Genomic DNA, 40,603 nt, shown 5'->3' with positions numbered 1-40,603 from the left:
CGTGCGTGGCTGGTGGACAGGAGAGATTGAAGGTAGCACCGACAAGCTCGGCGATGAGTTTACTTATAGTTACCCACCCTATCATTACAGCAAACATAAACTGGTGGAAATGATACCGGGCAAAAAAGTAGTTTGGCTGATCACCGACAGCAGCCTGAATTTTGTAGAGGATAAAACCGAATGGAACGGCACCAGCATCAGTTTTGATATTTCCGAAAAAGATGGTAAGACCGAAGTTCGTTTTACCCATCACGGGCTGATTCCTAAAAACGAATGTTACGATGCCTGCTCCAACGCGTGGACGGGCTATATCACCAATAGCCTGCATAACCTGATCGCTAAAGAATAGACATATCACACTTTAACCATTATAAACCATGAGTAACCAAAGTTTCACTTCTACAATTTTGGTGGATAAAACACCCAAAGAAGCATTTAATGCCATCAACAATGTTCGCGGATGGTGGTCGCAGCAAATTGATGGCAGCACAGAACAGCTTAACGATGAGTTTACCTATCGCAGATTGGATCTGCACAACTGCAAAATGAGACTAGTTGAAGTTGTACCCAACAAAAAAGTAGTTTGGCTGGTGCTTGAAAACTATTTCAATTTTACGCATGACCAAAGTGAATGGATCGGAACAAAACCTACTTTCGAGATTTCTGAAAAGGATAATAAAACCGAGATACGTTTTACACATGAAGGCCTGGTACCGGGTCATGAGTGTTATAATATCTGCCACGATGCATGGAGTTTTTATATTCAGAAGAGTTTGTATGATCTAATCATGACCGGCAAAGGACAGCCCAACGAGCGGGAAGATTAAATACAATTTTTACAAACTATTTTGATAATAAAAACTTAAAGTTAATGACAGACGGGCTCGCCGCCAATCGTATAGTTTTGTAAAAACCAATTAAATACAGACAACCATGACAACACATGAAGTAGCTGAAAAACTCGTGCAATATTGCAGAGAAGGCAAAAACATCGACGCCATTAATGAGCTTTATGCGGACAACATTGTAAGCCGCGAACAACCGGGCATTCCGCATGAATTAGCTGAAGGTAAAGACGCAGTGATAGATAAAAACAACCATTGGTATCAGTCGGTTGAGGAGATACACAGCGCACATGTTTCGGACCCGATGGTAACCGGAAACCTGATAGCCGTTGCCATGGAAATGAATATCACTTACAAGAACAGTGGACGCAACCAGATGAGCGAAATCGCACTTTATGAAGTTGAAGATGGCAAGATTGTTAAAGAGCAGTTTTTTTATAAGAACTAAGGATTTGTAAATATGGATTAATGAAAGAGGGAGAAAGGGTTTTCTTCCTCTTTTTGTTTTTTGAACTATTCGCGGATTGCAAATCTGCTTGCTTTTTAGTCCAAAGGGTAAATCCGGACTACCTAAAGACGTAAAAAGGTAAACTATTTTTCACTTTTTTATTGCATAAAAGTAAACTTATGTTTACATTTGAAGTAAAGTAGATAAAAGAAGGAAAAATGAAATGTTCCGAGTTGCTGCGACTAATTAAAAATGCCGGATGGTACGAAGACAGGCAGTCAGGTAGCCATATCATTTTAAAACATCGCGACAAATCTCAAGCGATCATATTTCCGAATCATGGAAGCAAAGAAATGGGAAAAGGGTTAGCAGAAAAAATCAAAATGCAAGCTGGAATAAAATAACCCCTACTTCAACTCGTCTGAGCGAGTATAAATAGGTCTTAAGCTTAGAGCGTTCCGGTTATTCCGGAGGTGAACTTCTAAAAAAACAAAAATAAAATGGGATCACTAAAGTTTATCGTAGAGAAGACCACTACCGGATATAGTGCATACCGCGAAGAAAAGAACGGTGTGATTGGAACAACAGGTAATAATCTTAATCAATTAAAAGATAATATAGTAGAGGCATATAATTTATATGCAGAAGAATTTAAAAAGAAAGACATAACATCTGAAAATATCGAATTACAATTTGATTTAGCGTCTTTCTTTGAGTTTTACCCTGAAATTAACGTCTCAGCCTTAGGAGCACGGATCGGGATGCATAAAAGCTTATTATCTGAATACATCAATGGCAAAAGGACTCCATCTGAAAAGCAGATCAAGAAGGTACTAGATGGCATCCGGAATTTGGGCAATGAATTGGCGCATCTTGAAATTGCATAAAGTCGAACAGAAAATAGAATCAGCACAGCGCATTATATAATCTTGATGCCAAATCTGCGATATCATCTTTCCGTGCCAATTGCTTAAGCCAGTTTGTAGGAATGGTTTCATGTCCATATAATAAACCTGCCAAGCCCCCTGTTACTGCCGCAGTAGTATCGGTATCTGAGCCGAGATTAACCGCTTTCAATACGGCCTCTTTATAGCTCTCTGTCGTCAACAGGCACCATATGCTTGCTTGCAGTGTGCTTACAACATAACCGCTGCTGCTGATTTTCTCCCTTGGTATAAGATCAATGCGATCTGTCAATAGTCTTTGAAATACATCCTTCTCGCGGGGATTGATTGACTTCCCATCGAGGAAATTAGGAATAGCAGTTTGTAATTGTTCGTAAATATTGAATTTATCAGTCCCTTGTAATAGCCCTCGCGCAAATTCCAGGTAGTAGAAACAAGCGATGGAAGAACGCACATGACCATGGGTAATTGATGAGACTTGCCGGGTAAGCTGGTATCGTTCTGCAATAGGCCTGTCTCGTATATATAACAACAAAGGCAATATCCGCATTAATGAACCATTACCATTGCTTTCTTCGTCAAATTCGCCAGATACTGTGGGGTCAAATCCTTTGATCAGTCTTTCAATAGCGTTTCGCGTCGTTATACCAACATCAAAAACCACATTGGTCGCAGTCCAATACTTTTTGCGAAGCCATTTGATAAAATTATCGGCAATGGTATTTAAATCAAACCCGGAAATGAGCGCTTCTGCCAGGCAAAAAGTTAATGAGCTGTCGTCGCTAAATGTTCCCGGTGGCAAATTGTAAGTGCCATAACCGATCATATCTGTAACCGGTCTCTTTTCGATCACATCACGACTTTTAAATTCAACCGGCACGCCAACGGCATCACCAACGCTTACTCCCAGCAAAATATCGAGGCATGTATTGACTGTGATTGGAATTGGGTTTAGGTTATCCATACTTTTGGGATTCTTTAACGGGTTTAATTTACAAATACTTTTTTATCCTTGAGAGTCTTCAAGGTCTATCCGACCCTCTCACCCATTTTCCTCCCAATTAACATTTCGCATTTCGGGAATGATTTACCCCACATTGTGGCAAGGCTTATTTTGGTGAGAAAAGCCTCACATGTAAGCAAATGCCTTATTTCGCGCAGATTAAGGCATTTTTAATTCTGAGTTATTATTTGGTTTGGTATTTGCATCTTGTCAATCAACCCAATTAGCTCAAAATGAAAAGATTATTCCTGATCGCCCTAATAGCAGTAGCTTCGGTTACTGTGAAAGCACAAAACAAGGGCGGCATCCAGCTCGATTCGATCCCTGTTGTGGATGGCAAGTATCAATTCCAGGAAGTTGTTGACGTTGACAATAACATCACCAAAGACCAGCTTTACAAAAAAGCAAAAACTTATTTTGTAGACGTTTTTACCGGTGCTAAAGATGCGTTTCAATACGATGACATACAGGAAGGTAAGATAGTTGGTAAAGGTCAATTAACAGTAAGCGATTACAAAAGCATTTTCCCAAGCGTAGCCGTTTTAAAATGGGACGTTAACTACAATACCGAGATCATTTGCAAAGACGGTAAATACCGTGTGCGAATCTACGATATCGTAGTTACCAAAGAGTCGCATGTATCTGAGAACAACTCAAGAGCAGTAAGTTTCACTATTGCCGACCTGTACGCACGCATGGATAAACAACACGGCTCATATAAAACATTATATCCAAAGGTATTCAATAAAATGGTGGCCAACTTTAAAGAAAGAATGGGTACGCTGAAAGAATACATGGATAAAAATAATAAAGCCGATTACGCGGTATTTTAACAAGACGCCTAATAACACTTAAACTATAAACACAGATCAAAAAAGAAATCTCCGCCGGGCATCCGGCGGGGCTTTTTAACTCTGAAACTTTTTGTTCCGATCCAAGGCAACCAGGTGCACGTCTGGTCACGTAAATAGTGCAATATCATTTACTTGACTGAATCATCACATGCATCCTCTTATTGTCGCAAGCCAAGGTATAATCAATTATCAATTGATGTACCCATCTCAATTATGTGTTGGCAATCTAAATACAGAATGTCTTCAGCATTATCCTGCATTATGCAGGCAGATATTTCCTAGCCGTTCCCAAACAGAATTATAAAATCTATCTAACCTAAAAATGTCATTAATTAATTCTAAGAAACGCTTCCTCTACCTGGACAGCATAAGGGCAATTGCGGCGCTTTATGTTGTAATGCACCACGCCATGCTGCAATATTATTTTATTAAACCACACAATTTATCCACTGCTGAACAGGTGGTTTTTAAAGTATTCTCGGACGGGCACCTGGCTGTAGATATGTTCATTGTACTGTCGGGCTTTAGCCTGATGCTGGCTGTTATACGGAACAATTACAAATTGAAGGGTGGGATTACTACCTTTATCAAACGGCGTATTATTAGGATAGTTCCTGCTTATTACGCCACTATAGCTATTTCCCTGCTGCTTGCTTCAACTCTGATTGGTATTAAAACTTCCAGCAGCTGGGATATGTCCATCAATGCTACCTTCGAGGGCTTTTTAACTCATTTGCTATTTTTTCATGATTTTTTTATATCGACCTCACCTAAAATCAGTTATTCACTATGGTCAATTGCTGTTGAATTCAGATTATACCTGATCTTCCCGTTCATTGTATTGCTGTGGCGAAAAAGAGGCCCGTTCAGTGCGTTGTTATTTGCATGCATTACAACGGTAACCATCTCTACCCTGTTACTTGTATCCAAAACCTACTATCCAAACATTAACCTTTTCAGGTCGGGCATAAGTCCGTTTATCATCCTGTTTACTTTGGGTATGCTTGCTGCCGACCTGGCATTTTCAGGTAATAATCTGGCTGTGTGTTTCAGGACTGTTTTTGGCAGATTGAATACACTAACTATAGTCCTGATCTTTATCGCCGCAGGTATTATTTATAAAGTGATCCCGGCAGAAAGAGACTATGGGAGTACGTCAACCAATACTTATAATTTAATTGTAATTCAAAGTAAGGACGTTCTTTTCGGGATCATCTCAGCAGCATTTTTAGTACTGTGCGCAATCAGCGATACTTTAACTATTAGGAAAAATTCCATGTTGAATTTTTTGTATTGGGAGCCGTTGGTTTTGATAGGTACATTTTCCTACAGCTTGTATCTTATTCACCCCTTCCTGCTTCAGCTCATGACGCAGTACATGTTGGCAGGTATGCACCTGTCCATATTAGGGAAGACTAGTTTTCTGATAATTATAGGTACTCCCTTAGTGGTATTTATCTCGTACCTGTTTTTCTTAGTATTTGAAAAGCCATTCCTGGTAAGTGCCAAAAAAGTAAGGATGAAAGAAACAGAAACGATAGCGGCTCAAAATCCGGCCATTTAACACCGGTACAAAAGTAAAAATGGCGTCATTTTATTAATGACGCCATTTTTTTCATTACTGAAGTTTTCCCGCATGGATTCGAACCACGATCTTCTGAGTCAGAGTCAGAGGTGCTAACCGTTACACCACAGGAAAATATAAGAACTTATATAAATAAAACCCTTAGTGTTCTGAAAGGGGCCCAATCCATTAGTTATCAACACTTTGTTTTCTATTGAAGCCATGAGACGACTTTGAAAACCTCCGTATTATTATCGAATTGATAATGCAATGATACAAAATCACTAAGAAATTACAAAACAAAAGGTATTGGGCGTGGTTGTTGATGGTAATTGTTGATAAAAAGTTAATAAAATAATAATTAAAAAATAGATCATATCCGATGGGCTTTTGATTAGCTTTGTACTATTAATCGTTCCCCGGTAATTCCTTGTAATCAAAGTACTATGAAAAACATTTTGATATTCAATGATTTTTCTCCGGAGGCTGAGCACGCCGCAGAACTCGCCTTACTCCTGGCCGGAAAAACCAACACTAACCTGTATGTTTGGAACACTTTTGATAAGCGTGAGCATCCTGTAGCTAAAGAGCTCGCAGTTGCCCATGCTAACGAGGAAGAAACGGAAATTACCACGGACAATACCAGCTGGATAATGAAGCTGGAATCAAAACTTAACTGGGAAACAGGTCTGCTGCCCGTTGTTAAGTTTATTGATGGCGTAAATTATGCCCCCAACCACGTATTATCCATAGTGAGCCGTTACGATGTGGGCATGCTGATCAGGGGAATATCAGAAGATGAGGATGATCTGATGCATATTGAAGCGGAGGCGTTAAGCTGCTCTACCAAATCAGGCTGCCCTGTGATGCTGATCCCAGAGAAATTTCCCTACAAAGCATTTGAAAAAATAGTATATGCAACCGACCTGCGCTTTTGCCGGCGCGAGATCGTATCGTTCCTGAGCCAGCTGGCCAAACCTTTAAATGCCAGTATATTAATAGCCAATATATCGGCAAAAGGGTTACCATACATGGAAGATAATTATGCCCGCACTGTTTTCTCTGAAACATTGCTGACACGATCAAACCAGGAACATGTTTATTTCAGCAACATCAGGGAAAGAGATATTCCGCGTGCTATTGATGTGCTGGTAAACGGCATGAATAACGACCTGCTGGTATTGGTGAACAACAAGTTCCACTTTAACGAATTAGTGGGTCACGATATGCCTTATAATATTCCAGGCAATATTCGTGTACCGTTGCTCATATTTCCGTCTTAATCAAACCTGTCGTTACTTATTTGGAGTAATTTGGTTTATCTGCAAACAATGACAGATAAACTGGCGTTTCAAATAGTGAAAAGCAAATGCGTTACCCTAAACAAGTAATTTTCACTTAAATGATAGCCACTTCTTATTCGTTGAAAACGGGATTGATGGTATTGATCCTGTTTATGTGTCCGTTCGCCCTTATTAATATTAATGGGCAAACAAAACCAGCACCCAAAACAGTTACAAAACCAAAAGCACCAACCCCATCAACTGCAACAACTACTACCACAACAACTACCACTGCTACACCTTCAGCCACCTATACGGTAAGAGGCTCTATGAGCGATGGGAAATTATTGAAATTTACACACCTCGCTGTAGTAGATGTCCATGGCAAAGTTGTATCACGATGGGTGACCGATAGTATGGGTCTTTTCAAGATCACAGGGCTCGCTAAAGGCAAGTATAAGCTGGTAAACAGCGCGCTCGGTGTCGACGCCCCCTTCAGCGTGCCTAAACAATCGGAAAATACGTTTATCGTCAACGTATCTGCTTGCAGTTTTGGCTCGGCAAAGGCTCAAAAGGACATTAAAGAAGGTAAACCAATGCTGCTGCTTTCGGGTGGCATAGCGCCGGTATCCTCACCTAAAGAGGACAATTTTGAAAGGAAATATTCTATAAGATATCACGATTTTGGCGATGCACCACAGAGTATTAAATGCAGTGAGGCATATAATAACGTAGTGATCGCTTTTTTAGATAAGAAGTTTGGAAAATCGTGGCGGAGAGATGCGAGAGCCGATGTTATCGGGTTAAAGCGCTAATATCACCCCCGCATCTTATTTTTACTGTTTATTTTTTTGGAGGAGCGAGGCTTCTGCGCTGACTCATAACGTAGACAATTTTACCGTTGGCAATCAGGTTATTGTCCTGATAAAATGCCGAATCGACTTTTCCGGTTTTGTAAGTATCGGTTTGTTTATACCATACACAAACCCAATCCTGGTTTTTATCACTCGCATGCAGATTAAGCCAGCCGGCCATTTCAATTTTCGAGCTGCTTAGACTGTCGCGGTATTTCTGAAAGACTTTAACGATGCTATCGCGGCGTAGTTTGTACCTGGACCCGTCAGAAAAATCCATCGATACGGTATCGCCAAAATAGGCCGGGGCGTTGTTCAGTTTATTATCCTCCCAGTCTTTGTATGATTGAAGTGTCTCCTGAACATATTTTGTACTGTCAGATAATACGAAGGCCGAGGAGTAAGTAGGTTTGTAGGGTAGGTCTGCCGCGTCCTTTTTGGTAGAAGCATCGGCAGTTTTTGTTTCGTTTTTGCAGGACGCAAACAATGCGATCGCTGCAAATAAATACAGGATTTTTTTCATTGTAATTGGTTTAATGAGTTTGAATTGATTTGGTTAAATAAATCTACCATAACATTTTGATATTCAAAAGATTAATTAGATATTAATTCATCGCAAACGGCTGGTTTTTATACTTTTAATTGGCAGTTTAGATACCCTTCTATCCGAAATACTTTTTCAATTTAAACCTAATTTTTAGTCAATCTATTGATCAATCTACTATGTAGATGATGTGCTGATTAAGGAATGGTAAAGATCCGGGAATATGATGAGAAGATGCGCAGGTTTACTCCGCCTGCGAAAAAGTAGGCCGATTATTATTGCAGTTGCTGGTTAAAGGATTATCTTAGTGATAAACTTAATTAATCCTTTAACCAAAAATCACATTTGAAATGAACATTTTTTTACGCGCCAAACACTGGCATATCTTTCTTGTAACTATTGGCTTACCGATACTGTTTGAGGCCATATTGATGATCACCATTTTTTCAAGCTTGATGAATAGCCGGAATATTGACCCGACGGTGATGTTTGGTTTCTTCAAATTCTTTCCCATTATAATGCTGCTGTTTATGGGCGGATTATTTGGCTGGTTCTGGTCGGTTGCTATCGGGCTTCAAAAAATGATACCGCCAACAATTAACATGAAAGTGACCCGGTTCAAAATATTTTTCTTTATACCCCTGGTTTATATCTCCTGCATCATTGCATTTATGGGATTAGTTTTTGGTTCTAACCTGGCTTTTCTGCAAGGAGGAAGCGAGCCGCCGGTTTGGATATTTGGCATGTTCGCGATCTTTTTTCCAATTCATTTTTTCTCCATGTTCTGCATTTTTTACTGTATTTATTTTGTCGCTAAAACGATCAAAACAGTCGAATTACAACGTGAAGTTACATTTGGCGATTTTGTTGGTGAATTTTTCCTGGTATGGTTTCATTTTATTGGTATTTGGATTCTTCAACCAAGGATCAATAAAATCGTCCGGGATTATGATGACAATTTGCAAGAAGCAACGGTTACAAATTGAACTACTGCATTTTACGCAGAAAAGAGCAAACTATATTTGGAGTAATTTGTTTAAATGTGTTTAGTGATACTTAACTTCGGCAATAACCTTTAACATAAGCCGTTTAATCAATTTTAACCAACATCTTCAAACATGAAATTTTTAAAATCAAATTTCTACCTGGTCCTCATCATGATTGCCGCCATTTCCATGTCGGCCTGCAAAGCAAAAAAGAAAGTAATAGCGCCACCGGCTGAGAATCCGCCGCCAACTGAGGCCCCGGCTCCGGTGCAGCAATCTGCACCACCGCAACAAACTCCGGCTCCTCCGCCACCAGCACCTGCTCCGCCAGATTATAACTTTGTAAATATCCAGTTTGAGTTTGACTCAGGGATATTGAAAACAGAATCGTATCCGATATTGGATAAAGCTGCAGCTGAAATGAAAAAAGATCCTTCAGCTACTTTTATCCTGAAAGGTTATGCATCTGCAGAAGGTACCGACGAGCATAACATGCAGTTATCAATAGACCGAGCCAATTCGGTAAAAACTTACCTGGTAAATACAGGGGTAAATGGCGCTAACCTATCCACCAAAGGTTATGGCGAGGCCAACCCGATTGCAGATAACAGCACCGAAGACGGTAGGGTAAAAAACCGTCGCGTGGAGATTAAGAAGCAGTAAATAAACAGTCTAATAGTTTATTATGGGTAAGATGAGTTGATCGTCTTACCCATTTTTGTTTTTCTTCTTCCCCATCGCAATCATTTCGTTCTCCTTCAGGCGTAGCAAAACTATCCTGGTAATGAGGTCAACCGGCAGGGGCTCATCCGGCTTAAAGTGTAAGGTCATACCTGATATTTTGTAACCTTTCAATTCGTCTTTTATCTGCTTAACCAGTTTACTGCTCATCGTATACAGGCTGCAATACTCCTTAGTTGTTCCGATACCTACCAGCATGTAAATCTGTTTAAAACAATGCACCTGGTAGCTAAACACTTCTTCAGCGTTTGGTGTTATCGACTTAATCAGGTTGCGAAGCTCTGTTAAGCATGGCCTGAATTCGGCTGGTTGTGTTAAAAGATAATCATTGAACTCGTATGGTTTTGAAGTCTTTGCAACCTTGCTCATATTATATCTATTTCAACTAAGATAATCAGAATTTACTGACGAATAAGTACTATTTTACAGCTGATTGCGCAGTTTATCTCAATAAAGGGTTATTTTTAGCACCTGCATTCTATGAAAAAAGCCAGTGTAAGGATAAAAGACATTGCTCAAAAGGCAGGCGTCTCTACAGGTACGGTCGACCGTGTATTGCATAACCGCGGCCGTGTAGCGCCTGATGTAGAAAAGCGGGTACTGGATATATTAGCTGAAATGAATTACGAGCCTAACCTCATTGCCCGGGCACTGGGATCAAAAAAGGTTCATCACATTGCAGCGCTTATCCCCGACCCAGCCTGTGATAATTACTGGCGCGAGCCTCAATTAGGTGTCGAGAAGGCTGAAAATGCAGTAAAACAATACGGCGTTCATGTTCATCAATATATCTTTAATCCGTATGAAGTATCCTCATACGTTGAGCAGGTTAAAAAATTAACGGAATCGAATCCTGACGGTATATTTCTCTCCCCTATTTTTTATCACGATACACTTTCATTCTTCAAAGACTGGCGGGACAAAAATATCCCGTTTGTATTGTTCAACACACATATTGCCGAATCTGGGGCTTTATGCTATGTGGGGCAGGATTCGTATCAAAGCGGTTTACTGGCAGGGAGACTAATCCACTATGGACAGCCGCAGCCATGTACCATCCTGATACTGCATATTGATGAGGAGATAAAAAATGCGGCACACCTTGCTAAAAAAGAAGAAGGTTTGCGGGACTATTACTTATCGAATGATCCCGGGCAAACTCACAAGGTAATAACGGCCGAATTAAGCCACCCCGATCAGCCGGGCTTTGAAGAGCAATTGTATCAGATCATAGACAGCGAACCAGATCTGAAGTGCATTTATGTGACGACTTCCAAATCATACGAAATAGCAGCCTGCCTTGCACATCGCAATATCGATCATATTAAGCTGGTTGGATACGACTTGCTCCCGAAAAATATTAATTACTTAAACAGCGGTGCCATCAGCTTCCTGATCAATCAAAACCCTAAAGGACAGGGGTATTGGGGCATCCATCAATTGGTAAATCACCTGGTATTTAAGAAGGAAGTGCCAGCACTAAAATACCTTCCGCTGGACGTGGTGACAAGGGAAAACGCATCCTACTATACTTGTGACGATTTGCTTTACGACGATCACAAACAGATTGCATAAAAGAGATATGAGATGTGAGACCAAATATCTCAAATCTCACATCTCATATCTAAAGACCAGCATCGGCCATTAAACAAATCAATTCAAACAAAATATTATGCAGATACGGTTAATGTACTCCCAGCGATAGTTACCGTATATTTTTGTAAAGGCAAAGCAGCAGGTCCTTGTACTACTGCACCTGTCTTACTAAACTCACTGCCATGGGCTGGACAAATAAATATACCCTGACCGTTATTGTACCCGATAGCCGTACCCTGATGGGTACAGGCTACCTGCACAGCAGTAAAAGCATCAGCTGTGTTACCTGCGGCTATCCTGACCAATATCACGCCTCCCTGTACTACCGAATCGCCGATATTGGCAAGTTGTGTGTTTAAATCGGCGGTAAATAAATTGCCGCTGCCTTTACCCGGAGGTGGTGTGGCACCGCCTACCACGGGCCCGGGATCGCTGGATTTACCTCCGCAAGACACCAAAGAACATCCCGCGCAGACTGCCGCTAAACCTATTCCCAATTTTGATAAAAATTCCTGACGCTCCATAATTATTTATTATCCTTCCATTTTTCGTGGTGATTAAAATCGAACATTCTTGATATGGTAAAACCAATACGGAATTGTCCTCTGCCATAATCGGCCTGTGTATTGCTCAATGAGTTGATCTCTGATATGGCCCTTGCATTGCTGATATTCAAAGTAAAGACGTGCCCGCCGGTTTCCACTTCGATACCAAAACCCAGCGGATCCGAGAATCCGTTAGCTCCGGTCCTGAAACTGGAGAACGGGTGTTCGTAATCAACAACCAGGCTCATATGTTTGGTTACCTTATAGCGCAATGCGCCTGATAATGCAAAGAAACCTTTGTCGTTTCCGGCTATGTCCGGTATTGCTGTGTTATCATATACATATATCGGTGATACCTGCAATGACAATGCAGAAGTAAACTTTCGTGAAATAATAGCCTGTCCTAAATACGAATTACGGGCGGAATAACTTGAAAAGCTGCCATAAGGTCTTACACCGTATTCACCTAAAAAGGTAATAGCAATGGGGGAGCTGTCATCCATTTTCTGGTGCAGCACCGCATATTTTAATCCTACTTCTATCAATTGCCCTATGGTATTTCTTCCAAAATCAACATTGAGGTTATCAGACAAGCCATATTCAAAGCCGATATAAACATCATTAACCGCATCAAGCCCGAACAATGTTCTGGCGCCGCCGGTAGGCGTACCTATGTCGCCAAAGCGGTGAATAACCAGAAAGTTCAGGTTGTTCTTTTTTACCGTAGTAGTTGTAGGCGATAAAATGAGACGTGTTGCTTTGAATGCACCGATAACGTCCTGGTGTTTATCGTCACTGCTCATTGAGTTTAGGAGTGAGTCGGTCGACGAGGTTTTTCCGCCGGCTTTTTTCGACGTGTCTGTTTGCTGCGCTTTAAGTCCGGTAGCGAGAGCAAGGAGTGTGAATGCTATAAAGATTCTTTTCATGACGGTGGTTGATTATTTTGAGGGATTATTGTTTTTTAATGCTGTATAGGTTGCCGACACCCGGATACGTATGCTCTCTGCAATGTGATGAAACACAATTTGCGGAATATCGATATGATGATCGGCACACTTAACCATAAATTCTGATGTCATAGTAACTACGCCGCCGCTTATCTTAAGGTTGCCTGTTATGGTGCGAGTTTGTGTAACGCCGTGAACCTGGAAATCGCCGGTAACCGTTACCGGGTATGACCCATCTTTTGTGAGGTCAACATGTTCCTGTATCTTTCCTTTAAATGTAGCTTTTGGGAACTTATCGCTTTCTATGTAGTTCTCGTTAAAGTGTTCTTCCATTAAAGATTTGGGGAAATGAAGACTGCGAACAGGTATACTAAATTCAAGCTCGCCCGTACCCGAATTATAGACCGATACCCCAGTAGTAGAATTGGCCTCGATGTCTTCTATCGGAGCGCTTGAATACATGTTGACTTTCACATTTTTGCAGACATAGGTATCCTGCCCCGCCTGGTGTATTGTGGTCCAGGCGAGTAAAAACAATAAGATGTGTTTCATTTTATTTTGGTTTTGAAGATGCGTTGATGTTCCAGTTTATACCGAAAGCAACGCCGGTAGATTGCAGCCTTACCTGGCTGGCACCTACATCAGACAATGGTACTTTGGTATACGGTTGTACTGTTACACCGAATTTTGAATTGATTTGGTGGGTATAAGTGGCATCGATATTCAATACACTTAAGATGTTACGGTTTCTGTTGATTACTGTATAATGCGACGGGCCATTTGGCGTGCTGCCCCCATATCCACTATCTCCGTTACCATAATTGAACTGGTAATCCTCGCGCAGCATAAAGTAGGATGAAAGTCCAGTACCAATTGTAATGGAATTAGCCCTTTGACGATACACCTGGTAATTCACATTTAGCGGTATATCCAGCATGCGGCAATCAGCCTGAACACTGGTAGGGTTTGTCGGGAACTTATATGCTGTATGATAATTATCAAAGTTGGTCAGATACGGTTTGATATCATACTGTGCACCTGTACTGATGGTCCATTTTTTTGCGAATGTTACAGAGAACGTGGCGCCGAAGTTACCTCCGATCTTGGTTTGTTGGAATGCTGAATTAACCCCGTTAAAATCAGAAGAGGCAATAACACCAAGAGCAAATATTGGCCTGCTGCCAGGGTTCCGGTTAATAGCAGGTCTTGTACTTTGCTTGGTCGGATTAACGGCAATAGTTTTTTGACCGGCGTTTGCATCGGCTGTTCCCAGTTGTGTTTTGCCATCTGCAGGCGTTGTCTTGTCGCCTGGTTTTGTTGTATTACCAGCTAAAACATCGCCTTTTTGGTTTGCTTTGCCATCTGCTGTTCCCAGTGAAGTTTTCCCATCAGTGGTGATCGGTGTAGTTTTGTCTCCGGTAACTGTTTTACTGTTGTTCGCCAAAACATCATTCTTCTGGTTGACATTGTTATCAGCTGTACCCAAAGATGTTTTCCCGTTAGCATTATTTTTCGCCGCGTTATCAGCTAAATCCTGCTTGTTATTCACACCAGGATTTAAGTTACCGGTACTAGGGCGCACCTTTCCCGAAGATAAGGGAAAGAACGTTTTGCCACTTTCCGTGCGACTCTTCAGAGCGGGCCCGGTTGCAGCGTATTGAGCAGATTTTGTTTGCTGTTTGCCGCTATCTGCTACTTGTCGGGCAGGTTCGCCGTTTGTACCGGTATTATTTTTCGCCTTATCAATAGCTTCGCTTTTAGTTGAGTTGGTAGCAGCAACCTGGTTCTTCTTTTCCGGTTTTGTTTGATCGGTTTTGAAGAAGAAGTATCCTAAAAATATCAGCAATATGGCTGCAACGCCGCTGATAATTGGCAGCAGATAAATGATGCCAGAGCGGCGTTTTTTACCCTCGTCCAGCATTTGCTCCATAGCGTCCCAGTCCGCTTCTCTGAATGCAGGTTCGCTAACCGGGTCTTCCAGCCCCTTTTTGAATAACTTATCTAAGTTTTCGTCTTTTTCGGTGTCCATCCCGTTTAAATATTTTTCCTGATAAACAGATTATGCACATCTACCTTATTGATAGCTACGCTTGTTGAATAATCCATTCCTTTATTATAATTGCTATTGTTGGCAACACTATCAGCCTCCAATATCATTTGTTTTAGTTTCTGCCTGGCCTTATGCAGGTTTGATTTAGATGTACCGGACGATATATCCAGCATGTCGCCAATTTCCTCGTGTGTATACCCTTCTATGGCATAGAGGTTAAATACGGTGCGATAAGCGTTCGGTAACTTTTGTATCATTGCTAAAAGGTCCTCGTAATTCAGCTTACGGTCGGGCAGTTCACCATCTGTCATGTTTTCGGCTTTGTCCAGATCCTCGGCATAGGCCATCTTCAGGTTAGCCCGGTAATAATCGATGGACACATTGGTCATGATCTTACCAAGCCAGGCCTTAAACGGGCGCGTGGTGTCATACGTATCAATGCGGGTGAATACCTTGAAGAATCCCTGGTTCATTACTTCGGCGGCTTCTTCGCGGTTGTTGGCATAGCGCAAACATATGCCCATGGAAAAGCCATAGAATGCCTTATAAAGCATTTTCTGACTCCCCCTATCCTTCCTAATACAGCCCCCGATCAGTTGATGTAACTCTTCTTCGCCCATCCGGTTACCTTTTAGCGTTGTAAAATTTTATCCTTATCTGACTGTAACACGACGTTTGGTCAATAAAGGTTGCCTGCGGTTATTATTAAAATTATAAATAATTGAAAATCAATAAATTAATTTAAAATATCAAGATATTACTTTTAAATAAGCAATATTGATTGCTTTACAACCGCATAAATTTAAGCAATCAGGCAACCATTCATTCTATCGAACCGTGATATTGTTACCAAGCATATCAATCTATGGCTCCTGTTTCTGTTGTTATTATCACTAAAAACGAGGCTGAGACGATCGCCTCCTGTATTATAGCCGCTCAATTAATTTCTGATGATATTATTATTGCCGATAATGGCAGTACAGATAACACGGCAGCCATAGCTTTGAAGTATGGCTGCAGGGTTTATCACGACCGCTGGGATGGATACGGAGTTAATAAAAATAAAGGCATTGCCCGCGCTAAGTATAATTGGATATTGAGTATTGATGCAGATGAGATTGCTGATACCGCATTAGCAATAGCCATACTTGAATTGCCATTAAATGATCCCCGCACTGTTTATGATATCAAATTCAAATCGTACTACGGCAAAAAATTAATACACTTCGGTAGTTGGGGCCGCGACCATCATATCCGTTTGTTCAATCGCACTAAAGTAAAATGGTCGGCATCACCGGTGCATGAAACATTATTGCTTCCTAAAAATGCCACCATAAAAAAGCTGAACGGGCATTTGCATCACTACTCGGTAAAAGATGCCGCTGAGTTTATGAGCAAAGCCGACTATTATGCCAAATTAAGTGCGGGCAAATACCTGATGAACAATAAGAAGCCGACGTTTATGAAGCTGCACATAGCCCCGATATTCCACTTCATTAAAAACTATATTGTATTTTTAGGCGTGCTGGATGGCAAAGCCGGTTGGGATATTGCGCGGATGATATCGAAACATACCCGGCGTAAATACCAATTGCTAAAAGATCAGCCGGGATATATTTATGAGGGAACAGTGAAGGTGAAGGATGAGTTGGTGGTGGAGTATTAGTAGTGAGTGGTGAATGGTGAGTGGTGGGTTATAAGTCAATTAAAATTGTTGATGAGAAACAAGCTTATAAAAAACCTTTCGGCAAACACCTTTCAGCTTATCATCAACCAGTTAGCCGGGTTGATTATTTTTTATATCATTTCTAAAGGACTGGACAAAGACAGCTTCGGCGAGATCAGCCTGGCATTTGCAGTAATGCTGGCCGCATTTAATATTCTTTCATTTGGCATTGACCAGATCACCGTGCGAAAACTGGCTTCCGGTGATAATCCTCAAAATATTCTGCCCATTTATTTGTGCCACGTATTGATTACAGGTATTGTATTTTACCTGCTTTTGTTTTTGGGTCAATTTCTTTTCGCTTCCCTGAATGTTTATGACGTGATATTATTTATCGGCGCAGGCAAGCTGATGATCTATTTTTCAACGCCCTTTAAGCAATCGGCAATTGGATTAGAACGGTTTAAGTTGCTGGCAGGTATGTCGGTCGTTTCCAATTCCGTGCGGGCAGTTGCCTTAATTGTATTGGCTCTTCTGCATCAAATTACATTGACTAAGGTAATCATTGTATTTGTAGGCGGTGATGTTTTGGAATTGATAGTCGGCACTTGTCTTTTTACGTTAAAAGCTCCTGCCCCGGTCAGCATCAAATGGAATAAAAATCAATATGTCGCTTTGATAAAAGAATCGTTGCCACAATTTGGTGTTACCGTTATTAGTTCTGCACTAGCGCGATTTGATTGGATATTTATCGGCCTGGTATTATCCGCAGTAAAACTTGCTGAGTACAGTTTTGCCTATAAAGTATTCGAGTTATCTACCATGCCTTTGCTTGCAATAGCTCCTTTGCTGATTCCGTGGTTTACGCGTTTATTTAAAGATGGCAATCAACCGGATATCGATCAGCTAAAATTTCTTGCACGCATGGAAATGGTGATCGCAGCATTCACCATTGTTTTGATCAACGTATGCTGGGCACCGGTGATAGACCGCATTACCGACGGCAAATACGGACTGGTGAATGTACACACCATATTTATACTGACACTTTGTATTCCGCTGCAATACCTCACCAATTTTTTATGGACCGTCAATTTTGCAAAAGGGCGGTTAAGGATGATCTTTCATGCATTTGTGATAACGTTAATCGTTAACGTCATTGGGGATTTGATACTCATTCCCATCTTCAAAAATGAGGGGGCTGCTATTGCTTATCTGGCGGGATATATTGTGCAGACGGCATTTTATATGTATAAGAGTGATTTGCAAGAGTTAAATAAAGCACTTTATCCTTGTATCATTTGTACTGCGTGTGCATGTGTTAGTTTCTGGGGAGCCAGGTTTCTGTTTAGTAATGTTTGGATAGCATTGGGCGGGAGTGTTTTGATTTACATAGTACTGCTGCTGATGACCAGGCAGCTAAAGTTTGAAGATCGGAATAGAATACTAAATCCTGCGTAAACGTATCCGCTGTTCGAAGTCTCTGACTTCGAACAGCGGTCGTTTAAGGCTAAAAATAAATAATCTTTTTCCTTCTCACATCAGGCAACCGTTACACTACACCGGGCGTAATTCCTTTTAAAAAGGAACCACCTGATGACCGCCAGTATCGTTGTTTCATTTTTAAGGAAGTTGCGTAAGCTGGCTGATTGGCGGTTGTTGCTGTTTTTGGTGTTATTTCTGAATGTGAAGATGGCTATCAAAGTGCCGGCTATCGCACTCATCTATCTGCTGCAATTCAATTTCAAGTTTGGTTTTAGTTTAAAAAATTCGCGGTTGCCGCTACTTTATTTACTTGCCATAGGCATTGCATTGCTGGACTGGATCATCAGCCGGAATTACTTTAACATCAATTATGACATCGTTTTAATCACCGGCATTGGCTTTTGGGTACTATGTATACTAGCCATGCACCAGGTAAAATTGTTTGTGGAGCAAAATGACACCGAAATCATTCACCGCACCATAGTCGCCTTTTTTATTATCAACGCTGTACTCTCATTTCTCAATATTGCATCCATTGTTTGGGAAACCGGCTATTTTAACCCCTACACTTACCAGGGACAATTTCAAAAATATTTTATCAGTACAGGTGACTACATAAGAGGATTAACTTTTGATACCTCGACCACCAATGCTATACTAAACGCATTTGGTTGCATCTACTTTCTAACCAAAAAGAATGCGAGCATGCTGCTGTTATGCATGGCTGCTATGCTGCTTACCGCCAGCAATTTTACCAATTTGATATTGCTGCTTTGCTTCGCGATTTTATTCATTTTCAAAAGTACCCGCAATCAAAAGAGTCTTATAGCAATTTGTATCATGTTCCTGGTGGTTTTTATGGTGAAGGTATCGCCTCAAAACTATACCTATGCACATGAGGTGGTGAAGAACACACTTGAACCAAATATTAAACACCCTGCGGTAATACCTGCTAAGCCCAACCTACCAATCACGCTAATGCCGGATAGCCTGTTGAGCCCTGATCAGCGTAAGGAAAAAATTGCGCGGAGATTTATCGATAGCAACTATGTAGTTCATCATCAGCCGGTCATGTCCCAAAAACCTGTTGTACAGGAACCAACTGTTGCTAGTAAAGTGGTGGAGCCTGTAAAAATTGTTCAACCAGCGGTTGTCAACAAGGTAGTTCAGGCTGCTCAGGTAGTCCAACCTACTATCGCTCAATCCTCCCCTGCACAAACACAGAGCGGCAGGATCATCATACCCAAGCCAGACATCAATACGCTGCCATACCAGCATATTACTGATACCAATGATTATCAAAGGCGGTTACTTGCCTTTATCGGAACGCATAAGACAAGTCTGCCGATATCTTCACAGAAGAATTTCAAATCCAGGCTGCCTGGAAAGGCTACCAGTTCACTTCAAACGCTGCATTTCCTGCTGGGCCATCCGCTCAAATTGGTTACAGGCGACGGCATAGGTAATTTTTCGTCAAAGCTGGCTTTCAGGGTAAGCGGGTTAGGATTTGCCGGCGGCTATCCTCATAAATATATTTATCTCGACCCTGATTTTTTGTCGAACCACCTTGATGTTTATCTCAATTATTTCAGTAAAAACACCAGCCAGCATTCGTTGAGCAATAGCCCCGATTCAGTTTATGATCAGTTGCTTGCTGAATATGGTCTGTTAGGACTGATTGCCTTTTTTGTATGCTATATCTGGTATTTCCTGAAGCATTATAAAATACTCACTTACGGGCTACCCATCCTGCTGATGGTAATGGCGGTGATGTTTATTGCTTATTGGTTTGAGCAGTTGTCCATTCTGGTATTTTTTGAGCTGCTGCTATTGCTCGACATCAAAGAGAATTCACCTAAAACAAATATAATAAATGCGTACTGATCGTCAGAAAATAACCGTGCTGATGCCTGCCTATAACGCGGGTAAATATATCCACGAGGCTATTGAATCAGTATTGCAGCAAACGCACCGGAATTTTGAATTGCTCATTGTGAATGACGGGTCAACCGACAATACTGTGAGTGTGGTACTCTCATTTAATGATCCGCGCATCGTCCTTGTGAATAAAGAGCACGGTGGCATAGCGCAGGCGTTGAATACCGGTTTAAGATTATCCGACAGCCATTACATAGCACGTTTTGATGCAGATGACGTTTGCCTGCCTGACCGGCTCGAAAAACAATTCAATTTTCTTAAAGATCATCCTGATTATGTGCTGACGGGCAGCGATGCCGAATACATCCTGGAGAATGGCGAATACCTATTCAGCTTTAAATGCATCGCACATTCCAACGAAGAGATCCAGCGCAATATGTATGTGTATTGCCCATTCATTCATTCGTCGGTAATGTATAAGAAGCATGAGGTGATTAAAGCCGGTGGATATAATGCCCATGCGCACAACTTTGAGGATTACCTGCTGTGGACAGCACTTTCCAAAATGGGCAAGATGCAAAATCTGCGCGAGCCACTGATAAAAGTACGGTTCAACCCGGCATCAGCAACTATTGATGAGAAATGGCGCGGGGAACGTTTCCGGAAATTAAAACGGGCCGCCACAACACGGGGCGCTATTACGCAACAGGAAGGCGATGAAATATTAGCCATCATCAAAAAGCAGGATATCAGCAAGATAAAGGAAGGCGCTTACCATGCTTTGTGCTGTAAGAAGTTCCTGGCTGATAATTATCAACCCAACAAAGCCCGCACGCATGTGCGGAAGGCCATTAGCATAAGACCACTGCGACTGGATAATTACCTGCTTTATGCGGTGAGCTATATGCCTGAATCATTTATTACATGGCTGCACAAACTAAGCCCCAACAGATTGTAACGATATGAAAGTAGCATTTATCACACGATCAACCCTATTTGATGTGCCCGGCGGTGACACAGTACAGGTAATGCAAACTGCAGGTCACCTGGAGCAATTAGGAATATCTGCAGATATCAAATTATCGAAAGAGGCAATTAACTATGCAGATTATGACCTGCTGCATTTCTTCAACCTGACGCGTCCGGCTGATATTCTTTATCATAGTAAAAAGTCGGGCAAGCCATTCGTGGTATCTACTATCCTGTGTAATTATACGGAGTACGATAAGCATCACCGTAAAGGCGTGGGTGTGATATTCGGTTTTTTGCCGCCAAACAGCATCGAATACCTGAAGACCATCGCGCGCTGGGTGCTAGGGAAAGACCACCTGGCCAGCAAAGAGTATTTGTGGAAGGGGCAGCATCGCAGCATAACTGATGTTTTAAAAAAGGCTTCAATGGTATTGCCGAATTCCGAATCGGAATACAGGCGTATCATCAAATCTTATCCCTGCAAGATCAATCATGCGGTTATTCCAAATGGTGTTGATCAGCATTTGTTTAGGCGCAATTTGTCGGTGAAGAAAGATCCCAATCTGGTATTGTGTGTGGCGCGGATAGAAGGTATCAAAAATCAATTGAACCTGATCAAAGCGCTTAATAATACCCGTTTCAAATTGGTGATGATAGGTTCGCATGCGCCAAATCAAAAGCCCTACTATGATGAATGCCGGAGCATAGCGGCTTCTAATATCACTTTCGTTAATCACATTCCGCAAAAGGAACTATTGACTTATTACGAACAAGCCAAAGTTCATATCCTGCCAAGCTGGTTTGAAACGACAGGGCTAAGCTCTATTGAAGGCGCGGTAATGGGTTGCAATATCATAATAACCGACCGCGGCGATGCCAAGGAATACTTTGGTACCCATGCTTTTTACTGTAACCCGGGCAAGCCGGAAAGCATTTTTGCGGCTGTGAAGAAAGCCAGCGAAAGCCCATATGACGAAAGTCTGTACAACCTGATATTAAAAAAATATACCTGGCAGCAAGCCGCAACCGAAACTTTAAAAGCATACAAACAAATAATTAACTATGAAGAACTTGAAGATTGCTATACTGGGAACGAGGGGCATTCCCAACTATTACGGGGGGTTTGAGCACATATCGGAGTATGTGTCGGCGGGATTGGTAAAAAAGGGCCACTCGGTAACGGTTTATAACTCGCATAATCACCCCTATAAACAGGACACATGGAATGGCGTAAATATTCTGCATTGTTACGATCCGGAATACCTGGTGGGCACTGCCGGTCAGTTTATTTATGACCTGAACTGCCTGATGGATGCGCGCCGGAGAAAGTTTGACGTGGTACTGTTGATGGGTTATACCAGCAGTTCGGTATGGGGTATGCTTTATCCCAAAAAGAGCACCATTATCACCAATATGGACGGATTAGAATGGAAGCGGTCAAAATACTCCAAACCCGTGCAGCAATTCTTAAGATATGCTGAGAAGCTGGCGGTAAAACACAGTCACTTTTATATTTCCGACTCAAGGGTGATAAAAGACTACCTGGAGAATAAATACAATATTCATAGCGAGTATATCCCCTACGGCGCCGACCTGATCAGTGAGATAGAACGTGAACAGTTGGATACAGTATCGGCTAAAAAGGAAGACTACTTTTTGCTGATGGCCCGTATGGAACCTGAGAATAATATCGAAACTATACTGGATGGCTTCAACAGCAGTAACTCGCACCGCACCTTTAAAGTGCTAGGTGATACCAGCAACAGGTTTGGCCAATATATCCGCGAGCGTTTCAAAAATGATGAGCGCATCGAGTTTAAGGGGGCCATTTTCGACACCGCCAAAGTGCGGATGATGCAGAATAGCTCATACCTGTATTTTCACGGGCATAGCGTTGGCGGCACCAATCCTTCGTTACTGGAAGCTATGGCCAGTGAAGCATTGATAGCAGCCCATGATAACCCATTCAACAAATCGGTATTGCACTCGGATGCCTTCTACTTTTCGGATGCTAATGGCGTAAGGCACCTGGTGGAAAATGTTCAGCGCAATGGTACCGAACGGGCGATGGTGAAAAACAACGTGCATAAAATCGCCTTCCAGTTCAACTGGGAAAAGATCGTGAACGAGTATGAAGCATTCATTGTAGAATGCTATGAACGCTTAAACCATGAAAGAGTTATTTCTTATCAGGGATAATTTGGCCAACAAGATCAGCTATTACCATGTAATGCTGCTGTTGTTAAGCTTGCCGTTTGACAGATTTTATGGCCATTTGATACTGGCGAGTTTGGCTATTCATACTATTATTCAGTTCAGAAAGGATTCAGCAAAGCCGCTTTTTACCCGGCGGACGGTAGTATTACAGTCGGTATGTTGGGTGACAATTGTTGGCACGCTTTATACCATCAACTTTCAGCAATCACTGTCAGAATGGGAGCTCGATCTCCCCATTCTGCTTACCCCACTGATATTCTGCTTCAATCCGCTCGACCTGAAAAAATACCGGCAGAATTTACTGGTGACCTTTTCACTAGGGTGCACTGCGACTATCCTCTATTTATATTTTGATACACTTGTCACAATAAAGCATTACCATCTGCCCTGGTCTTCCATTTTATCACCGGCATTTACCAATCATAATTTTTCGGAGCCGATAGATATGCATGCCACGTTTTTATCGCTGCAAATTGCCATCGCACTTATTTATGTACTATCGCGATTGGTTGGCGAACGGCTTACTACGTCAACTGCCCTACTCTACCTTTTTTGTTCTCTGGTGCTCACTGCCGGGATAATCCAGCTGAGCTCCAAATCTATTTTTGCAGCATTATTTTTGGTGATCAATTTTGCTATTCCCTGGTTTTTATTACAAGGCAAAAGGCGAGTGTGGTATTTGCTAATCTCTGGCGGATTATCCTGCATACTGTTGGCCGGGATATTTAATTCACATGCACTGCGCGAACGCTTTTTTGTAGAATTAAAGGAAGACCTTTCATCATCATTCGCCGGGCAAACTGTTGAGCCGCGGCTGGAGCGGTGGAAAATCGCCGTAAAATTGATAGAAAAAAAGCCCATAGTTGGTTATGGAACCGGTTCGGAGGTCCAATTATTGCAGGAGCGGTATTTTGCGAAGAGGTTCTACAGTTCGTACCTGCACCGTTTAAATTCTCATAATCAATACCTGAGTTTCCTGATTAAAACCGGCATATGGGGATTAAGCATTTACATCATTACCCTGGCCTACGGATTTAAGCGAGCCATTAAAAAACGGGATATCGTTTTCTTCTCTTTTATGATCCTGATCGCTATTGTTTCGCTGTCAGAAAATGTTCTGGATGCTGATAAGGGCGTGATGTTTTACAGCATCTTTATGAGCTATTTTGTTTTTGTTTCCGAACAACCGGAAACTATCAATTTACCTGTAAAAAAGCATAAATTTTTAAGGAAAGTGGCAACCAAACAGGCAATTGAGCCGTCATTATTATAAATACCTGCTGACCCATTAGATAGATTACCTTGCACGACCTTCGACGACACATATTATCCACTATCGCGTATTTCGATCTGTTTCACTATCCGCTCACGATGGATGAGATATATCTGTACCTTCCTGTGAAATGTGATCCGACAGACTTCGAATATGCACTGAAATATTTGGTCATAGATAGGGCAATATATCATTTCGACAAGTTCTATACCCTCAAAAACGAATACTTCCTGGTAGAACGCCGTTTGCAGGGAAACGCACGGGCTGCAAAGATGATAGTCACTGCAAAAAAGGTGAGTAACCTGATCGTACGTTTTCCATTTGTAAGGGCAGTCGCTATTTCAGGCTCGCTTTCTAAGAATTTTGCCGATGAGGATTCTGATATCGATCTTTTCATCATCACCGCAAAAAACAGACTTTGGATTGCGCGCACGCTGATGCATTGCTTCAAAAAGCTAACCTTCCTGGTTAAGCGCGAGCATTATTTCTGCATGAACTATTATATCGACGAAGAGGAATTGCAGATACGTGAAAAAAACATCTTCACAGCCATTGAAATTGCAACCCTGATGCCTCTGCATGGGGATACTACCTTTGAACAATTTTATATGGCCAACAACTGGACAAGGAACTACCTGCCTAACAAATATATGCGCCTTACCACTGCCAAATCGTTAAAACGTTCGTGGTTGAAAAGAGTCTTTGAATGGCTGCTTAGTGGCCGCCCCGGCAGTATGTTGGATAACCTATTGATGAAAATTACTTCAGAAAGATGGGGCAAGAAGCGCCAGCAAAAGAAACTGAACGTCAAAGGCCTGATCATGGGTATGGATGCCGGCAAACACTACGCCAAACCCGATCCTAAAAACTTTCAGGAAAAATTGATCCTCAGGTACCAGGTGAAGCTATCACAGATCTTAGAACATTGGGAAGGCAGTGCGGTTAATTGAATCAAGTGGCAGAAGCAGTTGCAGTAGCAGTAAATCTTTAATAAGATTGTCATTCCGATTACGCAGCGAGGAATCTTCTACGATAGGCAAGTAGACGAACTGCATGGCGAAGAAGATTTCTCTTCGCCCCACTTCACATTCCAGCGCTTACTCATCGAAATGACATTATTTTTATAGGGATTTCTTCCTCAGCGAAATAATATAATAATCACCAATACATTTCCAGGGCCAGCGGGATTTTAGGCGATCTTCCCAGCTCTTCAAAAAAGAGAAAGCAGATGGGTGCTTTTCTGCAAAAACTTCTATATATGATGGCGGAACAATGGTACATAAACCTTCAATGCTCAAAACATCAAATTGTCCCTTCAATCTTTTGGTGATATAAGACGGATCATAATACCAGCATTTAAAATAATGACCTTCTACATGAGCCGTACGGCCATTTGAACTAAAAAAGCGCCTGAATGCAGTTTTAAATTTTCCTTTAAATAGTAAAAGCGCTTCCCACAGACAGAATTTAGGAAGAATAACCAATGTCACCATACCATTAGGCTTCAGAAGCTGAGGCAATGATTTTAGAACCTTATCCAACTCATCTGTACAATTTAACCCCGCGAAATTGGAGAAGATTAAATCGTACGGACCTTTATTTTTAAGTTGGTCTAAAGCGGTATAAGAACATAATTCATTGGTGATCCGGTCGTTTAAATTTTCTGCTTTCACCTTCCACATCAACTGTTCCTGCATGCCCTGGGATATATCGGTCGCATGTACATAATGCCCTTTACCGGCGAAGAAGATCGCGTCCTCACCTGTACCGCTGTTCAACTCCAGGATATGACTGTTTTCGGGTAAATATTGCAGCACATGATTTCTTACCCGCTCCCGTTTGTACTGAATGATAGTATTGTCGCTATATAGATCATCAAATACAACCGACTGCCAGGAAAAGGCTTCAGCAGCTTTTGTTTCATTAATAGGTGGTATGACTGAATCCATCACAAAGCCCTCTCCAGTCTTTTCAATTTCAATTTTTCGATCATAGCAGCCGGGGTGTGGTAAAATACCGACAATGCTTTCCGTAAGCTTTTTGCATTGATCTGCAATGGTCTTTTGATCAGCTCAGCCAGGCTATTTTGCGCCAGGTGCTGGTGATAGTTCTGATGCACATATCTATGCAGTTGTTTGTAGTATGATGGTGGGAATGTGTTGTGAAACATCAACGCCATCTCGTCCGAGTCGGTCCAGTTGGTTTTGGTTTTCAGGTCGGCTTTTACGCGGTCGTAAAAAACTGTTCCGGGCAAAGGGTAGGACACCGAAATACCGATCTCGAATGGCAACAGTTCGTTGATCATCCTGATCGTGTTTTCGATATCCTCCTTTTGTTCGCCCGGGTAACCAAACTGGATAAAGAACGACGGCTTAACACCGTATTTTTTCATCAACAAAGTTGACTTGTGTATTTGCGCGATAGTGGTACCCTTGTCCATCGCATCCAATATTTTCTGCGAGCCGCTCTCAGCACCGATCCACACATTTTCACAGCCTGCGGCAGCCAGGGCTTTTACTAAATCTTCCTCTATTAGCAGATCGGCCCTTGATTGTATTTTGAAGCGTATTTGCAGGTTTTCTTCTTGTATAAGTTTGCTGAATTCTTCTACCCATCCCGGCTTTAAACCAAATATATCGTCACAAAACCAAATGTGGTCTATGTCGAATTTATCCTTTAGCATCCTGATCTCTCTTACTACATTTTCCGGGCTGCGTGAATTATACCGGTTACCATAAATAGGTTTGGCACACCAGTTGCATTTGAAAGGGCAGCCACGAGTTGTGCCTATATTCAGCGAAAAATAACCGGCGTTTTTCAACCAGCTTTCTTTATATGGTTTTATGTCGATCAAATCCCAGGCAGGTAATGGTAAACTATCCAAATCTTTCATTACCGGTCGACCTAAGGTTTTTATAGCTTTACCGTCCTTCAAATAAGCCAGGCCCTTGATTCCCGAATATTCTGTTTCGCCTTTTTTGATTGCAATAACCAATTCCAGCAAAGTCATTTCCCCTTCACCGATGATCACAAAATCTGCGCCTTCCTGCAAATATTTCTCATACCGATCTGTTGAATCTGAGCTGCAAATTATCACTTTAGCACCCCGCACCTTTGCCCGGTTGCTCATGCTGAAAGCTGCTTCGCGCATGTTAGTGAGGCACATTTTGGTGAGATAGTTGAAGCCATCATCATAGATCACAAAAAAATCAGGAGCATGTTGTTCTAATTGCGGCTCAACTTCTTCGGGACCACTAGCAAACATAGTATCGAATAAAGCAACATTATAGCCATTCTGTCTCATCACCCCAGCAGCTAATATTGTTCCCAAAGGTGGATAAGGCAAGCCTAATCCCCATTGTTTTGGATCGAACCGCATAAAATAAGAATGGCTGAAAAGTATGCTGTTCATGCTAATCCAGATTGGTTAATGGCGACAAATTCAATGAACACACACATTTGGTGCAGATATCATTGCTCGTCATATTCAATGTTTTTCTGAAATCGATCGCTTCGGGGCTGTTCAATATGTCTCCTAAAGATGAATTTCTAATATTGCCTATCGTATCGTGAAAGAAACAAGGCTTCACGCTGCCGTCCGCCTCGATCACAGTGGACACCCAAGGTGCGTTGCATTTTTTATACGGGAAGGGGATCATTCCATAAAATGCAGCATAATAATGGTAGATGTCCATCAGCTTTTGTTCTGATTCGGCAATAAAACCGCTACCTATATCATCGCTGTAATCGGCTATTATTTTTTGAATCATTGCCTTTAGTTCAGGCAGCTCATTTTTAGATAATAATATCTCGTTCTGCCGGGGTTGATCCCAGGCAATTTGACGGTTAAAGGCGTGGCTGCTCACATCAGCCGGCAAAAAGCTGATCTGATCCAGTTCCATTTGTTTAGCCTGCTCGATGATTGATATCCAGTTCCAGAAATTAAGCCGGTGTATTACCGTACGCGCGGTGATGCGATAGCCGGGATCGAGTGATTGAATATATTGCACGCCATCCTTCAATTTATGAAATGCGCCCGGAATATTACGGATGGCATCATGCAGGTGTTGATCGCCGTCTATTGAAACTATAATATCATTAACCCATTGTACCAGTTGTTCAGCATGATGTTTCAGCGTTAAACCGGTAGTAAGCAGTGATACTTTGATACCGGCATTTCTAAGGATCCTGCACAAGGCAAAAAAATTCGGGTTGAGCAACGCCTCACCGCCCGACATCACGACTATTTGGGTTCCGAATTGCTTCAAAGACGCCAACAATCCGGAAATATCTTCTTCGGTAAGTTGCTTCAGGTTCTTATTATCTTTCCATATGTCGCACATCACACAGCGGCAGTTGCACGCGCTATGCGGCATCAGCATCACAATAGGCAATGCTGAGATGCGGTGCGTTTGCAGTGTACGGTAACGTTTGTATGTATGAGTAAGTGCCTGCAGCATGGTTATTTTCTAATGCAGACCCAATAAAAAGGGTCTTTTTTAAAGATCATATTAAAGATGGATGTGGGATCGAACAATATCTCGTACTTAAATCCCCAGAACTCACTGATGGAATGGTGAAAATAATGCTCGGCCATTTCGGGGATACCAAGAGCCTCATAATATTTGTGACTCCGTTCGTCAGCTTTTTCGGCTTCATCAGGGGTATAAAATGGGGTATCTATCACATGTACTTCGCCACCGGACCGCAGGATGTCCAAAGCCTGCGTCATAACATTAATAACCGATGGAAAATACTGTAGTGATGCGGCAAAAACGATCACATCAAATTGAGCGCAGTCAAAGGTGTTATCGTTAAAACTGTCGTAAATAAATTCCAGGTTGTCTTTTTTGAAAACCCGGTTGGCCTGATCGATCTCCAATTGGTTAATATCCAACCCCACAACCTGCGTATCACGAATATTAGACATCTTGGCCGAAAGCCAGCCATTACCGCAACCTATTTCGAGAATCCTGAGGAACTTGTGCTTTTTTGAAAGATAATCTATCAATCTTTCGCTCGACCGTTTTCTGATCTTCCATTCGTCGTAATAAACATGGTCGATATCCGGCAAAAGCTGCAGTTGCTCGTCGGTGTAGATTCGTTTCTCCTGCTGGCGCACGGCAATGTAAAGTTCCTCAAAATCCATCCGGAGCTTTTGATAACGATTTTTTGCGGTATGCTTCACAACCAGGTCCAATTTGTATTTGTTAAAAACCTTGTATTTCGGGTTGGCGATAGCGCCATACCTTATGCAGCAATTTTATTTCGTACGGATAATTGTATAAGCTGGTCTTGTAACGCAACCCGGCTACCGCCTTTATCAGCCTGCGCTTTAAGCTGTTCAGGCGGATATCGGTGACAGTCGGGTACGCTCCATTCAAAACCGTTTCAAAATTTCGGATCTTGTCGATCATGTCCGGGGTGAGCCATGGTGTAAGGGGGTTCTTGCGCATATCGAAATTTTCCCAGGCGGGGCTTATCCAATCCTCAAGCACCTGCGGGTATTTAAAACCGCTGGCCAATACCTGTTTAAATAATTCCGATCCCTCTGTTGGTACGGGGCTGTAGGTGTATATTACAATTTCAGCGTTGGGATTAACAGCCTTTACCTTCTTTATAAAATCGATCTCAAAATCTATCTGCGCCTGTACCTGTTCGGTAGTTGGGGCAGGTGTCCCTAACACGAATGAGTACTCTGGGATAATGTCGAATTTCTTCAACCGCTCTGCAAAAGTGAGTATCTGTTCACCGGTTTGCGTGCCTCCTTTATCCAATTGCTCTAATATATTGTCATTGCCGCTTTCGGCTCCAAAAAAAATACATTTACAGCCTGACTCACGGATGGCAGCCAGCGACGAATCCTTGAATTTATCCATCGTGTCAATGCGGGCCATACCCCACCAACTCATTTTTTCCGGTTTGATCAGGTTGGCAAATTCAACCGTGCGTTTTTCGGAAACAAAGAAGTTATTGTCGTGAAACTCGATTGCCGTCGCGCCCCATTTATCTTTAATGTATTTTATGTCATTATAAACAGTCTGTGCAGACTTGGCCTTCCATCGTGCTTCAAAAATCGGCACTACGGCACAAAACGAACAGGTAAAGGGGCAACCAATGCTGGAATGATAGGCCATTGTTTTTTCACCCAAATATGTTTTACCCAGCAACCTGCTTATAGGATAAAAATCATTCAGTTTATCATAAGGCAATGGCGGCAGGGTGTCCTGTTCCATCAAATCTTCTTTAGACGTTTTGATAATTTTGCCGTCTATAGCCTGGTAGATCAGGTTTCTGATAAACTCGAAAGGTTTGTTATTTTCCAACGCATCTATCAACGCCGGGAACGCGTGATCGCCGGGGCCATTAATTACAAAATCGACGTATCGCGAAAATAAAACTGCCTGGGGTTGTGTAGAGGGGAAATATCCGCCCCATATCATTTTGGTATGTGAATAGCGTTCTTTGACAGCTTTTGCAATCGGGATGGCCTGCCTTAGTTGCGGACCGGGCATTACCGTAAAACCCAGGTATTTAAAGTCGCCGGTATCCAGGTAACTTTCAATCTTTTCCAGAGGATCGGCTTCGCAATTACCATCAACAATTACCCAGTCGTATTTACCCTCGATAGAGGCGGCTATACTTAATATAGAATTAGGGATGCGATGTTTCGCATCGGCACTTTTAGGATTGAATAACAGTATTTTGCTCATTATACAAGGTTCCGAAATATCATAACAGATGGATAAAAGGCAGCAAATCAGCGACCTGCTGCCAGTTTATTAACCCCATCAATTTAAGTATCCAATTGAATTACGAAATCGAAACGAGCGCAGTTGCCTGCGTATCGAAATAAAAATTTAGTTGGGCAACCAATGGTTATTGCATTTCGTAATTCCTCTCAAAACCCCTTATACAAACGAAGTGATAGCCGCCCTCAGAAATATCAGGAAACGACTGTTTCAACCTGCTGTTATTGAAAAAAATTCAGCCGATGCTTACGACCTGTGGTCGGAAGATTATGATATACAGCCGGGCAACCTGATGCTCGATCTTGATGAGGTATTGTTCCCGCAATTGCTTGATGAGAAAATTGTCCGAAACAAATCTGTTGCCGATATCGGCTGCGGAACGGGAAGGCACTGGACAAAAATTTTGCAGATGCAGCCATCCGGCTTAATAGGCTTTGATGTGTCAGAGGGAATGTTAAACAAGTTGAAGGCCAAATTTCTCAGCGCGAATACCTTTAAGATTAACGACAACTTATTATCAAACGTGCAGGACGCTGCATTTGATACCATTATATCAACCCTAACGGTTGCGCATATCGAAAATATTGAACAGGCTTTACAGGCGTGGTGCCGTATCCTTAAACCATCAGCGGATGTGATTATCACAGATTTTCATCCCAAATTACTGGCTTTCGGCGGGAAACGGACATTTAAGCACCACAACGAGCGATTGGCTGTAAAGAATTATGTTCATGCTGTTGGTACCATCAAAGATTTGCTGTATCAAAACGGTTTCAGGTTGATCCGCGAGGAAGAGATCAGTATCAATGAAACTGTAAGGCACTATTATGCTGAGCAAAATGCTTTGAGTGTGTATGAGCAGTTTAAGGGGTTCCCGGTGATATATGGTATTCATTTAAGGCGCGGCCTATGATCCTGAATAATATTAGGATGGCCCTTACCGGTCAAAAAATTAGTATCAGGGTAAAAGATGGTAAAATAGCTCAGGTTTTACCGGGGCATTTTCATGATAAAAATGAGGAGTTGGAACTGACATTTGATGATGCTATTATCTTTCCCGGACTTATCAATTCCCACGATCATCTCGATTTTAATCTTTTCCCTCCACTCGCCGGAAGAACCTTCAAAAATTATACGGAATGGGGAGTTTATATTCATCTAAAATATAAAGAGATTATTGATAGCGTATTACAAATACCCGAATCGCTTCGGATACAATGGGGTATTTATAAAAACCTGCTCTGTGGGGTTACTACTGTGGTGAATCATGGGAAAAGAGTCAAAGTACCAGATGAGCTTCTCACGGTTTTCCAGGATTGCCAATCTATCCATTCTGTACATTTTGAGAAAAGATGGCGCTTTGCATTGAATAATCCGCTTAAAAAAAATTTAACCGCAGTAATACATTGCGGGGAAGGAACAGATGATTTGGCTTCAAATGAGATTGACCGGCTAATTCAGTCAAACCTATTCAACCGGCCAATAGTTGCTGTGCACGGCGTTGCGATGAATGATGATCAGGCAAAGCAATTTAAAGCACTGGTTTGGTGCCCGGAATCAAATTATTTTTTACTCGACAAAACCGCGTCTATAGGTTGCCTGAAAAGCCGCCTGCCTATATTATTCGGAACAGATTCAACCCTTACCGGCGACTGGAATATCTGGAACCATGTCCGCAAGGCTAAGCAAACGGATATGCTGTCGGAACAGGAGCTTTTTGACAGCCTGACAACCAATCCCGCCAAAATATGGGAACTAAGAACGGGCAAAATTGAAGAGGGCGTGGATGCCGATTTGGTAGTATCAAAAGCAGAATCATTTTTTACAACCGATCCGCAGAATATTTTATTGGTGATGCATAATGGCAGTATCAATTTATTTGATGAAAGTCTGCTTGCACAACTAAAAACGATAAATACAGGTGAATATAGCGCGATCAACATAGGCGGAAGTAATAAATACGTAAAAGGTAATCTGCAGGAGTTGATATCGAAAATAAAACAATTTGCCCCCAATGCTAGTTTCCCTGTTGATTAATCCCCCTGATTATGACTTTGACTCAAAGAATAGGTACAAAACTATATCGCGAGACCAAATATTTTGGCAGAGATATCAGTCATTTACTGGGCTTTGATGAAGATTTTTTCCGTAATGCCCGGGGCAGCAGGATGGTAATCTATCACGGGGTATGTCTTACCGATCACACACGCTTCAACCCTATTTTTATCAAACTGAAAACACTTGAAAGGCACTTTCAATTTTATAAAAAATATTTTAATGTCATTTCAATAAACGATTTTTACGGGCAGAAATTCAGTAATAATAAATATAATATTTGCCTCACCTTTGACGATGGGTATGCAAATAATTATAAGTATGTATTATATTTATTAGCGAAATATCAATTACCGGCTACATTTTTTGTCACTGCGATAAGGAACGAAGGTTTTGATATTTTGTGGAACGACTTTTTGGGCATGGTTCAATTGTATGGCCCTAAACGACTGTATTACAAGAATCAATGGTTTCAAAAAAATCGTTTTAATCAGTATTTTTCCGAACAAAATGGTGAAAAATTCGTAGAAATGCTTCGTTCGGGTGGTTTTGATGTTAAGCAGGAGATGATGGATCTATTATACCCGCTGGTACCCTACCGGGACAGCAAACCTGATAATGAAGACTACTGGCTGCAGATGACCCAACAGCAGATCAGGGAGTTAGCCTTATCACCGTATACTACAATAGGTTCACACGGCTATTATCATAACGACCTGGCGCGAATAAACATTGATGACGCTACACAAGAAATGATCCGCTCCAAGCAATACCTTGAAGATATAACAGGTGGGCCTGTAAATAGCCTGGCATTCCCTTATGGCTCGTATAACGGTGATGTTGTCCGTGCCTCAAAGAGTGCGGGCTATAGTCAATTACTTTGTATGGACTTCCACTCGCCCGATGACCAGGCCGATCCAGCGATGCGTGAACGTTTTACGGTAAACCCGTTCATCAATACCATTAACCAGATGCGTGCAACTGTAACCCGGAGATATGAGTGAAATAATTCAGATGAAGGGCTACCATATTGAAAGGTTGAGCAAGGCAAATATTCCTGCCCTGGAAAAGTTATATCACGAGGTATACGGCCGCAATAATCCGCCTGGTTTCTACGAGAAGAAATACGATACTTCCTATACAGGTATTGAGCATGTAGGCTACGTTGCCTTTAACGAACGCCGCAACCCGATAGCCTACTATGGCGTTATCCCCTGTTTTATCCGCTATGGCGATCAACTGTACCTGGCTGCCCAGTCGGCTGATACCATGACGCATCCCAAATATCAGTTTAAGGGACTGTTTGTGCAATTGGCTAATCTGACGTTTGATTTGTGCATGGAAGAAGGGATAAGCCTGGTATTCGGATTTCCAAATCAAAACTCACTGCATGGCTTTTTGGTGAGATTGAAATGGCAGATGACCGAAACACTGGCTTATTATAATATACCTACCGGTTTAGTTTCTGTTGACGGTATAACCAGGCGTATTCCATTTTTAAAGAAAATGTATAGCCAATACCAGGAATATATTCTGAGAGATTACCTGCTTCCCCGAAAAGGGATTGAAAATGCAGTGTTTAAGGAAGGTTTTGCAGGGGTAAACAGGAATGCGCTTTATCTTAACTATAAAAGATATAACGATGATACACGCGTTATAAAAATAGGCGAGGCAATTTTGTGGATAAAAATCAAAAACGGATTGATCGTTGGTGACGTAAGCTGCCCGTCAGGAGAGTTTGATAGTATGCTGATCGACCTGAAAAAGCTTGCTATGAAGCTTGGGCTGAAGAATATCCAATTCCATACCAGTCACCAGACAAGATTATCGTGGCTGCTTTCTTCAAGATATCCTGCAGAACCATCGTTTTATGTACTTTTTAAGGATTTTGGTTCCCGTATCCCGCTGGATAAGATTAAATTCACTTACGCGGATGTGGATACCTTCTGATCTGTTGGGCTTTACAAACTGTTTAAAATAATTATTTCTTAGAATCATCTAAAAGGGGTGTCACACTGAGCTCAGTCGAAGTGCGGCGCGTAAAGGCCGGCCCACCATGCTTCCCTTCGACAAGGCTCAGGACAGGCTTGAGCCTCAGCATGACACCCCGAGCTTCATCTAAAATCACTTTATGAAATATATTTTTGCCGGATATGTACATACGCGAGATTATAATTCTCCCGAAGCATGGCTTGAACGCATAAAAGCATATACCGGCATACCCGAAGCTTTAGCTAAGCACAACACCGTAATCAGCATCCAGCAGATAGATTACGAAGGCGAATATCATAAGGCTGGAGTCAAATACTATTTCAAACGGTTTAAACCCTCTTATTTTCCATCCCGTCTGCATCAATTTATCAAAAGCCTTGCGCCTGATGTGGTGATTGTACAAAGCTTTAACCATCCATTAGAGGTAATACAATTGCGTTTTTTATTGGGTAAACGCACAAAAATAATCGTTCACAACCATGCCGAATTGCCTTTCACTGGAATTAAAAGATATCTGCAGCGGCTGACCGATAAATATGTTGACGCTTATTTGTTTGCCTCTCATAATATGGGTTTAGGTTGGGTACAAAAAGGCAATATCAGCTCAGGAAAAAAGATATATGAGGTGATGGAGGTCTCATCAGCATTTACACCAATAGATAAAACCATTGCCAGAGAGAAAACTGGTGTAGTTAAGGGCCCGGTCTTTCTTTGGGTTGGGCGATTGAATGACAACAAAGACCCGCTGACCGTATTAAAAGCTTTTCTTCAATTTGCTTCAACAGAACCATCAGCAAGATTATATATGATCTATCATACTGAAGAATTGCTGAATGAGGTAAAAGAAATGATCAATAACTCTCCGCAAAAAGGGGCAGTTAAATTGATCGGCAGAATTCCGCACCAGCAATTACAATATTGGTTCAGCAGTGCTGATATTATTTTATCCGGATCACATTATGAAGGCAGCGGAACCGCCGTTTGTGAAGCGATGTCATGCGGATGCATGCCAATAGTTACTGATATCGACTCATTCAGGATGATAACAGATAATGGCAGGTGCGGACTTTTATATGAGGCTGGAAATGTAACAGCGTTATTAAATGCGTTACATCAGATCGGTCAAATAGATATAGATGGAAAACGAAAAGCTTCACTGGAATATTTCAGGTCAAATCTTTCGTTTGAGGCTATCGGCAATCGAATTCAGGAAGTCGCAGAATCGTTGTAATCAAACAAGCTCATAATCCTACTGCAAGTATCTTTAATCAGGTAAGAGGCTGTTTTACTATGGCTGCAATGCTGATCTTCCAGCAATCTTTTCAGAATGTTCACCATATCATCCGGTGTTTTAGCGAAGTGCCAGTTTTTTATAGGCTGATCCATTGGCCGCACAAAACTTACTACCTGTGCGCCAGCATATAAAGCCTCAAGACAAACCATGCCCAAACCCTCGTAGGATGATGGGTGAGCAAAAACTTTTGTCCGCTGCATTAATGCCAGCACAGCAGTATAGGGCAGCTCACCGATGAGTTGAATATTCTTTTCGAGCTTGTAATCTTTAATCAGCTCCTCCAACAGGTGACGTTCCGGACCATCTCCACAAATAACGGCCCTAATATCAGGGAAGTAAACATGCAGTGTGGCAATCATATTGATCAGCAAGGAATAAAGCTTTAGCGGGATAAGTGAGCCGGCGCCAAGAATATCGATATCTCTAGTCCGGGAAGGTTCTCCAAATAATTCAGGATCAATACCAACGGGGATAATATGTGCAGGTGCTATAGCGTAGTTATTTTTAACCTCTGTTGCAATAAAATCAGATAAAGCGACCAGGTTTTCAGCCTTGGGCTTTATCCATTTTAAATATTTATTACCCGGTTTAGCATCCTGGCCTAATATCCAGCAGAAATGTTTCAGGTTATACTTTCTGGCAAATCTGCTGGCAACAAATGCACAATCTCCTATCCAGAAACTTAACAAACCAATCAACTGATGTTGCCTGTTCAGTCTTTTCAGCATTAGCCATACGCGACGCCAGTTATTTAACCGGGTCAATCTACCTTTATTTGCCCCACCAAAAGAGATAACTGCAATGTTGTTCCACTGATAAGAAGATGAATGAAAAGGATACTCAAATGCCATCACGATTATATTGAGCGTTGGATATTGAAGTTTTAAATTTCGCACAAAAACCTGCTGAGGGGGGATACAAGTGCTGTCGGCTTCATTTTTGGGGAAGCCGGGGCTTAGTATGACCAATGTCTTTTTCAACTCAGTCATTCAGCGAAACGATTTTATTGCAGAAAGATAGTCCGGCCTTATTATGGGTGATAAACAGGATCATTTTTCCTTCATGCGTCAATTGCTTTAAATTGTCAAGTATTTCATTCTCGCTCTGCTGATCCATCTCGCCAAAAGGTTCATCCATTATCAGCAGATCGAAATCATGATACAACGCCCTCGCCAGCATAATCCGCTGACGTTGCCCCCCACTCAGGTTTTTGCCGTTTTCAGTGATGATATGGTCTATTCCGTCCTGGTATTGATTGATCACATTGCATAATCCGCAAGTTGTGATCACGTCTTTCAATCGCTCTTCATCGTAATTCTTTTCCTGCAAAGTGATATTGTTCCTTATTGAATCATGCAGTAAAAATGGCTGTTGTTTAATATAGGATATCCGGCTATGCCATGTATGCCTGTCATTCTTATTGCTGATCTGGTTATTGATGCAAACTATTCCATCTTCCTGTTCAATAAAACCAAGCAGGATGTGCATCAGAGTAGTTTTTCCGCGACCAGAATCAGCCGATAACCCGACAAAGTCGCCGGGGTTGATATCAAGACAAACTCCTTTTAAAACAGACCGGTCATTGTATTTGTAATGTATTTTTTCAAGACTGATCGACCGGATCTGATCTGATCTTCTGGTAGTTATAGCATCTGTTACCAGGTTGTCTTTCAAAAGATCATCTAATACAAATTCATAGGTTTTTATTTGTCCGGCGCTGTTAATGATCCTTACAATACCAGGAATGATCTTATACGCTGCCGCCAGGAACACACTGATGGTGAGCAGATCAATAGCCGGTGTATGCACCGACCATTTATTAATGAGTACCAGTATAAAAAATCCGAGGATGGCAAATACCTCGATCAGCCGTGAAGGCAAATACTGCAGTGATTGCTGTGTGCAGATGTAATGATTCAATTGCTGCTGCTGGCGGTAATACCGATCGACAAAAAAATCATCTTTATCATAAATATGGCTTTCTATATAGCCCGAAAGAGCTTCTTTCACGTTCTTCAGTGTATCAGAGCTGGTTTGCTTAATGTGCCGGCGGACATTGTTATAACGCTTTTTCAAAATCCATCCCAGCAAAGCAATTGCAGGCATCAGAAGGAGAAATAACAAAAGAAACAATGTGGCATGATACCATAAAACAACTGCAAGGGCGAAGATCACGAGTATACTTTGTGAAATGATCTGCTGAAAATTAGTCAGGATATAGGTGCTGAACTCAATAGGCTGGCTGGTGATCTTCCGTATATAAACCGAAGAATCGATATTGACAAAACTCAGGTAATCCTTCTTTAAATATTGCCTGATGCCTTTTTCCGATAATCGTGTAGCGACATTATAGATAAAACGATAACGTGCGGATGCAATATAATAGGCAATCAAATTTTTTATACCGAACAGTACAAAAAACAAAGCGATCAATAAAACGGAATGTTGATCATTTAAAGAGCCAGGTAACCAGGAAGTATAAGGAAGCGCTGAATTCTTAACATAAAAGTTGATAACCAGGACGGTTAAACCCAGAAAAGCGATATCGAGCGCACTGATGAGCACATCAAAAAATATGAGCAGGAACAGTTTTGCCCGCTCTTTTTGATCCAGAACATGCAATATGCCTGATAAAAATTGCACCAATACTAATTAAATAGAGTGATAGCCAGAACACGATTGCGGGATTTATGAGATTAACAAGATAGTTAACCATTAATCCAATAACCGTGCATTAGTAGCTTGCAAACAGCTTTAATTGGATTACGGGGAGTATTGGAGAATGGTTGCTTAAGACACGATTTTAAGATTTGATTGATTAAACATGATTTTAATCATTGAGATATCCTGCTAAATCTCATCAATCCTATAATCGTGTCACAGTTTTCTTATCACCCTTGCCGGGTTCCCAACAGCCAATGAGTCATCCGGAATATCTTTGGTTACTACAGCACCGGCACCTATTACGCATCGGTTACCAATAGTTACACCGGGACAAATAATAGCTCCGCCGCCTATCCAGCAGTCGTCGCCTATAGTTACTGGTTTGGCATTTTCTTTTGTTCTTCGGAGTACTGCATCCAGAGGATGCGTAGCCGTATAGATCTGCACTGCGGGGGCGCAAAATACATTGTTGCCCAGCTTTACCTGCATCACATCCAGCACCACACAGTTTACATTGAAATAGACATTCTCGCCACAGATAATATTATAACCGTAGTCGCAATGAAAAGGAGGTTCGATGTATAAGCTATCGGGCGCATTGGGGATCAGCTCACGAATAATGGCTTTCGTATTTTCGCTTACTACAAACTCCGTTACATTGAGACGATGAAGCAGCTTCTTACAATTTGTACGCTCTTTTACTAAAGTTTCATCGTATGCCAGGTAATACTCCCCGGCCAGCATCTTTTCCTTTTCAGTCTTCATATCAGCAAGGTAATCAATACAATCTTAAAATCGTGTTTAATAAGGAGACGGACTTGTAGCCGTCCAGCCACCATCAACCATCAAAGTTTGTCCTGTGATATGACGAGACTCAGGCAAAACAAAGAAAAGCACCGCATTGGCAATATCCTCAACAGTTGCTGCACGTCCCATTGGTGTAATGCGTGACCAAGTTTGAGCATAGCTCTGATCCTGTAAAGTGCGCTCGGTTAACGTAGCACCTGGGGCAACGGTATTAATAGAAATATTTAGTGGCGATAGCTCCAGTACCAAACTCTTGGCCAGCATTTCAAGGCCGGCTTTTGTCATACCATACGCCGCCAAATTTTTATGCGCCTGATGACCGGTAACCGAAGACATTAGCAAAATACTGCCACCACTCCCCTGCTTTTTCATTTGTATGGCTG

42 protein-coding genes and 1 tRNA gene are annotated in these 40,603 nt (G+C 41.8%); 25 read left to right on the top strand and 18 right to left on the bottom strand.

The window, feature by feature from the left end; genetic code table 11:
* The 5 genes from VIM89_RS14280 to VIM89_RS14260 form a co-directional block, all read left to right on the top strand.
* Positions 1-349, top strand: a 349-nt coding sequence (locus tag VIM89_RS14280; protein ID WP_488156844.1) for an SRPBCC domain-containing protein, incomplete at its 5' end; no start/stop codon positions are given.
* A gap of 28 nt (positions 350-377) precedes the next feature.
* Positions 378-827: an SRPBCC domain-containing protein gene (locus tag VIM89_RS14275; RefSeq protein ID WP_488156843.1), complete on the top strand. Its 450-nt coding sequence runs from the start codon at positions 378-380 to the stop codon at positions 825-827.
* A gap of 106 nt (positions 828-933) precedes the next feature.
* Positions 934-1,293, top strand: a complete 360-nt coding sequence (locus VIM89_RS14270; RefSeq protein WP_488156842.1) for a SnoaL-like domain-containing protein — start codon at positions 934-936, stop codon at positions 1,291-1,293.
* A gap of 218 nt (positions 1,294-1,511) precedes the next feature.
* Positions 1,512-1,697: a type II toxin-antitoxin system HicA family toxin gene (locus tag VIM89_RS14265; protein WP_488156841.1), complete on the top strand. Its 186-nt coding sequence runs from the start codon at positions 1,512-1,514 to the stop codon at positions 1,695-1,697.
* Between the two features lie 96 nt (positions 1,698-1,793).
* The gene (locus tag VIM89_RS14260) at positions 1,794-2,180 is read left to right on the top strand and encodes a helix-turn-helix domain-containing protein (RefSeq protein ID WP_488156840.1); all 387 of its coding nucleotides are present in this window, start codon (positions 1,794-1,796) and stop codon (positions 2,178-2,180) included.
* Between the two features lie 19 nt (positions 2,181-2,199).
* Here VIM89_RS14260 and VIM89_RS14255 read toward each other — a convergent pair whose 3' ends face one another.
* Positions 2,200-3,162, bottom strand: a complete 963-nt coding sequence (locus tag VIM89_RS14255) for an ADP-ribosylglycohydrolase family protein (protein WP_488156839.1) — start codon at positions 3,160-3,162, stop codon at positions 2,200-2,202.
* Positions 3,163-3,434: 272 nt separating this feature from the next.
* Between VIM89_RS14255 and VIM89_RS14250 the strand changes: the two genes are divergently transcribed.
* Together VIM89_RS14250 and VIM89_RS14245 are read left to right on the top strand one after the other, a co-directional pair.
* Positions 3,435-4,034, top strand: a complete 600-nt coding sequence (locus VIM89_RS14250; RefSeq protein WP_488156838.1) for a DUF4468 domain-containing protein — start codon at positions 3,435-3,437, stop codon at positions 4,032-4,034.
* 343 nt (positions 4,035-4,377) lie between these two features.
* Positions 4,378-5,619: an acyltransferase family protein gene (locus VIM89_RS14245; RefSeq protein WP_488156837.1), complete on the top strand. Its 1,242-nt coding sequence runs from the start codon at positions 4,378-4,380 to the stop codon at positions 5,617-5,619.
* A gap of 63 nt (positions 5,620-5,682) precedes the next feature.
* Here VIM89_RS14245 and VIM89_RS14240 read toward each other — a convergent pair.
* Positions 5,683-5,754, bottom strand: a tRNA-Gln gene (locus VIM89_RS14240).
* A gap of 311 nt (positions 5,755-6,065) precedes the next feature.
* Between VIM89_RS14240 and VIM89_RS14235 the strand changes: the two genes are divergently transcribed.
* Together VIM89_RS14235 and VIM89_RS14230 are read left to right on the top strand one after the other, a co-directional pair.
* Positions 6,066-6,902, top strand: a complete 837-nt coding sequence (locus tag VIM89_RS14235) for a hypothetical protein (RefSeq protein ID WP_488156836.1) — start codon at positions 6,066-6,068, stop codon at positions 6,900-6,902.
* A 119-nt stretch (positions 6,903-7,021) separates the two neighbouring features.
* Positions 7,022-7,717 (top strand): FEKKY domain-containing protein, encoded by a 696-nt coding sequence (locus VIM89_RS14230; protein WP_488156835.1) that lies wholly within the window; start codon positions 7,022-7,024, stop codon positions 7,715-7,717.
* A gap of 28 nt (positions 7,718-7,745) precedes the next feature.
* Here the strand turns inward: VIM89_RS14230 and VIM89_RS14225 are convergent, their stop codons facing one another.
* Entirely contained in the window at positions 7,746-8,279 is a 534-nt protein-coding gene (locus VIM89_RS14225; protein ID WP_488156834.1) for a hypothetical protein, read from the bottom strand.
* 371 nt (positions 8,280-8,650) lie between these two features.
* On the opposite strand from VIM89_RS14225, the gene VIM89_RS14220 reads away from it, so the two are divergent.
* Both VIM89_RS14220 and VIM89_RS14215 read left to right on the top strand, forming a co-directional pair.
* Positions 8,651-9,286 carry a hypothetical protein gene (locus VIM89_RS14220; protein WP_488156833.1) on the top strand — a complete coding sequence of 212 codons (636 nt, stop codon included), beginning with the start codon at positions 8,651-8,653 and terminating at the stop codon, positions 9,284-9,286.
* Between the two features lie 132 nt (positions 9,287-9,418).
* Entirely contained in the window at positions 9,419-9,949 is a 531-nt protein-coding gene (locus tag VIM89_RS14215) for an OmpA family protein (protein ID WP_488156832.1), read from the top strand.
* Positions 9,950-9,994: 45 nt separating this feature from the next.
* Here the strand turns inward: VIM89_RS14215 and VIM89_RS14210 are convergent, their stop codons facing one another.
* A complete protein-coding gene (locus VIM89_RS14210; RefSeq protein WP_488156831.1) occupies positions 9,995-10,396 on the bottom strand; it encodes an iron chaperone in 402 nt (133 codons plus the stop codon).
* 111 nt (positions 10,397-10,507) lie between these two features.
* On the opposite strand from VIM89_RS14210, the gene VIM89_RS14205 reads away from it, so the two are divergent.
* A complete protein-coding gene (locus tag VIM89_RS14205; protein ID WP_488156830.1) occupies positions 10,508-11,602 on the top strand; it encodes a LacI family DNA-binding transcriptional regulator in 1,095 nt (364 codons plus the stop codon).
* 95 nt (positions 11,603-11,697) lie between these two features.
* On the opposite strand, the gene VIM89_RS14200 is transcribed toward VIM89_RS14205, so the two are convergent.
* Genes VIM89_RS14200 through VIM89_RS14180 form a run of 5 tightly spaced genes read right to left on the bottom strand, consistent with a single transcriptional unit; the run spans position 11,698 to position 15,785 of the window.
* Positions 11,698-12,147: a QcrA and Rieske domain-containing protein gene (locus VIM89_RS14200; protein ID WP_488156829.1), complete on the bottom strand. Its 450-nt coding sequence runs from the start codon at positions 12,145-12,147 to the stop codon at positions 11,698-11,700.
* Between the two features lie 2 nt (positions 12,148-12,149).
* Positions 12,150-13,094 carry a DUF5777 family beta-barrel protein gene (locus tag VIM89_RS14195; RefSeq protein WP_488156828.1) on the bottom strand — a complete coding sequence of 315 codons (945 nt, stop codon included), beginning with the start codon at positions 13,092-13,094 and terminating at the stop codon, positions 12,150-12,152.
* Positions 13,095-13,106: 12 nt separating this feature from the next.
* On the bottom strand, positions 13,107-13,667 hold the full coding sequence (locus VIM89_RS14190) for a YceI family protein (RefSeq protein ID WP_488156827.1): 561 nt from the start codon (positions 13,665-13,667) through the stop codon (positions 13,107-13,109).
* A 1-nt stretch (position 13,668) separates the two neighbouring features.
* Positions 13,669-15,144, bottom strand: a complete 1,476-nt coding sequence (locus VIM89_RS14185; RefSeq protein WP_488156826.1) for a porin family protein — start codon at positions 15,142-15,144, stop codon at positions 13,669-13,671.
* A 5-nt stretch (positions 15,145-15,149) separates the two neighbouring features.
* The gene (locus VIM89_RS14180; protein ID WP_488156825.1) at positions 15,150-15,785 is read right to left on the bottom strand and encodes an RNA polymerase sigma factor; all 636 of its coding nucleotides are present in this window, start codon (positions 15,783-15,785) and stop codon (positions 15,150-15,152) included.
* Positions 15,786-16,030: 245 nt separating this feature from the next.
* On the opposite strand from VIM89_RS14180, the gene VIM89_RS14175 reads away from it, so the two are divergent.
* The 8 genes from VIM89_RS14175 to VIM89_RS14140 all read left to right on the top strand — a co-directional run bounded on the left by VIM89_RS14175 (position 16,031) and on the right by VIM89_RS14140 (position 25,606).
* A complete protein-coding gene (locus VIM89_RS14175) occupies positions 16,031-16,831 on the top strand; it encodes a glycosyltransferase family 2 protein (protein ID WP_488156824.1) in 801 nt (266 codons plus the stop codon).
* Between the two features lie 51 nt (positions 16,832-16,882).
* A complete protein-coding gene (locus tag VIM89_RS14170) occupies positions 16,883-18,292 on the top strand; it encodes a lipopolysaccharide biosynthesis protein (protein WP_488156823.1) in 1,410 nt (469 codons plus the stop codon).
* A 135-nt stretch (positions 18,293-18,427) separates the two neighbouring features.
* A complete protein-coding gene (locus VIM89_RS14165; protein ID WP_488156822.1) occupies positions 18,428-20,200 on the top strand; it encodes a hypothetical protein in 1,773 nt (590 codons plus the stop codon).
* Positions 20,190-21,152, top strand: a complete 963-nt coding sequence (locus VIM89_RS14160) for a glycosyltransferase family 2 protein (RefSeq protein ID WP_488156821.1) — start codon at positions 20,190-20,192, stop codon at positions 21,150-21,152. Before VIM89_RS14165 ends, VIM89_RS14160 begins: the two co-directional genes overlap by 11 nt.
* A gap of 4 nt (positions 21,153-21,156) precedes the next feature.
* Positions 21,157-22,293, top strand: coding sequence for a glycosyltransferase family 4 protein (locus VIM89_RS14155; RefSeq protein ID WP_488156820.1), 1,137 nt, complete (start codon positions 21,157-21,159; stop codon positions 22,291-22,293).
* On the top strand, positions 22,229-23,365 hold the full coding sequence (locus VIM89_RS14150) for a DUF1972 domain-containing protein (RefSeq protein ID WP_488156819.1): 1,137 nt from the start codon (positions 22,229-22,231) through the stop codon (positions 23,363-23,365). The genes VIM89_RS14155 and VIM89_RS14150 overlap by 65 nt, the downstream gene beginning before the upstream one ends.
* Positions 23,337-24,656 carry an O-antigen ligase family protein gene (locus VIM89_RS14145; protein ID WP_488156818.1) on the top strand — a complete coding sequence of 440 codons (1,320 nt, stop codon included), beginning with the start codon at positions 23,337-23,339 and terminating at the stop codon, positions 24,654-24,656. The genes VIM89_RS14150 and VIM89_RS14145 overlap by 29 nt, the downstream gene beginning before the upstream one ends.
* Before the next feature lie 98 nt (positions 24,657-24,754).
* Entirely contained in the window at positions 24,755-25,606 is an 852-nt protein-coding gene (locus tag VIM89_RS14140) for a nucleotidyltransferase domain-containing protein (RefSeq protein ID WP_488156817.1), read from the top strand.
* Positions 25,607-25,777: 171 nt separating this feature from the next.
* Here the strand turns inward: VIM89_RS14140 and VIM89_RS14135 are convergent, their stop codons facing one another.
* The 5 genes from VIM89_RS14135 to VIM89_RS14115 all read right to left on the bottom strand — a co-directional run bounded on the left by VIM89_RS14135 (position 25,778) and on the right by VIM89_RS14115 (position 31,369).
* Positions 25,778-26,605 (bottom strand): class I SAM-dependent methyltransferase, encoded by an 828-nt coding sequence (locus VIM89_RS14135; RefSeq protein WP_488156816.1) that lies wholly within the window; start codon positions 26,603-26,605, stop codon positions 25,778-25,780.
* Positions 26,605-28,068: a B12-binding domain-containing radical SAM protein gene (locus VIM89_RS14130; protein ID WP_488156815.1), complete on the bottom strand. Its 1,464-nt coding sequence runs from the start codon at positions 28,066-28,068 to the stop codon at positions 26,605-26,607. Before VIM89_RS14130 ends, VIM89_RS14135 begins: the two co-directional genes overlap by 1 nt.
* Position 28,069: 1 nt before the next feature.
* Entirely contained in the window at positions 28,070-29,116 is a 1,047-nt protein-coding gene (locus tag VIM89_RS14125; protein WP_488156814.1) for a radical SAM protein, read from the bottom strand.
* Between the two features lie 2 nt (positions 29,117-29,118).
* Positions 29,119-29,805 (bottom strand): class I SAM-dependent methyltransferase, encoded by a 687-nt coding sequence (locus VIM89_RS14120; protein WP_488156813.1) that lies wholly within the window; start codon positions 29,803-29,805, stop codon positions 29,119-29,121.
* Between the two features lie 61 nt (positions 29,806-29,866).
* Positions 29,867-31,369 carry a B12-binding domain-containing radical SAM protein gene (locus VIM89_RS14115; RefSeq protein ID WP_488156812.1) on the bottom strand — a complete coding sequence of 501 codons (1,503 nt, stop codon included), beginning with the start codon at positions 31,367-31,369 and terminating at the stop codon, positions 29,867-29,869.
* A 211-nt stretch (positions 31,370-31,580) separates the two neighbouring features.
* On the opposite strand from VIM89_RS14115, the gene VIM89_RS14110 reads away from it, so the two are divergent.
* From VIM89_RS14110 to VIM89_RS14090, 5 genes are all read left to right on the top strand, one after another.
* Complete coding sequence (locus VIM89_RS14110) at positions 31,581-32,321, top strand: class I SAM-dependent methyltransferase (RefSeq protein WP_488156811.1); 741 nt, start codon at positions 31,581-31,583, stop codon at positions 32,319-32,321.
* A complete protein-coding gene (locus VIM89_RS14105) occupies positions 32,318-33,445 on the top strand; it encodes an amidohydrolase family protein (protein ID WP_488156810.1) in 1,128 nt (375 codons plus the stop codon). Before VIM89_RS14110 ends, VIM89_RS14105 begins: the two co-directional genes overlap by 4 nt.
* Before the next feature lie 11 nt (positions 33,446-33,456).
* Entirely contained in the window at positions 33,457-34,467 is a 1,011-nt protein-coding gene (locus VIM89_RS14100; RefSeq protein WP_488156809.1) for a polysaccharide deacetylase family protein, read from the top strand.
* Positions 34,460-35,413: a GNAT family N-acetyltransferase gene (locus tag VIM89_RS14095; RefSeq protein ID WP_488156808.1), complete on the top strand. Its 954-nt coding sequence runs from the start codon at positions 34,460-34,462 to the stop codon at positions 35,411-35,413. Before VIM89_RS14100 ends, VIM89_RS14095 begins: the two co-directional genes overlap by 8 nt.
* Before the next feature lie 181 nt (positions 35,414-35,594).
* Positions 35,595-36,686: a glycosyltransferase family 4 protein gene (locus VIM89_RS14090; RefSeq protein WP_488156807.1), complete on the top strand. Its 1,092-nt coding sequence runs from the start codon at positions 35,595-35,597 to the stop codon at positions 36,684-36,686.
* Here the strand turns inward: VIM89_RS14090 and VIM89_RS14085 are convergent.
* From VIM89_RS14085 to VIM89_RS14070, 4 genes are all read right to left on the bottom strand, one after another.
* Complete coding sequence (locus tag VIM89_RS14085) at positions 36,662-37,738, bottom strand: glycosyltransferase (RefSeq protein ID WP_488156806.1); 1,077 nt, start codon at positions 37,736-37,738, stop codon at positions 36,662-36,664. The two genes, VIM89_RS14090 and VIM89_RS14085, sit on opposite strands and share 25 nt — an antisense overlap.
* Complete coding sequence (locus VIM89_RS14080; protein WP_488156805.1) at positions 37,731-39,392, bottom strand: ATP-binding cassette domain-containing protein; 1,662 nt, start codon at positions 39,390-39,392, stop codon at positions 37,731-37,733. The genes VIM89_RS14085 and VIM89_RS14080 overlap by 8 nt, the downstream gene beginning before the upstream one ends.
* Before the next feature lie 234 nt (positions 39,393-39,626).
* Complete coding sequence (locus VIM89_RS14075; RefSeq protein WP_488156804.1) at positions 39,627-40,178, bottom strand: sugar O-acetyltransferase; 552 nt, start codon at positions 40,176-40,178, stop codon at positions 39,627-39,629.
* Positions 40,179-40,214: 36 nt separating this feature from the next.
* Positions 40,215-40,603: SDR family NAD(P)-dependent oxidoreductase (locus tag VIM89_RS14070; protein WP_488156803.1), on the bottom strand; the 389-nt coding region annotated here is incomplete at its 5' end.

It is taken from the genome of Mucilaginibacter sp. (assembly GCF_036568825.1).
Lineage (GTDB): Bacteria > Bacteroidota > Bacteroidia > Sphingobacteriales > Sphingobacteriaceae > Mucilaginibacter.
This window is presented reverse-complemented; position numbering and strand designations above follow the sequence as displayed.

Excerpts from the sequence above, each read along its gene's own strand:
- VIM89_RS14130 (WP_488156815.1), bottom strand. The coding sequence starts at position 28,068 with ATGAACAGCATACTTTTCAGCCATTCTTATTTTATGCGGTTCGATCCA.
- VIM89_RS14145 (WP_488156818.1), top strand. The coding sequence starts at position 23,337 with ATGAAAGAGTTATTTCTTATCAGGGATAATTTGGCCAACAAGATCAGC.
- VIM89_RS14220 (WP_488156833.1), top strand. The coding sequence starts at position 8,651 with ATGAACATTTTTTTACGCGCCAAACACTGGCATATCTTTCTTGTAACT.
- VIM89_RS14155 (WP_488156820.1), top strand. The coding sequence starts at position 21,157 with ATGAAAGTAGCATTTATCACACGATCAACCCTATTTGATGTGCCCGGC.
- VIM89_RS14230 (WP_488156835.1), top strand. The coding sequence starts at position 7,022 with ATGATAGCCACTTCTTATTCGTTGAAAACGGGATTGATGGTATTGATC.
- VIM89_RS14140 (WP_488156817.1), top strand. The coding sequence starts at position 24,755 with ATGGATGAGATATATCTGTACCTTCCTGTGAAATGTGATCCGACAGAC.
- VIM89_RS14120 (WP_488156813.1), bottom strand. The coding sequence starts at position 29,805 with ATGGATTTTGAGGAACTTTACATTGCCGTGCGCCAGCAGGAGAAACGA.
- VIM89_RS14090 (WP_488156807.1), top strand. The coding sequence starts at position 35,595 with ATGAAATATATTTTTGCCGGATATGTACATACGCGAGATTATAATTCT.
- VIM89_RS14215 (WP_488156832.1), top strand. The coding sequence starts at position 9,419 with ATGAAATTTTTAAAATCAAATTTCTACCTGGTCCTCATCATGATTGCC.
- VIM89_RS14225 (WP_488156834.1), bottom strand. The coding sequence starts at position 8,279 with ATGAAAAAAATCCTGTATTTATTTGCAGCGATCGCATTGTTTGCGTCC.
- VIM89_RS14150 (WP_488156819.1), top strand. The coding sequence starts at position 22,229 with ATGAAGAACTTGAAGATTGCTATACTGGGAACGAGGGGCATTCCCAAC.
- VIM89_RS14210 (WP_488156831.1), bottom strand. The coding sequence starts at position 10,396 with ATGAGCAAGGTTGCAAAGACTTCAAAACCATACGAGTTCAATGATTAT.
- VIM89_RS14105 (WP_488156810.1), top strand. The coding sequence starts at position 32,318 with ATGATCCTGAATAATATTAGGATGGCCCTTACCGGTCAAAAAATTAGT.
- VIM89_RS14195 (WP_488156828.1), bottom strand. The coding sequence starts at position 13,094 with ATGAAAAGAATCTTTATAGCATTCACACTCCTTGCTCTCGCTACCGGA.
- VIM89_RS14235 (WP_488156836.1), top strand. The coding sequence starts at position 6,066 with ATGAAAAACATTTTGATATTCAATGATTTTTCTCCGGAGGCTGAGCAC.
- VIM89_RS14170 (WP_488156823.1), top strand. The coding sequence starts at position 16,883 with ATGAGAAACAAGCTTATAAAAAACCTTTCGGCAAACACCTTTCAGCTT.
- VIM89_RS14160 (WP_488156821.1), top strand. The coding sequence starts at position 20,190 with ATGCGTACTGATCGTCAGAAAATAACCGTGCTGATGCCTGCCTATAAC.
- VIM89_RS14275 (WP_488156843.1), top strand. The coding sequence starts at position 378 with ATGAGTAACCAAAGTTTCACTTCTACAATTTTGGTGGATAAAACACCC.
- VIM89_RS14115 (WP_488156812.1), bottom strand. The coding sequence starts at position 31,369 with ATGAGCAAAATACTGTTATTCAATCCTAAAAGTGCCGATGCGAAACAT.
- VIM89_RS14185 (WP_488156826.1), bottom strand. The coding sequence starts at position 15,144 with ATGGACACCGAAAAAGACGAAAACTTAGATAAGTTATTCAAAAAGGGG.
- VIM89_RS14135 (WP_488156816.1), bottom strand. The coding sequence starts at position 26,605 with ATGGATTCAGTCATACCACCTATTAATGAAACAAAAGCTGCTGAAGCC.
- VIM89_RS14175 (WP_488156824.1), top strand. The coding sequence starts at position 16,031 with ATGGCTCCTGTTTCTGTTGTTATTATCACTAAAAACGAGGCTGAGACG.
- VIM89_RS14260 (WP_488156840.1), top strand. The coding sequence starts at position 1,794 with ATGGGATCACTAAAGTTTATCGTAGAGAAGACCACTACCGGATATAGT.
- VIM89_RS14200 (WP_488156829.1), bottom strand. The coding sequence starts at position 12,147 with ATGGAGCGTCAGGAATTTTTATCAAAATTGGGAATAGGTTTAGCGGCA.
- VIM89_RS14205 (WP_488156830.1), top strand. The coding sequence starts at position 10,508 with ATGAAAAAAGCCAGTGTAAGGATAAAAGACATTGCTCAAAAGGCAGGC.
- VIM89_RS14100 (WP_488156809.1), top strand. The coding sequence starts at position 33,457 with ATGACTTTGACTCAAAGAATAGGTACAAAACTATATCGCGAGACCAAA.
- VIM89_RS14190 (WP_488156827.1), bottom strand. The coding sequence starts at position 13,667 with ATGAAACACATCTTATTGTTTTTACTCGCCTGGACCACAATACACCAG.
- VIM89_RS14265 (WP_488156841.1), top strand. The coding sequence starts at position 1,512 with ATGAAATGTTCCGAGTTGCTGCGACTAATTAAAAATGCCGGATGGTAC.
- VIM89_RS14085 (WP_488156806.1), bottom strand. The coding sequence starts at position 37,738 with ATGACTGAGTTGAAAAAGACATTGGTCATACTAAGCCCCGGCTTCCCC.
- VIM89_RS14250 (WP_488156838.1), top strand. The coding sequence starts at position 3,435 with ATGAAAAGATTATTCCTGATCGCCCTAATAGCAGTAGCTTCGGTTACT.
- VIM89_RS14255 (WP_488156839.1), bottom strand. The coding sequence starts at position 3,162 with ATGGATAACCTAAACCCAATTCCAATCACAGTCAATACATGCCTCGAT.
- VIM89_RS14075 (WP_488156804.1), bottom strand. The coding sequence starts at position 40,178 with ATGAAGACTGAAAAGGAAAAGATGCTGGCCGGGGAGTATTACCTGGCA.
- VIM89_RS14165 (WP_488156822.1), top strand. The coding sequence starts at position 18,428 with ATGACCGCCAGTATCGTTGTTTCATTTTTAAGGAAGTTGCGTAAGCTG.
- VIM89_RS14270 (WP_488156842.1), top strand. The coding sequence starts at position 934 with ATGACAACACATGAAGTAGCTGAAAAACTCGTGCAATATTGCAGAGAA.
- VIM89_RS14095 (WP_488156808.1), top strand. The coding sequence starts at position 34,460 with ATGAGTGAAATAATTCAGATGAAGGGCTACCATATTGAAAGGTTGAGC.
- VIM89_RS14245 (WP_488156837.1), top strand. The coding sequence starts at position 4,378 with ATGTCATTAATTAATTCTAAGAAACGCTTCCTCTACCTGGACAGCATA.
- VIM89_RS14180 (WP_488156825.1), bottom strand. The coding sequence starts at position 15,785 with ATGGGCGAAGAAGAGTTACATCAACTGATCGGGGGCTGTATTAGGAAG.
- VIM89_RS14125 (WP_488156814.1), bottom strand. The coding sequence starts at position 29,116 with ATGCTGCAGGCACTTACTCATACATACAAACGTTACCGTACACTGCAA.